Origin of the sequence: Zoogloea sp. (assembly GCF_017302315.1) — a bacterium.
Classification (GTDB): domain Bacteria; phylum Pseudomonadota; class Gammaproteobacteria; order Burkholderiales; family Rhodocyclaceae; genus Zoogloea.
On record NZ_JAFLDT010000002.1, the window covers coordinates 54,441 to 111,839 of the forward strand.

General features: G+C 63.5%; 48 protein-coding genes and 1 tRNA gene (2 of these 49 running past the window's edge). 34 read left to right on the top strand and 15 right to left on the bottom strand.

Going from position 1 to position 57,399, the window contains the following annotated elements:
- The 11 genes from mraY to J0L98_RS01205 all read left to right on the top strand — a co-directional run.
- Positions 1-94, top strand: the 3' portion of a protein-coding gene (mraY, locus tag J0L98_RS01155) for a phospho-N-acetylmuramoyl-pentapeptide-transferase (RefSeq protein ID WP_296408855.1). 995 nt of this gene lie to the left of the window's left edge; the window shows 94 of its 1,089 coding nt (coding positions 996-1,089); the start codon falls outside the window, past its left edge; the stop codon is at positions 92-94.
- Positions 95-100: 6 nt separating this feature from the next.
- On the top strand, positions 101-1,495 hold the full coding sequence (murD, locus tag J0L98_RS01160) for a UDP-N-acetylmuramoyl-L-alanine--D-glutamate ligase (RefSeq protein ID WP_296409499.1): 1,395 nt from the start codon (positions 101-103) through the stop codon (positions 1,493-1,495).
- Positions 1,492-2,727 (top strand): putative lipid II flippase FtsW, encoded by a 1,236-nt coding sequence (gene ftsW, locus J0L98_RS01165; protein ID WP_296409500.1) that lies wholly within the window; start codon positions 1,492-1,494, stop codon positions 2,725-2,727. Before murD ends, ftsW begins: the two co-directional genes overlap by 4 nt.
- An 82-nt stretch (positions 2,728-2,809) precedes the next feature.
- On the top strand, positions 2,810-3,868 hold the full coding sequence (gene murG / locus J0L98_RS01170) for an undecaprenyldiphospho-muramoylpentapeptide beta-N-acetylglucosaminyltransferase (RefSeq protein WP_296409502.1): 1,059 nt from the start codon (positions 2,810-2,812) through the stop codon (positions 3,866-3,868).
- Positions 3,869-3,890: 22 nt separating this feature from the next.
- Positions 3,891-5,285, top strand: coding sequence for a UDP-N-acetylmuramate--L-alanine ligase (gene murC, locus J0L98_RS01175; RefSeq protein ID WP_296408851.1), 1,395 nt, complete (start codon positions 3,891-3,893; stop codon positions 5,283-5,285).
- Positions 5,286-5,289: 4 nt separating this feature from the next.
- Positions 5,290-6,204: a D-alanine--D-alanine ligase gene (locus J0L98_RS01180; protein WP_296409504.1), complete on the top strand. Its 915-nt coding sequence runs from the start codon at positions 5,290-5,292 to the stop codon at positions 6,202-6,204.
- A gap of 1 nt (position 6,205) precedes the next feature.
- Complete coding sequence (locus J0L98_RS01185; RefSeq protein WP_296409601.1) at positions 6,206-7,069, top strand: cell division protein FtsQ/DivIB; 864 nt, start codon at positions 6,206-6,208, stop codon at positions 7,067-7,069.
- Entirely contained in the window at positions 7,069-8,298 is a 1,230-nt protein-coding gene (gene ftsA / locus J0L98_RS01190) for a cell division protein FtsA (protein WP_296409506.1), read from the top strand. Before J0L98_RS01185 ends, ftsA begins: the two co-directional genes overlap by 1 nt.
- Positions 8,299-8,448: 150 nt before the next feature.
- Entirely contained in the window at positions 8,449-9,585 is a 1,137-nt protein-coding gene (gene ftsZ, locus J0L98_RS01195; protein ID WP_296409508.1) for a cell division protein FtsZ, read from the top strand.
- Between the two features lie 158 nt (positions 9,586-9,743).
- Complete coding sequence (lpxC, locus tag J0L98_RS01200) at positions 9,744-10,661, top strand: UDP-3-O-acyl-N-acetylglucosamine deacetylase (RefSeq protein ID WP_296409509.1); 918 nt, start codon at positions 9,744-9,746, stop codon at positions 10,659-10,661.
- 10 nt (positions 10,662-10,671) lie between these two features.
- A complete protein-coding gene (locus J0L98_RS01205) occupies positions 10,672-10,860 on the top strand; it encodes a hypothetical protein (RefSeq protein WP_296408844.1) in 189 nt (62 codons plus the stop codon).
- Here J0L98_RS01205 and J0L98_RS01210 read toward each other — a convergent pair.
- Positions 10,857-11,288: a DUF721 domain-containing protein gene (locus J0L98_RS01210; RefSeq protein WP_296408843.1), complete on the bottom strand. Its 432-nt coding sequence runs from the start codon at positions 11,286-11,288 to the stop codon at positions 10,857-10,859. The genes J0L98_RS01205 and J0L98_RS01210 overlap by 4 nt on opposite strands.
- Positions 11,289-11,434: 146 nt before the next feature.
- Here J0L98_RS01210 and secA point away from each other — a divergent pair, with 146 nt between their 5' ends.
- A complete protein-coding gene (gene secA / locus J0L98_RS01215) occupies positions 11,435-14,161 on the top strand; it encodes a preprotein translocase subunit SecA (protein WP_296409510.1) in 2,727 nt (908 codons plus the stop codon).
- 411 nt (positions 14,162-14,572) lie between these two features.
- Here secA and J0L98_RS01220 read toward each other — a convergent pair whose 3' ends face one another.
- Together J0L98_RS01220 and J0L98_RS01225 are read right to left on the bottom strand one after the other, a co-directional pair.
- Positions 14,573-15,466, bottom strand: a complete 894-nt coding sequence (locus J0L98_RS01220; protein ID WP_296409512.1) for a class I SAM-dependent methyltransferase — start codon at positions 15,464-15,466, stop codon at positions 14,573-14,575.
- A 233-nt stretch (positions 15,467-15,699) separates the two neighbouring features.
- The gene (locus J0L98_RS01225) at positions 15,700-16,497 is read right to left on the bottom strand and encodes a PEP-CTERM sorting domain-containing protein (RefSeq protein WP_296409514.1); all 798 of its coding nucleotides are present in this window, start codon (positions 16,495-16,497) and stop codon (positions 15,700-15,702) included.
- 392 nt (positions 16,498-16,889) lie between these two features.
- Between J0L98_RS01225 and J0L98_RS01230 the strand changes: the two genes are divergently transcribed.
- Positions 16,890-18,059: an FtsX-like permease family protein gene (locus J0L98_RS01230; RefSeq protein WP_296409516.1), complete on the top strand. Its 1,170-nt coding sequence runs from the start codon at positions 16,890-16,892 to the stop codon at positions 18,057-18,059.
- Positions 18,060-18,068: 9 nt separating this feature from the next.
- On the top strand, positions 18,069-19,283 hold the full coding sequence (locus J0L98_RS01235; RefSeq protein ID WP_296409517.1) for an FtsX-like permease family protein: 1,215 nt from the start codon (positions 18,069-18,071) through the stop codon (positions 19,281-19,283).
- Positions 19,284-19,410: 127 nt separating this feature from the next.
- Here the strand turns inward: J0L98_RS01235 and J0L98_RS01240 are convergent, their stop codons facing one another.
- A complete protein-coding gene (locus tag J0L98_RS01240; RefSeq protein ID WP_365953988.1) occupies positions 19,411-20,397 on the bottom strand; it encodes a molybdopterin biosynthesis protein MoeY in 987 nt (328 codons plus the stop codon).
- Between the two features lie 447 nt (positions 20,398-20,844).
- On the opposite strand from J0L98_RS01240, the gene argJ reads away from it, so the two are divergent.
- Positions 20,845-22,083 carry a bifunctional glutamate N-acetyltransferase/amino-acid acetyltransferase ArgJ gene (gene argJ / locus J0L98_RS01245; RefSeq protein ID WP_296409519.1) on the top strand — a complete coding sequence of 413 codons (1,239 nt, stop codon included), beginning with the start codon at positions 20,845-20,847 and terminating at the stop codon, positions 22,081-22,083.
- A gap of 41 nt (positions 22,084-22,124) precedes the next feature.
- On the opposite strand, the gene J0L98_RS01250 is transcribed toward argJ, so the two are convergent.
- Genes J0L98_RS01250 through mshL form a run of 6 tightly spaced genes read right to left on the bottom strand, consistent with a single transcriptional unit; the run spans position 22,125 to position 30,030 of the window.
- Positions 22,125-22,754 carry a hypothetical protein gene (locus J0L98_RS01250; RefSeq protein ID WP_296409521.1) on the bottom strand — a complete coding sequence of 210 codons (630 nt, stop codon included), beginning with the start codon at positions 22,752-22,754 and terminating at the stop codon, positions 22,125-22,127.
- The gene (locus J0L98_RS01255; RefSeq protein WP_296409522.1) at positions 22,751-24,268 is read right to left on the bottom strand and encodes a hypothetical protein; all 1,518 of its coding nucleotides are present in this window, start codon (positions 24,266-24,268) and stop codon (positions 22,751-22,753) included. The genes J0L98_RS01250 and J0L98_RS01255 overlap by 4 nt, the downstream gene beginning before the upstream one ends.
- A gap of 2 nt (positions 24,269-24,270) precedes the next feature.
- On the bottom strand, positions 24,271-25,473 hold the full coding sequence (locus J0L98_RS01260) for a type II secretion system F family protein (protein ID WP_296409523.1): 1,203 nt from the start codon (positions 25,471-25,473) through the stop codon (positions 24,271-24,273).
- The gene (locus J0L98_RS01265; protein WP_296409524.1) at positions 25,470-27,182 is read right to left on the bottom strand and encodes a type II/IV secretion system protein; all 1,713 of its coding nucleotides are present in this window, start codon (positions 27,180-27,182) and stop codon (positions 25,470-25,472) included. Before J0L98_RS01265 ends, J0L98_RS01260 begins: the two co-directional genes overlap by 4 nt.
- Complete coding sequence (locus tag J0L98_RS01270) at positions 27,179-28,303, bottom strand: tetratricopeptide repeat protein (protein WP_296409526.1); 1,125 nt, start codon at positions 28,301-28,303, stop codon at positions 27,179-27,181. Before J0L98_RS01270 ends, J0L98_RS01265 begins: the two co-directional genes overlap by 4 nt.
- On the bottom strand, positions 28,300-30,030 hold the full coding sequence (mshL, locus tag J0L98_RS01275; protein ID WP_296409528.1) for a pilus (MSHA type) biogenesis protein MshL: 1,731 nt from the start codon (positions 30,028-30,030) through the stop codon (positions 28,300-28,302). Before mshL ends, J0L98_RS01270 begins: the two co-directional genes overlap by 4 nt.
- Positions 30,031-30,484: 454 nt before the next feature.
- Here mshL and acs point away from each other — a divergent pair, with 454 nt between their 5' ends.
- The 6 genes from acs to J0L98_RS01305 all read left to right on the top strand — a co-directional run bounded on the left by acs (position 30,485) and on the right by J0L98_RS01305 (position 37,618).
- A complete protein-coding gene (gene acs / locus J0L98_RS01280; protein WP_296409529.1) occupies positions 30,485-32,443 on the top strand; it encodes an acetate--CoA ligase in 1,959 nt (652 codons plus the stop codon).
- Between the two features lie 362 nt (positions 32,444-32,805).
- Positions 32,806-33,114: a DUF485 domain-containing protein gene (locus tag J0L98_RS01285; RefSeq protein ID WP_296409530.1), complete on the top strand. Its 309-nt coding sequence runs from the start codon at positions 32,806-32,808 to the stop codon at positions 33,112-33,114.
- Entirely contained in the window at positions 33,114-34,883 is a 1,770-nt protein-coding gene (locus J0L98_RS01290) for a cation acetate symporter (RefSeq protein ID WP_296409531.1), read from the top strand. The genes J0L98_RS01285 and J0L98_RS01290 overlap by 1 nt, the downstream gene beginning before the upstream one ends.
- 428 nt (positions 34,884-35,311) lie before the next feature.
- Positions 35,312-35,986: a response regulator transcription factor gene (locus J0L98_RS01295; RefSeq protein ID WP_296408828.1), complete on the top strand. Its 675-nt coding sequence runs from the start codon at positions 35,312-35,314 to the stop codon at positions 35,984-35,986.
- Complete coding sequence (locus J0L98_RS01300) at positions 35,973-37,469, top strand: sensor histidine kinase (protein ID WP_296409532.1); 1,497 nt, start codon at positions 35,973-35,975, stop codon at positions 37,467-37,469. Before J0L98_RS01295 ends, J0L98_RS01300 begins: the two co-directional genes overlap by 14 nt.
- 73 nt (positions 37,470-37,542) lie before the next feature.
- A tRNA-Phe gene (locus J0L98_RS01305) sits at positions 37,543-37,618 on the top strand.
- Between the two features lie 105 nt (positions 37,619-37,723).
- On the opposite strand, the gene J0L98_RS01310 is transcribed toward J0L98_RS01305, so the two are convergent.
- Positions 37,724-37,870, bottom strand: a complete 147-nt coding sequence (locus J0L98_RS01310) for a hypothetical protein (RefSeq protein ID WP_296408823.1) — start codon at positions 37,868-37,870, stop codon at positions 37,724-37,726.
- A 172-nt stretch (positions 37,871-38,042) separates the two neighbouring features.
- On the opposite strand from J0L98_RS01310, the gene gcvA reads away from it, so the two are divergent.
- From gcvA to grxD, 5 genes are all read left to right on the top strand, one after another.
- Entirely contained in the window at positions 38,043-39,017 is a 975-nt protein-coding gene (gcvA, locus tag J0L98_RS01315; RefSeq protein WP_296409533.1) for a transcriptional regulator GcvA, read from the top strand.
- 97 nt (positions 39,018-39,114) lie between these two features.
- A complete protein-coding gene (hemA, locus tag J0L98_RS01320; RefSeq protein WP_296409534.1) occupies positions 39,115-40,368 on the top strand; it encodes a glutamyl-tRNA reductase in 1,254 nt (417 codons plus the stop codon).
- Positions 40,369-40,416: 48 nt separating this feature from the next.
- Entirely contained in the window at positions 40,417-41,502 is a 1,086-nt protein-coding gene (prfA, locus tag J0L98_RS01325) for a peptide chain release factor 1 (RefSeq protein WP_296409536.1), read from the top strand.
- Positions 41,503-41,504: 2 nt separating this feature from the next.
- Positions 41,505-42,335: a peptide chain release factor N(5)-glutamine methyltransferase gene (gene prmC / locus J0L98_RS01330; protein ID WP_296409538.1), complete on the top strand. Its 831-nt coding sequence runs from the start codon at positions 41,505-41,507 to the stop codon at positions 42,333-42,335.
- A gap of 61 nt (positions 42,336-42,396) precedes the next feature.
- Positions 42,397-42,711, top strand: coding sequence for a Grx4 family monothiol glutaredoxin (gene grxD, locus J0L98_RS01335; protein ID WP_296409540.1), 315 nt, complete (start codon positions 42,397-42,399; stop codon positions 42,709-42,711).
- Positions 42,712-42,772: 61 nt separating this feature from the next.
- Here grxD and J0L98_RS01340 read toward each other — a convergent pair whose 3' ends face one another.
- Together J0L98_RS01340 and argH are read right to left on the bottom strand one after the other, a co-directional pair.
- A complete protein-coding gene (locus J0L98_RS01340; protein WP_296409541.1) occupies positions 42,773-44,053 on the bottom strand; it encodes a serine/threonine-protein kinase in 1,281 nt (426 codons plus the stop codon).
- Positions 44,054-44,064: 11 nt separating this feature from the next.
- Positions 44,065-45,525: an argininosuccinate lyase gene (gene argH / locus J0L98_RS01345; RefSeq protein WP_296409542.1), complete on the bottom strand. Its 1,461-nt coding sequence runs from the start codon at positions 45,523-45,525 to the stop codon at positions 44,065-44,067.
- 85 nt (positions 45,526-45,610) lie between these two features.
- Between argH and J0L98_RS01350 the strand changes: the two genes are divergently transcribed.
- The 8 genes from J0L98_RS01350 (at position 45,611) to J0L98_RS01385 (ending at position 55,006) form a co-directional block, all read left to right on the top strand.
- A complete protein-coding gene (locus tag J0L98_RS01350; protein WP_296409544.1) occupies positions 45,611-46,630 on the top strand; it encodes a histidine kinase in 1,020 nt (339 codons plus the stop codon).
- Positions 46,627-47,403 carry a LytTR family DNA-binding domain-containing protein gene (locus J0L98_RS01355; protein WP_296409546.1) on the top strand — a complete coding sequence of 259 codons (777 nt, stop codon included), beginning with the start codon at positions 46,627-46,629 and terminating at the stop codon, positions 47,401-47,403. The genes J0L98_RS01350 and J0L98_RS01355 overlap by 4 nt, the downstream gene beginning before the upstream one ends.
- A 144-nt stretch (positions 47,404-47,547) precedes the next feature.
- A complete protein-coding gene (locus J0L98_RS01360) occupies positions 47,548-49,665 on the top strand; it encodes a YgiQ family radical SAM protein (protein ID WP_296409603.1) in 2,118 nt (705 codons plus the stop codon).
- A gap of 221 nt (positions 49,666-49,886) precedes the next feature.
- Positions 49,887-50,498: a hypothetical protein gene (locus tag J0L98_RS01365; protein ID WP_296409547.1), complete on the top strand. Its 612-nt coding sequence runs from the start codon at positions 49,887-49,889 to the stop codon at positions 50,496-50,498.
- The gene (locus tag J0L98_RS01370; protein WP_296409549.1) at positions 50,483-51,457 is read left to right on the top strand and encodes a hypothetical protein; all 975 of its coding nucleotides are present in this window, start codon (positions 50,483-50,485) and stop codon (positions 51,455-51,457) included. Before J0L98_RS01365 ends, J0L98_RS01370 begins: the two co-directional genes overlap by 16 nt.
- A gap of 90 nt (positions 51,458-51,547) precedes the next feature.
- Entirely contained in the window at positions 51,548-52,654 is a 1,107-nt protein-coding gene (locus J0L98_RS01375; protein WP_296409550.1) for an acyltransferase, read from the top strand.
- Positions 52,647-53,858, top strand: a complete 1,212-nt coding sequence (locus J0L98_RS01380) for a hypothetical protein (RefSeq protein WP_296409553.1) — start codon at positions 52,647-52,649, stop codon at positions 53,856-53,858. The genes J0L98_RS01375 and J0L98_RS01380 overlap by 8 nt, the downstream gene beginning before the upstream one ends.
- A gap of 89 nt (positions 53,859-53,947) precedes the next feature.
- A complete protein-coding gene (locus J0L98_RS01385; protein WP_296409555.1) occupies positions 53,948-55,006 on the top strand; it encodes a carboxysome shell carbonic anhydrase domain-containg protein in 1,059 nt (352 codons plus the stop codon).
- 2 nt (positions 55,007-55,008) lie between these two features.
- Here J0L98_RS01385 and ppk2 read toward each other — a convergent pair whose 3' ends face one another.
- Entirely contained in the window at positions 55,009-55,932 is a 924-nt protein-coding gene (ppk2, locus tag J0L98_RS01390; RefSeq protein ID WP_296409557.1) for a polyphosphate kinase 2, read from the bottom strand.
- Positions 55,933-56,017: 85 nt separating this feature from the next.
- On the bottom strand, positions 56,018-57,399 hold the 3' portion of the coding sequence (gene ppc / locus J0L98_RS01395) for a phosphoenolpyruvate carboxylase (RefSeq protein WP_296409559.1). 1,381 nt of this gene lie beyond the right edge of the window; only the last 1,382 of its 2,763 coding nucleotides appear in the window; its start codon lies off the right edge, out of view; it ends in the stop codon at positions 56,018-56,020.

Below are 57,399 nucleotides of genomic sequence, written 5' to 3' on the forward strand. Positions count from 1 at the left end.
GGGTGGCTGGAAGGAGACCCAGGTGGTCGTCCGTTTCTGGATCATCACCATCATGCTGGTGCTGTTCGGCCTGTCCACCCTCAAGCTGCGGTAAGCGGACATGGCATCGTCTTCGCGCCTCACTCTCGTTCTTGGCCTCGGCGAGTCCGGTCTGGCCATGGCGCGCTGGCTGGCCCGGCAGGGCGAGGCCCTGCGCGTCGCCGACTCCCGCGACACGCCACCGGGTATCGACACGCTGCGGGCCGAGGTGCCGGCGGCTGAAGTGTGTGCAGGCCCCTTCTCCGAAGGCCTTCTCGATGGTGTCGGGCGCATTGCCATCAGCCCTGGTCTCGATCCCAGGCAGCCCTTGGTTCGTGAGGCCCGGGCGCGCGGCATTCCCGTGATCGGTGAGATGGATCTGCTGGCTGATGCGTTGGCACCGTCCGGCGGCGCTCCGCGCCCCATCGTGATTGCCATCACCGGCACGAATGGCAAGACCACCACCACCACCCTTCTTGGCGAGATGGTCAAGGCCACCGGTCTGGATGGGGTGGTGGCCGGCAACATCAGCCCCGCCGCGCTGGATGTGCTGATGGCGCGCCAGGATGCCGCTCAGCCTTTGCCGGCAGCCTGGGTGCTGGAGCTGTCCAGCTTCCAGCTGGAGACTTCACCGGCCCTGCAGGCCGTGTCGGCGACGGTGCTCAACGTCACCGATGACCACCTGGACCGCTATTCCGGTCTGGATGAGTACGCTTCGACCAAGGCTGCCGTGTTCCAGGGCGAGGGGGTGCAGGTGCTCAATCGTCAGGACGTCCGCGTTGCCGCCATGGCCCGGCCCGGGCGCCGCATCTTCACCTTCGGTGTTGATGCACCTGCGGGGGCGGATGATTTTGGGGTGATCGATGGCACTGACGGGGACTGGCTGGCGCGGGGGCGCGACAAGCTCCTGCGTCGTTCGGAGCTGCCCCTTGCCGGAAGCCACAATGTGGCCAACGCCTTGGCCGCCCTCGCCCTCGGCGAGGCTGCCGGCCTGCCCCGCGCACCCATGATCGCCGCCCTGAAGGCCTTCCGCGGCTTGCCCCATCGGGTCGAGAAGGTGGCAGAACGGAGCGACGGGGTCACTTACTACGACGACTCCAAAGGTACCAACGTGGGTGCCACCGTCGCGGCCCTGGAAGGGTTGCGGAGAAAAGTGATCCTGATCGCCGGTGGCGACGGCAAGGGGCAGGATTTCTCACCCCTGAAAGAGGCCTTTTCCCGCTACGCCCGCGCCGTCGTTCTGATCGGGCGTGACGCCAACGCGATTTCCGAGGCGGTGGAGGGCTGTGGCGTGCCCCTGGTCTACGCCGGGGATATGGATGCCGCCGTTCTTGCCGCCAATGGTCATGCCCAGCCCGGAGACGTCGTGCTGCTCTCGCCCGCCTGTGCCAGCCTCGACATGTTCCGCAACTACGCCCATCGCGCCCAGGTCTTCATCGACGCGGTGCATCGCCTGCCGGGAGTGAGCCCCGCATGAAACTAGCTGCCAGCCTCTCCGGCTTCTTCACCCGCCATGGGATGGGTGACACCACCCCGGTGACAGGCCGGGCGGTCGATCGACTGCTGCGCCCCAATGGACAGCCTCGGGAGCTTGATCCCGCGTTGATCTGGTCGGCCGCCGCCTTGCTGCTGCTGGGTCTGGTGATGGTCTTCTCCGCCTCCATTGCCACGGCCGAAGGCAGTCGCATGTTCGGCCATCAACCGGCCTATTTCCTGATCCGCCACGCTGTTTTCCTGGCCATCGGGGTGATCGCCGGCGTGGTGGTGTTCCAGATTCCCATGCGTGCCTGGCAGGAGATGGCGCCGTGGCTGTTCATTGCCGGGGTTGTGCTGCTGCTGATCGTGCTGATTCCCGGCATCGGGCGGGATGTGAATGGGGCCCGTCGCTGGTTGCCCCTGGGGGTGGTGAACCTGCAGCCCTCGGAATTGATGAAACTGTTTGCCGCGCTCTATGCGGCGGACTATACGGCGCGCAAGCTGCCTCTGATGGGCAGCTTCAAGCAGGGGTTCATGCCCATGGCCGGGGTGATCCTGTTCGTTGGCTTCCTGCTGCTGAAAGAGCCGGACTTCGGCGCCTTCGTGGTGATCACCGCCATTGCCTTCGGCGTGCTGTTCCTGGGCGGCATCAATGTGCGCCTGTTTGTCTTGCTGGCCATCGTCGCCACCATCGGCTTCGTGCTCCTGATCACGTTCTCCGAGTATCGGCGGCAGCGCATCCTCGGCTTCATGGACCCGTGGCAGGATGCCTATGGCAAGGGCTACCAGCTCTCCCATGCGCTGATCGCCTTCGGGCGGGGAGAGTGGTTCGGGGTGGGCCTTGGCGGCAGTATCGAGAAGCTCTTCTACCTTCCGGAGGCCCACACTGATTTCCTGCTGGCCGTGATTGCCGAAGAACTCGGCTTTGTCGGTGTTTTCCTGGTCGTGATGCTCTTCGCGGTCGTCATTCAGCGGGCCTTTGCCATCGGCAAGCAGTCGGTGACGCTCGAACGTACTTACGCCGCGCTGGTGGCCCAGGGCATCGGCATCTGGATCGGCGTGCAGTCCTTCATCAACATGGGCGTCAATATGGGCTTGCTGCCCACCAAGGGCCTGACCCTGCCCCTGATGAGCTTCGGCGGCTCCGGCATTCTCGCCAACTGCGTGGCCCTGGCAATCCTGCTGCGGATCGACTGGGAAAACAGGCAAATCATGCGCGGAGGCAGCGCATGATTTGCCTGTTTCGACGGAGCGTCGCAAGCTTACTTGCGGCGACGCGGAGTCAAAAACCGGATCTGCGCGGAGGCAGCGCCTGATGCCGACCCTGATGGTCATGGCCGGCGGTACGGGCGGCCATATCTACCCTGGCCTTGCGGTGGCGGATGCCCTGCGCGACCGGGGCTGGCGGGTCGTGTGGATGGGGAACCCGGATGGCATGGAAGCGCGCATCGTTCCGGCCAGCGGCTACGAGGTGGCGTGGGTGCGCTTCGCGGCCCTGCGCGGCAAGGGCCTGCTGCGCAAGCTGCTGCTGCCCCTCAACCTGCTGCGGGGTTTTGCCCAGGCGCTTGGTCAGATCCGCCGGATCAAACCGGACGTGGTGCTTGGCATGGGGGGGTACGTCACTTTCCCGGGCGGCATGATGGCCGTGCTGCTGGGCAAGCCGGTGGTGGTGCATGAACAGAATTCGGTAGCGGGCCTCGCCAATCGGGTGCTTGCAGGTGTGGCCGACAAGGTGGTCACGGGTTTCCCCGATGTGTTGAAGAAGGGCGAATGGCTGGGTAATCCCGTGCGTGCCGAGATCACGGCGGTGCCCCCGCCAGCCGCACGTTTTGCGGGGCGCATTGGCTGTCTCCGGGTGCTTGTCGTGGGCGGTAGTCTGGGGGCTGCGGCCCTCAACGAGGCGATGCCACGCGCCCTTGCGCTGCTGGCGCCGGAAGATCGCCCGCAGGTCACCCATCAGGCCGGCAGCAAGCAGATCGAAGCCCTGAAGGCGGCCTACGAGGCGGCCGGCGTGAGTGGTGAATTGCTGCCTTTCATCAACGACATGGCCGAGCGCTATGCCAGTGCCGATCTGGTGATCTGCCGTTCCGGCGCCCTGACGGTGGCCGAGCTGGCGGCGGTCGGGGTTGCCAGTGTGCTGGTGCCTTTCCCCCATGCGGTGGACGATCACCAGACGGGCAACGCCCGCTTTCTGGCGGATGCGGGCGCCGCCGTGCTGCTGCCGCAAGCCGAACTGACGCCCCAGCGCCTGGCGGATCTGCTGCAGGAAATGAACCGCGAGCGTCTTCTGGGCATGGCCGAGAAGGCGAGAGGGCGGGCCAGGCCGGACGCGACGGCGCGGGTGGCCGACGTGTGCGCTGGCCTAGCCGCATGAAAAGTATCCAACAGGACAGAACGTGAAACACAAAGTCAGAAGCATCCATTTCGTGGGCATCGGCGGCGCCGGGATGAGCGGCATTGCCGAAGTGCTGCTCAACCTCGGCTATGGCGTCAGCGGCTCCGATCTGGGCGACAACGCGGCCACCCGCCGCCTGAAGGCGCTGGGGGCCCGCGTGATCCAGGGGCACGACGCCAGCAATGTGTCGGATGCCGATGCGGTGGTCACCTCCACCGCCGTCAAGGGTGACAACCCGGAAGTGATCGCTGCCCGCGCCCGGGGCATACCGGTGGTACCGCGGGCCCAGATGCTGGCCGAGCTGATGCGCCTCAAGCAGGGCATTGCCATTGCCGGCACCCATGGCAAGACCACCACCACCTCCCTGGTGGCCAGCATTCTGGCCGAAGGGGGGCTTGACCCCACTTTCGTGATCGGTGGCAAGTTGAATGCTGCCGGTGCCAATGCACGCCTGGGCAAGGGCGATTTTCTGGTGGCCGAGGCCGATGAGTCCGATGCCTCCTTCCTGTTGCTGACCCCGGTCATCTCGGTGGTCACCAACATCGATGCCGACCATATGGAAACCTACGGGCACGACTTCGCACGCCTGAAGCAGTCCTTCGTGGATTTCCTCCAGCACCTGCCCTTTTACGGCGTGGCGGTGCTGTGCGATGACGATAAGCATGTGCGTTCCATCATGCCCCTGGTGTCCAAGCAGATTGTCCGCTACGGCTTCTCCGAGTCGGCCAATGTGCGGGCCGAGAACATCCATGCCGACGACGGCCGCATGAGTTTCGACGTGGTCCGGGTCAATGGCACCACCAGCCGCATTCCGGTGGTTCTCAATCTGCCGGGCCGTCACAACGTGCTCAACGCCCTGGCGGCGATCGCCGTGGCTACGGAGGTGGGTGTCTCCGACGACGCCATCATCAAGGCCCTGGCCGAGTTCAAGGGTGTTGGCCGGCGCTTCCAGCGCTATGGCGAACTGACCCTGCCGAACGGCGGTACGGCCACCATCGTCGATGACTACGGCCATCACCCGGTTGAAATGGCTGCAACCATTGCGGCGGCGCGCGGAGCCTTTCCCGACAAGCGCCTGGTGCTGGCCTTCCAGCCCCATCGGTTCACGCGGACACGGGACTGTTTTGAGGACTTCGTGAAGGTGCTGTCCACCGTCGATGCCTTGCTGTTGGGCGAGGTGTACGCGGCCGGGGAGGCGCCCATTGTCGCTGCCGACGGCCGTTCCCTGGCGCGCGCCCTGCGGGTGGCGGGCAAGATCGAGCCGATTTTCGTGGAGAACATCGAGGACATGCCGGAGGCGATCCTGTCTTCGGCTCAGGATGGCGACGTGGTGATCACCATGGGTGCCGGCAGTATCGGCGGCGTGCCGGGCAAACTGGTGAGTGGCGAGGTCTGAGGACGTGAGCAGTCAATTCGGAAAAGTGGCGGTATTGCTGGGCGGCACCTCCGCCGAGCGCGAGATCTCCCTGATGTCGGGGCGTGCCGTGCTGGCGGCCCTGCAGGGCGCTGGTGTGGATGCCCACGCCTTCGACCCGGCGGAAACCGACCTGCACATCCTCAAGGAGCAGGGCTACGAGCGGGCCTTCATTGCCCTGCATGGCCGGGGTGGCGAGGATGGCACGGTGCAGGGGGCGCTCGAACTGATGGGGATTCCCTACACAGGCAGTGGTGTGATGGCGTCGGCCATCGGCATGGACAAGTGGCGCACCAAGCTGGTGTGGCTCTCGTCCGGCCTGCCCACGCCGCGCTTTGCAATCCTTGATGCAAATACGGACTGGGAGGCCGTGGTGGCCGATCTCGGCCTGCCGATCTTCGTCAAGCCCGTGCATGAGGGCTCCAGCATGGGGGCCACCAAGGTCACCGAGGCTGGCCAGTTGAAGGGCGCCTGGGAGTTGGCGTCCCGATACGATTCCATGGTGCTGGCCGAGGAGTTCGTCAGCGGTCGGGAGCTCACCGCCCCCTTCCTAGGGGATCGGGCATTGCCGCTGGTGCGCATCGTTGCGCCGGGCGGAAACTACGACTACCAGAACAAGTATTTCACCGACGACACCCAGTACTTCTGCCCAAGTGGCTTGCCGGAGGCCCAGGAGAAGGAAATCCAGGCCGCTGTCGTGCGCTGCGCCAGGGTACTGGGCTGCCGGGGCTGGGGCCGCGCCGACCTGATCCTGCGGGATGATGGCAGTTTCACCCTGCTCGAAATCAACACCGCGCCGGGCATGACCAACCACTCGCTGGTGCCCATGTCTGCCCGGGTGGCGGGCCTGTCCTTCGAGGCCCTGTGCCTGGAAATCCTCGCCGGAGCCCGCCTTGGCTGACATGCGGCCCACCTCCAACGTGCCTCCCGAGGCCAGCGGCAAGGCCGCGGGCGGGAAGCGTGCGCGCCCGGCACGGCCGGCGCGGGACGTTGGCGGCAACGGGCTGTGGGACCGCCCCCAGCTTCTCAATCTGATATCCGATGTGCTGGTGGTGTTCGGTGCTGCCGGTTTGGGCTACGCCGCCGTGGCAGCGATCTCCCATCTGCCCGTCTATCCCCTGCGGGAGGTTGTGGTGACCACGCCGCTGGCCCAGGTGACCCATGCCCAGCTTGAGTACGCGGCGCGCTCGTCCCTGCGTGGCAATTTCTTTACCGTTGATCTGGACGACGTGCGCGGCGCCTTCGAGAAACTGCCCTGGGTGCGTCGCGCCGATGTGCGTCGGCGCTGGCCAGGGGGGGTTGAGGTGCGCCTTGAGGAGCACGTGGCCTCTGCCTACTGGCGTGTCGGCGAGACCGGGGACATGCGCCTGGTCAATCGCTATGGCGAAGTCTTCTCGGCCGCCAGCAATGCACGGATGCCTGTTTTCAGCGGTCCGGAGGGATCTTCCGGGGTCTTGCTCGCCAAGTTTGAGGATTTCACACGCAAGCTTGGCCCCCTCGGCAAGCAACTGGTCGGTGTGTCCCTGTCGGCCCGCGAGGCCTGGCAACTGAAGATGGAGGATGGTCTGACCATCGAACTCGGCCACGATCAGGCCAAGGCACCCATCGATGAGCGCTTGTCCCGTTTCGTGCGCCATTTTCCCCGGGCCAAGGCCCAGCTGAACATGAATGTGGCGGTGGTGGACCTCCGCTACCCCAGTGGTTTTGCCCTCCGGCCGATCGCATCGGCTGCGCCGACGGGCAAGCAAGAAAGCAAAGGTAAGTGATGAGCAAAGAGTACAAGGAACTGATCGTCGGGCTCGACATCGGCACCTCGAAGATCACCTGCGTGGTGGCCGAGCTCAAGCCTGACGGCCGCATGGATGTGATCGGTCTGGGCACCCAGCCTTCCTCGGGCCTCAAGAAGGGTGTGGTGGTGAACATCGAGGCCACTGTCGATGCCATTTCCCGGGTCATCCAGGAAGTGGAGCTGATGGCCGATTGCAAGATCCGCGACGTCTATACCGGCATCGCCGGCAGCCATATCCGCAGTTTCAACTCCAACGGCATGGTGGCGATCAAGGACAAGGAGGTCTCGCCCGTTGATGTGGAGCGGGTCATCGAGACTGCCCGGGCGATGCCTCTGCCGGCTGACCAGCAGATCCTGCACATCCTGACCCAGGAGTTCATCATCGACGGTCAGGATGGGGTGCGCGAGCCCATCGGAATGAGCGGTGTTCGCCTGGAGGTGAAGGTGCACATCGTCACCGGTGCCGTCTCTGCCGCCCAGAACATCGTCAAGTGCGTGCGTCGCTGCGGGCTCGAAGTGCTGGATCTGGTGCTGCAGCCGCTGGCTTCCAGCTACGCGACGCTCTCCGAGGATGAGAAGGAACTGGGTGTCTGTCTGGTGGACATCGGAGGTGGTACCACCGATCTGGCGGTGTTCACCCAGGGCGCCATCCGCCACACCGCGGTGATCCCGATCGCCGGCGATCAGGTTACCAACGACATTGCCATGGCCTTGCGGACCCCGACGGCCGAGGCGGAGGAAATCAAGATCCGCCATGGGGTGGCCATGCACACCCTGGCTGACGCGTCGGAGATGATCGAGGTTCCGGGCGTCGGTGATCGCCCCCCCCGCAAACTGTCCCGGCAGGCCCTGGCCGACGTGATCGAACCCCGGGTGTGCGAGTTGTATGAACTGGTCCAGGCCGAGCTGCGTCGTTCCGGTTATGAGGAGCTGTTGTCCTCGGGCATCGTGCTGGCCGGCGGCGCTGCCGTGATGCAGGGCATGGTCGAACTGGGTGAAGAGGTGTTCCACATGCCGGTGCGCATCGGCTACCCGAAGTACGACGGAGCCCTCGCGGACGTGGTCTGTGAGCCGCGCTACGCCAACGCGATGGGGTTGGTCATGGAAGGGGCAGCACAGAAAAGGCGAGGTATTCAGGCTCGCCAGACACGGAATGTCGGGCAGGTTTTTTCGAGAATGCGCTCCTGGTTCGAGCGCAATTTCTAATGGCGGATACAGCCCTTTGAAAGGGGCGTATTGAATTGAATATTTGTGTGCATTGACCCTCTATTTAGTTATAGAATTGACAGTTAATACTATATATAGGTCCATTTGCGCACGGGGCAAATAGCGCAGTTTCTCTTGGAGGCGAGGTAAATGTTTGAAATTGTTGAAAAGGCGAGCGGTGGCACCAACATCAAGGTGATTGGTGTGGGTGGCGCGGGTGGCAACGCCGTCGATCACATGATCCGCGAAGGTGTGCAGGGGGTGGATTTCGTCATCGCCAACACCGATGCCCAGGCGCTGTCCCGCTGTCTGGCCCAGACCAAGGTCCAGCTCGGCAAGACCGGTCTGGGTGCCGGCTCCAAGCCGGAAGCAGGCCGCGCTGCGGCCCAGGAGTCCCGCGATGCAATCGCCGCGGCCCTCGAAGGTGCCCACATGTGCTTCATCACGGCTGGCATGGGTGGTGGTACGGGTACCGGTGCGGCGCCGGTGGTGGCCGAGATCGCCAAGGAAATGGGCATCCTGACCGTTGCGGTGGTGACCAAGCCCTTCGATTTCGAGAACCGCATCCGTGTGGCCGAAGGCGGTGTGGAAGAGCTCTCCAAGCAGGTGGATTCCCTGATCGTCGTGCTCAACGACAAGCTGCTCGAAGTCTATGGCGACGATGCCGGCTTCGAGGATTGCTTCCGTTCTGCCGACAATGTGCTGACCAGTGCAGTGGGCGGCATTGCCGAAATCATCAACGTCCCCGGCCTGGTCAATGTGGACTTCCAGGACGTGCGTACCGCGATGGCCGAGATGGGCCGCGCGATGATGGGGTCTGCCCAGGCGTCCGGCCTCGACCGTGCACGTATCGCCGCCGAGCAGGCTGCTGTTTCGCCGCTCCTTGAAGGTACCGAGCTGTCCGGCGCCCGTTGCGTGTTGATCAACATCACCGCCAGCCGCAATCTGAAAATGTCCGAAGTGCGTGATGCCGTGAAGACGGTTCAGGCTTTCGCCGCGTCCGAGGCCTTCGTCAAGTACGGTACGGTGTTCGACGAGAGCATGGAAGACCGCATCCGCGTCACCGTGGTGGCAACCGGCCTTGGTGCCGTGCGCGCTGCCGCCATGCCGCGCAAGATCGAAATGGTGCGTACCGGTACCGACAACATCGGCATGGAAATCGACTACGGCAACCTGGAGCTGCCGGCCGTGATCCGCCGCACTTCCCGCACCACGGTCGAGGCCATGAGCGCCAACGGCATGTCCACCCTGGACATTCCGGCCTTCCTGCGCAAGCAGGCGGACTGACCGCTCCGGGCCGCTGCGGTGGCTCAGTCAGACGCGCAGCGGGAGGTCGCCTCCAACCGCTGCGCGTTTTTCTTTGGCCCTGCCTGGGTGTCATGCCGTGTTGCAGCGCAGCAGCCTGTCTGTGTTAAGATTCAAGGACTTGAACGCGGATCCGGATCATGCTGAAGCAGCGCACCCTCAAAACCGTCGTCACCGCCACGGGGGTCGGGCTCCATAGTGGCGCCAAGGTGACGCTCACCCTCAGACCGGCCGCACCCGATACCGGCATCGTCTTTCATCGGGTCGATCTCGATCCGGTTGTCGACCTGCCCGCCGACCCCTATGCCGTCTGTGATACCCGCATGTGTTCCGGGCTGCAGCGCGACGGGGCCAAGGTCAATACCGTCGAGCACCTGATGTCGGCCCTCGCCGGCCTTGGGGTCGACAACGCCCACATTGATGTGGACGCCGCCGAGATTCCCATCCTCGATGGCAGCGCAGGTCCCTTTGTATTCCTGATCCAGTCGGCGGGTATCGAGGAGCAGAAGGCCCCCAAGCGTTTCCTGCGCGTGCTAAAGCCCGTCGAGTACGTGGAGGGCGACAAATGGGTGCGCCTGGAGCCTTACGATGGCTTCAAGCTCAGCTTCTCCATCCTCTTCAACCACCCGGCCATCGACAGCACCGGTACTTCGGTGGTGGTGGACTTTGCCGAGCATTCCTATGTGCGCGAAGTGGCGCGGGCGCGCACTTTCGGCTTCATGCAGGACGTGGAGTTCATGCGCGCCAACGGGCTCGGCCTGGGGGGTAGCCTGGACAACGCCATCGTGATGGACGAGTACCGGGTGCTCAATGCCGATGGCCTGCGCTACGCTGACGAATTTGTGAAGCACAAGGTGCTGGACGCCATCGGCGATCTCTATCTGGCGGGGCACTCCCTGCTGGCCTCGTACAGCGCCTACAAGTCGGGTCACGCGCTCAACAACCAGATCCTGAGGGTGCTCCTTGAGGACAAGACAGCGTGGGATATCGTGACCTTCGAGGAAGAGGCCAGCACCCCGCCTGCCGTGGCCCGGCTGTTCGCACTGGCGGCGGCGTGAGTCTGCGCGCGTGCTGATCCTGCGCCTCGTTGCGGTACTTGTGGCAATCGGCATAGGTGGTTTGCTCCTCGCCTTTGTGTTTACCCGGGACCGTCGCTATCTGGCGCTGGGGTGGCGCTTGTTCCGCTATGCCATCATCGTTGCATTGGTGTTTTTTGCGCTGCTTATCGTTGAGCGCGTCTTCGTGCCCTTCGTCTAGCCGGCCCGTTTCACAAAACGCTTGAGGGCCATGGCCAGCGGGGAGTCTGCCGGCAGGCTGGCCGCCAGGTGATCCAGGCCGGAGCGCGTCGAGTCACTCACGTGCCGATGGGGTGGAGGCGGGGGCGCGGGCCGGTATTCGCCAACGGCAACCTTGACCTTGATGTCGCGGAGAATCACCCCTGCCCGGGCAAAATCCGCCAGCAGGCTGGGTACGGCCTGGCGCAGCTTGACTGCCAGTCCCGCGCTTTCCACGTGAATGACCAGATCTTCACCCTTCAGATTCGCGACCCGGCAGGCGTCCGCCAGGTAATCCGGCAGAAGCTCGCCCAACTGCTGCTGCAGGCGCAGCAGGCGGCCGGCGTGGGCCTGCAGGCGGGCGAGGGTGTCGCCGCTTCCCAGGAAGTTGTCGATCGAACTGGCGCTCATCGGGGCTTGGAAAACACGAAAACGCCCCCATCGTAGGAGGATAGTCCGGGGCGGACAAGTATCACTGTCGCCCGGTGGTCCGTCACGGTCGCGTCCGGGTGCCATGATAGAATCCGCGTTTTGCCGCGTTTTCCCTTCGAAATCAAATGATCGCAGGCCTTCTCAAGAAAATTTTCGGTAGCCGCAACGACCGGCTGATTCGCCAGTATTCCCAAACGGTGCGTGCCATCAACGCCTTTGAGCCGAAGATACAGGCCTTGTCCGACGAGGAGTTGCGCGGCAAGACGGATGAGTTCCGTGGGCGCATCGCCAATGGCGAGAGTCTCGATGCCCTGCTGCCCGAGGCCTTTGCCGTCGTCCGCGAAGCGGGCAAGCGGGTGCACGGGATGCGCCATTTCGACATGCAGATGGTCGGCGGCATGGTCCTGCATGCTGGCAAGATCGCTGAAATGCGCACCGGTGAGGGCAAGACCCTGACCGCCACCCTGCCGGTCTACCTGAATGCACTTACCGGCAAGGGCGTGCATGTCATTACCGTCAACGACTACCTGGCCAGCCGTGACTCCGACTGGATGGGGCGCATCTACCGTTTTCTGGGGCTGAGCGTCGGCTGCAACCTGTCGCAGATGCCCCATGATGCCAAGAAGGCTGCCTACGCGGCGGACATCACCTATGGCACCAACAACGAGTTTGGTTTCGACTACCTGCGTGACAACATGGTGTATGAATTGGGCGAGCGGGTGCAGCGCGGCCTCAATTACGCCATCGTCGATGAGGTGGACTCCATCCTGATCGACGAAGCCCGTACGCCGCTGATCATCTCAGGCCAGGCCGAGGATCATACCGAGCTGTACTTGCGCATGAATGCCGTCCCGGCCCTGCTTACCCGCCAGGAAGGCGAGGGTGAGAACATCACCACACCGGGCGACTACACCGTCGATCTCAAGGCCCACTCGGTGCTGCTCACCGAGCAGGGCCACGAGCACGCCGAGGAAATCCTGGCCCGTCTGGGCATGCTGGCGGAGGGGTCGAGCCTTTACGATCCGGGCAATATCCTCCTGATCCACCACCTCTATGCCGCGCTACGGGCCCATGCCCTGTATCACAAGGATCAGCACTACGTGGTGCAGAACGGCGAAGTGGTGATCGTGGATGAGTTCACCGGCCGCCTGATGGCCGGGCGCCGCTGGTCCGAGGGGCTGCATCAGGCCGTCGAGGCCAAGGAAGGCGTGAAGATCCAGGCCGAGAACCAGACCCTCGCCTCCATCACCTTCCAGAACTATTTCCGCATGTACGGCAAGCTGGCCGGCATGACCGGAACGGCTGATACCGAAGCCTACGAATTCCATCAGATCTACGGCCTTGAGACCGTGGTCGTGCCCACCACCCGTCCGATGATCCGCAAGGACCAGAACGACAAGGTGTACCGCACCATGAAGGAGAAGCACGACGCGATCATCGCCGACATCAAGGATTGCGTGGAGCGCGGCCAGCCGGTGCTGGTCGGAACAACCTCCATCGAAAATTCCGAATTGCTGTCGGATCTCCTGACCCGTGCCAAGCTGCCGCACAATGTGCTCAACGCCAAGCAGCATGCCCGTGAGGCCGAGATCGTTGCCGAGGCAGGGCGTCCCGGGGTGATCACGATCGCCACCAACATGGCCGGCCGCGGCACCGACATTGTGCTCGGGGGCAACGTCGAGAAGCCCGTGTCCCTCATCCGTGAGGATGAGGCCCTCTCCGAGGCGGACAAGGACGCGCATATTGCCACTCTGCGTGAAGAATGGAAGCTGCGCCATGAGAAGGTGCTTCAGGCCGGCGGCCTGAAGATCATCGGCACCGAGCGTCACGAGTCGCGCCGCATCGACAACCAGCTACGGGGCCGGTCCGGCCGTCAGGGCGATCCGGGTGAAAGCCGCTTCTACCTGTCACTGGAAGATCCGCTGATGAAGATCTTCGCCGGCGAGCGTCTCAACGCCATCATGGTCCGCTTGAAGATGCCCGAAGGCGAGGCCATCGAGGCCGGCATGGTGACCCGCTCCCTTGAGACTGCCCAGCGAAAGGTCGAACAGCGCAACTTCGACATCCGCAAGCAGCTCCTTGAGTATGACGATGTCTCCAATGACCAGCGCAAGGTCATCTACCAGCAGCGCAACGAGCTGCTGGAGAGCACGGACATCTCCGAGACGGTCACCGCCATGCGGGAAGGCGTGCTCCACGACCTGTTCCGCATCTACGTGCCGGTCGATTCCGTCGAGGAGCAGTGGGACATTCCTGCCCTCGAGCTGGCCCTCGAGTCCGAGTACCAGTTGAAGATCCCTGTTGGCGAATGGGTCAAGGCCGATCCGGGTCTGACGGACGATGACATCCTCCAGCGAGTGATCGAGGCCGGCGCACAGGCCTATGCCGACAAGGTCGCCCTGGTTGATGCCAATGCCTGGCATGGGTTCGAACGCAATGTGATGCTGCAGAGCCTGGATACCCATTGGCGGGAGCACCTGTCTGCCCTGGATCATCTGCGTCAGGGTATCCATTTGCGCGGATACGCCCAGAAGAACCCCAAGCAGGAATACAAGCGCGAAGCTTTCGAACTCTTCGAGACCCTGCTCCAGCTCGTGCGCACCGAAGTGACCCGCCTGCTGATGACCGTCCAGATCCGATCCGAAGCGCAACTGGAAGAGGTCGAGGCACCCGCTGGCCTGGAGAACGTCCAGTATCACCACGCCGATTACGACGAGGCGCTGGCGACGGCGAATCCTGATCGCGAAACCCCTCAGCCGACCGTCAACGTGGCGCCGCGGGCGGGGAGGAACGATCCCTGCCCCTGCGGTTCCGGCAAGAAGTACAAGCATTGCCACGGTAAGTTGAGCTAGGACTTGCCCGATTGCTTTTCCTGGGCCAGTCGTGCTGGTGGGATTGGCTGAAAGCGGGCAGTTCCATCAGCTATCACTGAAGCCATCGGTCGCCATTGCCTGCCGTCATGCCTGCGTGCTGTCGGCTTGGCGATCCAGCGGTTGCCGTGAAGTGAGTTCAGTCGCTACTCGCGTCGGCATCCGTTTGCCAAGAAGGCCCGATCGTCCGTCAAGCGCTTCGACTCTTCTTATGTGCACGGCAAGACCTCATCAACCAGGCAAGACATGCTTTCGTTGCGCCTGCCTGCAGACTGGCGCGCGAAGTTGAAACCCTTTTGGAGCCTTCGGCACTCCTGGAATTGGAGCTGAGGTTTCCCGCGAGGGCGGCGAATGAGATCATCCGCCGCAAGGGTCCGTCGGGACGGTTTGGGCTTAGCCCAATGCTGGGGTCTTCACTCCACCCAAACTGAAGAACGTCTTCAGGTCTGAAAAATCCCGCTTGTGGTAATCCGGCAAGTCGGCTTGGATGGCTCCCAAGGCTTGCGCGAGTCGAGGTGGTAGCGCTCGCCGCGGTGGTGTCCGTGTGGCGAGCATATAAGGCACCATCCAGGTACTGAACACTTTCGCGCGAAGATCAAATGCCTCCGCGCATGCCCGTTCGTACTCCTGGAGAGTGAATGCGGCATGGAGTGAGTTCAAATAGTCGAGTGTGAAAAGGGGGTGCTGTCGATCCTTGTATTGAGAGGCAAAATACTCAATGGAGTCCCCCCGTTTTAGACGGCCGAAGTCGGCGAGATAGAGTCCTCCCCCATCTTTCAGGATTCGTGCCGATTCCTTCATGGTGCAGCGCAGTGAGTCAAAGTCCGGAAGGTGATGCAAGGCCATCGTTGACATGATGCAATCGACGCTTTTGTCGCCAAATCCGGAGAGATCCGTGATGGATCCGGCGGTGAAATCCACGTTGGAGAGGCCCATCTCGGTCGCAAGGGCGCGGGCCTGATCCAGCATGGTTGGGGATAGGTCGATGCCTGTGAATCGGCAGTCCGGATTGAGTCGAGCGATCATGCAGAGTTGATTTGCCGGACCGCAGGCGAGATCAAGTACGTGGTCTCCCGAATCAATAACTTGGCATATCTGTGTTGCGTGAAACAGATAGACAGGGGCCATGACGCCACTCTCCCGTCCTGCCTGGGTGTATGCCTCGACTTGGTCGACGTCATCCATCACAAGCTTTGGCTCCGGTGTTCTCGGCACTTGCTCGTTTGTCATCAGTTCTTTCAGTAAGATCTTCATCACTGAGAGTGAGGGCATGATGGAGCGCTCCATGAATGTCAGTACTCGGGCTTCCACTGTACATTCGATTGCCAAAAAGACAAACCAGCCAATCAGGACGCTTCAGGCTGAAGCGTCGGATGAACGTTGGTGCGCAGACCAATGGCAAAAAAAAGAGCCCCCCAAATGGGGAGCTCTCTTGTTCAAGTGAACCTCCTGGGCCTGGAGCCCTTGGTGGTTCAATGCTTCGGACCGTCTCCTGAACAGCAGGTGCGGTCCGAAGTCGATCAGGCTGCCTTGCGGCGACGGGCCATGCCAGCCAGACCGGCCAGACCAAGCAGCGCCAGGCTGCTGGGTTCGGGAACCGTGAAGGAAGCAGAGCCGTTGTGGTTCAGGGAGCGATTTTGAGTACCGCCGACCACGCTGTAGGTCGGGGAGAAGAAGCTCGGGTTGATGGCGTCAACGTTCATGTCAACACGGACGGAGGCGTCCAGGGTGCCAATGTCGACGCCCATCTGGGTGAAGACACCTGCGGCGCTCACAGCGGCGGCGTCAAAGTCAAAGGTGAGCACGCAATCGCCGCTTTGGCTGATCGAATTGACGCTGCAGGTGCCACGGCCATTGGAGCCACGGCCGATGATGTTGCTGCCCTGCAGGCCGGCGGAGAGGTCGGTGTCATAGTAGAGATCGAAACCGGAGGTTCCGGCGAAACCGACCACGTACGAGAAGATTCCCGGAGCGATCGCGCCGCCAGCGATCACTTGACCACCCAGCGGGTTGAACACGGCGAACAGCTGATAGCCGCCGGAGGAGTTCAGGCCGGTGTCGATGAGCACGTTGCCGAGAGAATCGGTGAAGCCCACGCCCGCCACCAGGCCGGTTTCAACGAAAGTGTCGCCGGCATCAAGCACGCCGTTCATGTTGGCATCGGTCAGGGTCACAGCGGAGTTGCCGCCAGAGATCTGGATCTGTTCGAAGTCGAAGGTCTTAGCGCCGCCCAGGGGAACGTTGCTGAAAGTCGTGGGGGCAGCGAAAGCGAACAGCGGTGCTGCGAGGGCAAGGCCGACAAGAGTCTTTTTTAGCATGAAATACTCCTTGAGATAGTTGAGTTTAGGCAGATACCGACGCCGTGCAGTAATCTAAGCAAAACATGGGCCTGATTTTTTGTCGGTGGGTTAGTGTTCTGTTTTTTAACAGAAAAAAAGTGCCGCTTGCGGTCGGCCCTGGCGAACCAGGTTCCGTTCAAGCGGCATCTGTAAAAAATGCCGACACAAATTTCGGCACGTGCGACGGGGCGGGCGGTCTCGCGGCCGGCTTGCTGGTACCTTCGGGTGTAGCTGGGTATCATGTGAAGCTCTGTAATCAAGTGTTCAGGTAACAAGGCGCGCGACGTCTTCAGACGATGATTGCTCTATCAACCGTGATGTTGGAGCTTGACGTCGCTGCCCGTAACGTGTTGCGGCAGAGGCGTCGGGCCTTGTTCGCTCTTCTCACCATTGTGGGCGGTGTCGTGGCATTGATGCTTGCCAGCGGCTTCATCGAGTGGATCTTCCTGCAGATGCGGGAGTCTACGATCCAGTCCCAGCTAGGTCACGTACAGGTCGTCCGGCCTCGTTACTTTGATGGAGGGGCGGCAGATCCCTATGCCAACCTGCTTCCTGCGGATGCGGCAAATGGGGCGCTCCAGAGCTTGGCTTCGGCGCCCGGGGTGCAAGTTGTAACGCCCCGCCTGGCGTTCACGGGGCTGGTCAGTTTCGGGGATGCAACCCTGTCTTTTTCCGGGGAAGGCGTGGATCCAGGCAAGGAGATCCGCTTGAGCAATGGCATCCAGATCGTCTCCGGTGAGCCCCTGTCGCCTTCTGATCCGGTGGGGTTGGTCATTGGCGAGGGGCTGGCCGCAAACCTTGGTGTGAAGGTGGGGGATCGCGTTGTGCTTCTCGTGACGACCAAGTCTGGTGGAGTGAACGGGGTTGAATGTCATGTACGGGGTATCTTTTCCACATACAGCAAGGCCTTCGATGACAGTTCGTTGCGGGTGCCGCTTGAAACTGTTCGCAAACTCGTTAAGGTTGCGGGGGCTACGAATTGGGTCGTAGTGCTGGACCGGACGGAGGACACGGATCTCTTCATGGCGCAGTACGGGGAGCAGCTCAGGGGCAAGGGGTTTGAAGCGGTTCCTTGGTACCAGCTAGCCGATTTCTACAATAAGACGGTCATCCTTTTTTCCCGGCAGGTGGGGGTTGTCAAGTTCTTGATCGGCATGATCATCATCCTGTCTATCTCCAACACGCTTTCCATGGCGGTCATAGAACGGATGAATGAGATCGGCACCGTCATGGCATTGGGAAAGAGGCGCAAGGCGGTCTTGCGAATGTTCATCATCGAGGGCGCGATTTTAGGGTTCCTGGGCGGGGCACTTGGCGTTGTCGTTGGTTACATCTTGGCCCATATCATTTCCGCAATCGGCATCCCGATGCCTCCTCCGCCGGGTATGGCCAAGGGCTACATTGGCGAGATCATGATCACGTGGTCGCTGGTGCTTGATGCGCTGCTGCTGGCTGTGGGAACGACGCTCATTGCAAGTGTCGTTCCGGCCTGGCGAGCCTCGAATGTGATCATCGTGGATGCGTTGCGGCATCAGCGTTGAAATTACATCATGCCGATTACTCTAGCGCTGCGAAATATCTTCAGGCAAAGGCTGCGTAGCGGCGTCACCTTGATGGCGGTGGCATTTGGGGTCGTAGGGCTGATCCTTGCCGGTGGATTCATTCAGGATATATTTGTCCAGTTGGGTGAAGCCATCATCCACTCGCAGACGGGACATCTTCAGGTTTTCAAGAAGGACTTTCTCGACAAGGGAACACGCTCCCCCGAGCGGTTCATGATTGAGAGCCCTGCTGAGCTTGAGGCCCGAGTCTCACAGATCCAGGGTGTCGATGCCGTCATGGGACGGATGTATTTTTCGGGTTTGCTGAACAACGGGAAACGTGACTTCGCCATCATTGGAGAGGGGCTGGAGGCCGACAAGGAGGCACGTCTCGGCACCTTGGTGATGATTACCGGCGGTCGTCACCTGAAAGGCACCGACACCGATGGCATCATGCTCGGCGATGGGTTGGCGCGCTCCCTGGGTCTGAAGCCCGGAGATCGGGTAACGCTGTTGGCCAACACCGCGGAAGGGGCCATGAATACGCTCGATCTCCAGGTTATCGGGGTATTTCAGACCTTTTCCAAGGAGTACGATGCGCGGGCTGTGCGTATTCCGCTAAGGGCCGCCCAGGAATTGCTTTACAGCAAGGGCGTCAACTTGTTGGTCGTTTCCTTGCATGAGACCCGGGATACGGAGCGTGTTCTGAGCCTCGTCGAGACGGCTCTGGATGGGAGTGAGTTCGAGGTCAGAAGCTGGAGAACCATATCGGACTATTACGACAAGGCGGTTCAGTTGTATGACCGGCAGTTCGGAGTCCTGCAATTCATCATTCTGCTCATGGTTCTGCTTTCCGTGGCCAATAGCGTCAACATGAGTCTTTTCGAGCGTCAGGGCGAGTTCGGAACCATGCAGGCGCTTGGAAACCGGCGTCAGGACGTGGTGCGTCTGGTCATCATGGAAAGTGCCTTGTTAGGTTTGGTAGGGGCTGCTCTTGGCGTCATCGTGGGCGTGCTCCTGGCCATCGTGGTTTCAGCGATTGGCATTCCGATGCCGCCTCCGCCCAATTCCAATGTAGGTTATACGGCCATGATCAGGATCGTGCCTCTGACAGTCGTCGTGGCCTTCTTTATTGGTTTCCTGGCAACGGTGATGGCTGCAGTGCTCCCGGCACGCAAGATCAGCCGAATTCCGATTGTTGACGCTTTGCGTCAGAACATCTGAAGCACGGTCTTTTCGGCGCCCTCCGAAAAACGGAGTGCGCTGGCTGCGCCATGGACGTCAGCATCCCAGCTTCTGCGCAACGCGGAAGCGGCGAAAGCACGGTGTCGAGTCAGATGGGCGCGCCGGCTCAGGAGCGAATGATCAAGTCGTCCAGATTTTTGCGTAAGGATCTGGAGCGTGGAGGGCTGGACTCCCCAAGGCGGCAAAAGAAGGCGATATCGTCTTGTTTGTCGATGTTTGCCAGTTTCTCGAGCTGCCCGGATATTTCCTTGGCGATTTTCATCGATTCCGGTGAGGCTGCAAAGGGCCTTTCACGCCGAGCGTACCATCTGAATATTACTGGCGTCATTTGAGGCTGCAGATAGAGCCCTAGCGATGCGACGGTCAGCCAGAAGCGCTGAATGGACATGCCTGCAGCAACATAGTCGTCGGTGCCGGATAGTGGGCCCTTTGGTTTCAGCAAGGCATGAGTGCCGCAGAAAAGCGCAGGGAGTACGTCGAGCTGGATTCTTGGCGGGATGGTCCCAAAGAGGAACTTGTTGAAGAAGTTGACACGCGTCCAGCTTTGCATCACCCATCTCATGAGCTTGGCTGTCATTGGGTCGACGCCGACGGCCTCCTCGGGAATCTTGTCGTTACTGAAGCGTGCGTTCCATTCAATGACCTCGCGATGAACGTCATAGGCCTCTGGGCAGGTCAGGCGCACATATGCGCTTCGCCATAACAGTTTGGCAATGTTCGACTTGTCCGATCCCGTTTCAAGAAAAACGACTTCAAGGCCGGGGGCCGCTGCGGCGGCAAGAGCCCTCTTCTGCTCATTCGACAGGGGGTGCCTCTTCATCATCCGGCGCTGCACCACGCGTGATTCAATGAATGGCAGCAGAGGGTCGTTGGACAGTCCCGCTTGCGGTTGAAAATGGACGTCGTAGACCGCGCTTGTCTCGGCGGTGTCGTTTCTTCTTTTCCATGAGATCGACAGCTTTTCAGCGCTGGCTGCGATTCTTATCGTTTCGATCAAGGCCCCATGGGCGATGTGGCTTGCATGTCCGTCGAAATCATAGAGGCACCATTCACGGGTATCGCTGCCGTGAACGACAATGTGGCTGTCGTTCACTACCTCGAATTTCCAGGGCTGGCAGTTGTCTCCACTTGGCGCCCAGCGAGCGAGCGTGAGTATCCTGAGGATGGGATCTGGGATTGTCATATGCCGCCTCGTTTGTCCTGTCAAATGGTTGCCTCTTGTACCGTTGCCGTCCATGGCTCGCCCCGTTGCACCTGGGTCCTGGCCTGGGGCAGGATACGGGAAGTCAGCCGGCGGCCGCTGCGGGTTCAGGGGCGCAGGGCGATTGCTGCTGTCTGCCTGCCGTTCAATACCCGACGATCTGCATGAGATGCCCACGGCGTGTCGAGTCTGCCGAGCTTGCCCGATGGGTATCTTGCGTGAAGGGCTGCCTGGCGTCCACTCTGTCGAAGGAGTGTGAATCCGGATGGTGCGCCTGAAACACCTCCGGGCTTATCATCGCTAACTTTTCCGATCGGCCCTGTCCCTGGAGTTCTCGTCATGCCCGTTTTGCTCTCCCCTCCCGTTGCTGATGCCCTGCTGCCGGTGCCCGGCGTAAGACTCGGTGTGACCGAGGCGGCCATTCGCAAGCTGAACCGCAAGGATCTCACGCTCATTGAACTGGCCCCGGGAACCCGCGTGGCTGGTGTGTTCACCCAGAATCGCTTCTGCGCCGCACCGGTCCAGGTGTGCAGGACGCACCTGACGGAAGGGAAGGTGCGTGCCCTGGTCATCAATACCGGGGTTGCCAACGCCGGTACGGGCGAGCCCGGCCTGGCCACCGCGCGGGCCACCTGCGAGGCCGTTGCCGGGTTGCTTGGCATCCAGGCCAATCAGGTATTGCCGTTCTCGACAGGGGTCATTCTTGAGCCGCTGCCCGTGGACAAGCTGATTGCCGGGCTTCCGGCAGCTCGCGATGCCCTCAAGTCTGATGGCTGGTACGAGGCCTGCCACGGCATCATGACCACCGACACGGTGCCCAAGGCGGCATCCCGTCAGGTGACGATTGGCGGCAAGACGGTCACCCTGACCGGTATGTCCAAGGGGGCCGGCATGATCAAGCCCAACATGGCCACCATGCTGGGCTTTCTCGCTACCGATGCCGACGTGGCGCAACCGCTGCTCGATGCCCTCGTCAAGGAGGCGGCGGATGTGTCCTTCAACAGCATCACCGTCGATGGTGACACCTCCACCAACGACAGCTTCATCCTGATGGCCACCGGTCAGGCGGGAAACGAAACCCTCAGCGATGGCCTGTCCGCCGACTACGCGGCCTTCCGGGCTGCCGTGCTTGAGTTGTCCATCTGGCTGGCCCAGGCCATCGTCCGGGACGGTGAGGGTGCGACCAAGTTCATCACCCTGCAGATCGAGGGTGGCCGGAGCCGCGATGAGTGCCGCAAGGTTGGCTACGCTATCGGCCATTCGCCCCTGGTCAAAACCGCCTTTTTTGCTTCCGACCCCAATCTCGGGCGCATTCTTGCAGCCATTGGCTATGCCGGCATCGACGATCTGGACGTATCCGGCATTCGGGTCTGGCTGGGCAGCTCCACTGAAGAGGTGCTGGTGGCCGAGAAGGGTGGGCGTGCCGCCTCGTACCGGGAAGAGGCTGGCGCCCGGGTGATGAAGGAAGCAGAGATCACCGTTCGGGTGGACCTCGCACGGGGCGACCAAGCGTCCACCCTGTGGTCCTGCGACTTCTCGTACGACTACGTGAAGATCAACGCGGACTACCGCTCCTGACACAGCCCCCTCGGGGGCTGCGAGCCGCGTAGCGGCACCTTTCATCCTCCTCCCGTGGCCTGGCCGGCACTCGAAGGGCTGGCCGTCTCGGAGGGGGAGAGGCGGGCGCGGATCCAGTCCACATCGCATCGCACTGAAAGGCTTTCCTGTCCCGAGTCATCTGTCTGGCGGGAGAGTTGGCAGCGGGTTGGCCGGAGGGCAGGGCCGGCCTCGCGGAGTTGGCGGATGAGGGTGAGAAAGGCGTCCTCATGGGCGACGCGTGCCTGCACATGCAGGGTGCTGGCGAACAGGGTGGGTGGCTCATCGGATCGGTCACCGTGCATGGGGTGTTCCGGGCCGATCTCGTAATCGAGTTGAACGACAGGCAGCGCCTTGCGCAGGGCTTCCATCTGCTCGACCCACCTGACCCGGTCGGTGGGACGGTCGAAGCCTGCGGCCTGCATCTGGGCGTGATGGGCCAGGGCTTCACGACTGAGCTGCGCGACATGCTCGGCGTTGGCAAGCCGGCGCTCCACATCCGCCAGCGTCTGTGCCGCTGAACGTGCCCTGTTTTCGGCGGTGGCAAGCGCGTGGCGGCTTCCAGCGACGATGGCGATGCCGCCGGCCAACAGCAGGATGCTGACGACGACAGGTGCGCGTAGCCTTAGATAGGGGTGGCCCGGGGGTGTCATGGTGGGTTCAAGGGCAGTCGGACCCGGACTTCAAGCTGGGGTGATATGTCGCCTGGGAGTGACGCCGCCACGCGCAAGGGTTCTGACCCGGACGTTTCGGCGGGTTGGCGCAGGATCTGGATCTGCGCGCCTGCCAGGGTATCTATGGCTGCCAGGATCGAAAGTGCCTGGTGCGCCCGTTCCCGGGCGCGATCGGTGCCGCTTGGGAGGTCGAAGCGCACGCGCAGTGCTTGGGTGGCCGCCCCCATTGCGGGTGGTTCTGCAACGGGGGCGGCGATGGTCCACTCGATCTCCTGCAGATTGAAACCACTGACCGGCGCGAGCGCGGCGGCAAGCCGGTGCAGGGCGGGTTCGGGCCCCATGCTGCTGGCCGCCAGGGCCTGGAGCATGTCCAGGGTCGGGCGCAGCTTTTCCAGGGGTTGGGGTAAGGCGGGTGTTTTGCCGATGACGTCGACCAGGCGGGCTTCCAGAATGGTGGCCTGGCGCAGGCTGTTTTCGGTCAGGCTGCGCTTGCCACGGGCTTCGAGCAGTGTGAGGCCGGCCGATCCGAGGCAGATGAGGAAGATGACGGCGGCGAGCGCGCCAGCGATACGCCCTTGCCGCTGCAGGCGCTGTCCGGCGAGGGCGTCGGTGGGAGCGAACTGGGGGAGCCGCGGCCGGCGGGTGGCGAAAGTCTGGATCAGCAGTGGCAGGCTGTTGGCGCCCGCGCCGGGGGGCACGAGTCGGAGGGCCGCGCTGGCCTCAGTCATGAGCACGGGCTGAAGTGTCAGGCCCGGGCTGGCAAACTGGGCGGCCTGCAGGGCATCCCGGGCCGCGTCGTCCGCCACCAGGATGTATGCCACTGTTGGCCGGTTGTGCGGCAGGGCGCGCTGGCTTAGCAGGTAATCGTAGCTGCGCCGGATTTCATCGACCACGAAAGTAGTGTCCGAGTCAGGGCCGGCTGCGCCGCTGGCGGTGAGGCGGCTGAAACGTAAGTGCTTGTTCTCGAAGCAGGATACGCGCAATCCGGCAGGTGTCTGGTGGGCGAACAGGAAGAGCTGGGACGCCGGTTGAAGGGGAATGGCCAGGGCTTGCGAGAGAAAGGAGGTGCTGGTCATTTCGGCCAGGACGCAGGGGGACGCCACGATCCGCTGGAGCCATGGCCGGATGGTGGCCGGGCGCGTCAAGGCAGCGAACAGGATCCTTTCGTCGCGGCGGCCATCGCTTTCCCGGCCGAGGGAGAGATGGCTGCGGAAAGGTGTGTCGCCGAAGAGGTGGTCCTGGCGACGGCTCAGCATGGCCCGTCGGTCACGCCCTCTGACGAAGGGCAGGGACTCGATATGGTGGGCTTCGTCCGGCACATCCACGAGCAGGCTGATCCGCGCAGCCCCGTCCAGTCCGGAAAGGAAGGTTTCAAAGTCCCGATGCCCTTCCGCCGAGTGGGAAAAGGCATGCTCTGCGGCGACCCCATGGCGCCCAACGGAGAATGCGGTGAGGCAGGTGGGGGCGAGGTGGACGATGTAGGTTCCGCGCATGCTCAGAATTTCATCCGGGTGACGATGTCGTAGACCGGCATCATGACGGCGCCCATGACCGCCAGCAGCAGCCCGCCCAGCAACAGGGTGAGGGTGGGTTCGATGCTGGCCTGCAGTCTTTCGATGGCTTCTCGCACATCCCGGTCGTAGAAGTAGCTGACGTTGGCGAGGGCCGTGTCCAGGGCTCCGGTGCTCTCGCCGACCCGCAACATGCGGGTGACCAGCGGTGGGAACAGTTCGACGGAGCGGAAGGCGTCGGATACCTTGCTGCCCTGGGCAATGTGTTGCCCGACCTGTTGCAGCCCCTGGCACAGAGCCCGATTGCCCACGACATCCTCTGCAGACTTGAGGGCGTCGATGACGGTGATGCCCGAGGCGTACATCATTGCGAACAGGCCGGTGAAGCGGGCCAGGATGATCTTGCGCCGGACGGCGCCGAGGATGGGCAGGCGTAGCAGGGCGGCATCGAAGCGCAGTCTTGCGGCCGGGCGCGTGGTGATCGCATGGCGCGCCAGCGCCACGCTGGCGATGGCGCCCACCAGCAACAGCCAGCCGTGCTCGATGACGAAGCCGGACAGGGCGATGAGGGCCCGGGTTTGCCAGGGTAGGGCCTGCCCTGCACTCTGGAACAGGCGGGCAAGCTCCGGGACAACATGGATCAATGCAACCGCCATCGCTGCGGCGATGACGAGGCTGACAATGGCCGGGTAGAGGGCGATGCGCAGGGCGTAGGCGGCCAGCTCATCGTCACGCTTGAGGGCGTCGGTGAGGGCGCGGAGGACTTCCGGCAGCCGCCCGGTGTGTTCGCCGGCCCGTACCAGGCTGCAAAAGACGCCATTGAAGACCTCGGGATGGCGTTGCAGCGCCTGGGACAGGCTGAGTCCGCCCTCGATGGCCTCCACGACGTCGCCGATGATCTGGCGGAAGGGCGCGCGATGCAGGGCGTCGCGCAGGTCGGCGAGGCTGTCGATGATCGGCACGCCAGCCCGCAGGAACTGCTCCAGGTGAAAGCAGAAGTTGATCAGCTCGCGCCGGCTGATCTTGCGCTTGGGGCGCCAGTTCATCGGCCGCACCGGTGTACCGTGGACCAGGTCCAGTCCGAGTCGGTGCAGGCGCAGTTCGAGATCGCCCGGGTTGGCGGCATCCATCCGTCCGCGCACGATGCGGCCTTGGCGGTTCATCGCCCGATAGCCGAAATCACTCATGGGAGCAGGCGTCCGGTCAGGTCGATGACCCGGGAGAGTTCCTCGAAGGACGTGCTGCCCTCCAGGACCCGGCGGGAGCCATCGTCGGCCAGCGGCCTGAAGCCCCGGGAGGCCGCCGCATGATGGAGTTCGCGGGCCGTGGCGCGACGGGCAATCAGTTCGTCCAAGTCCGCGTCCATGCGTAGCAGTTCCATGATGGCCATGCGCCCCCGGTAGCCCTGGAAGTCGCACTGGGGGCAGCCCCGGGCGCGGAACAGGGTGGGGCGCACTGCATTGTCGGTACATCCCAGCAGCCGCATTTCGTAGTCGGCAGCGGGGTAGGCTTCGCGGCAGTGGGGGCACAGGCGGCGTACCAGTCGCTGGGCCACGATGCCGATAAGGTTGCCGGCCAGGATGTCGGGCACGATGCCCAGGTCGAACAGGCGCGGGATGGCGCCGATGGCCGAGCTGGTGTGCAGGGTGGAATACACCTGATGTCCGGTCATGGCCGCTTGGAAGGCCATGCGGGCGGTGTCGCTATCGCGGATTTCGCCTACCAGGATCACGTCCGGATCCTGGCGCAGCATGGCCCGCACCCCATTGGCGAAATCCAGCCTGGCCGAATCGGATACCGCGGTCTGGCGGATCTGCGCCATGGGATATTCCACCGGGTCTTCGAGGGTCATGATGTTGATGCCCTCCGCATTGATGTGACCAAGGATGGAATACAGGGTGGTGGTCTTGCCGCTGCCGGTGGGGCCGGTGACGAGGATCAGCCCTTCCGGCCGGGCGATCATCAGTTTGAGCAGATCGAGGCGGGGAGCGCTGAGCCCGAGTTCATTCAGGCCGACGATGCCTTTCTGACGATCCAGTACCCGAAGGACAATGTTCTCGCCATGGATGGTGGGCTGCGTGGAGACGCGGAAGTCCACAGGGCGGCCGCTAACGCTGAGGGAAATCCGGCCATCCTGGGGGGCGCGGGTCTCCGCAATGTTGAGTCCGGCCATGACCTTGATGCGCACCGCCATGGCGGGCCAGTAGGATCTGTGCAGGGCGCGGATCTGGCGCAGGAGGCCGTCGATGCGATAGCGGATGCGCAGGAAGCCTGCTTCCGGTTCGAAGTGGAGGTCGGAGGCGCCGCGCTTGACGGCATCGGCAAGCAGGGCGTCGATCAGCCGTACCACCGGCTGGGCGTAGGTGTCGCCCCGGCCGGCCAGACCGCTGGCGTCCGTCTCGCCCGTTTCGATCTCATGAAGGATTCCGTCGATGGACAGCTCGTGCCCATAGAGCATGTCGATGGCGCAGGCGATCTCGGAGTCGCCCGCGAGCCGCAGCTCGACGGTGGCGCCGCTGGGGAGCAGGCTGCGGAGCTGGTCTTGGGCGAGGATGTCCCGGGTGTTGCTGGATGCGACGACCAGGTGACATCGCTCGGCGTCGTAGCTGAGGGGGATCAGGCCGAGACGGCGGGCGGCCTGACGCGGTACCAGGGTGAGGGCTTCTGCGTCTGGCAACAGGCCGGTGAGGTCGGCACAGGTTTGGTCAAGGCTGCGGGCCAGGGCATCGCGCAGTGTGGCCTCGGAAAGAAAGCCCAGACGGACGAGCTGCCGGCCGATGATCTCCCGGGTGCGCGTCTGTTCGCGCAGGGCGATGTGAAGCTGGTCGCTGCTGATCAGGCCCAGGGCAATGAGCGTCTGGCCAATGGGTTGAGGGGTCTGTGGCGCCTTGTTCATGGGGATGCCTCGACAGAAGTGAGCGCGTGCAGGCGCGCCGCGCACTGGGATGGGTTGAAGCGCGCGGACTGTTGCGCCGCCAGGTCCAGGGCCAGGCGGTAGTGATCGGCGGCCAGGTGGCGCTGGCCTGAATGATCGAGGCTCACCGCCAGGTTATAAGTGATGTCCGGGTCCGTCGGCGCGAGGGCGTGGGCCAGGGCGTAGCTGCGCCGGGCTTCGGCCCAGTGCTGTTCGCGGGCGAGGCGTTCGGCAATGGCAAGCCGGGGTGCAAGGGCGTCCGGCTGCCCGGCGATGAGCTGGCGAAGACGGGATTCGGTGGCGGTGTCCGGTCGGACGAGGCTCAGTCCGGCGATGGCGACCGGGTCGGTCGGGTCGAGATCCAGGGTTGCAGTGAAGTAAGCCTCTGCGTCGACTGGGCGGCGGGCCTGCAATGCCAGGGCGCCAAGGCCGCGGAGCGCGTCGGTGTCTGTGGGTGCGATCTGGTGTGCAGCGCGATAGAGCGCCTCGGCACGGACCGTGTCACCTGCCATGAGGGCTGCATGGGCCGCGGAAGTGGGCTGGGTTTCACCCCCGGAGTTGCTCTGCCGGAATTGGGGTTCGAGTCCGTCACGATGAGTGGTTGGCGGGTCGGGCGCGTCAGAATGTCGCGCAGGCCGGGGGCCGACTGCTGGCCTTGTAAGCACTGGCAGGGGAAGGCCCGGGCTCTCAGCCGTTGTTAACAATGGGCCAATGGTGGCAGGTAGCGTGGCTGCCGGATCCGCTGGCGCCGCGGGCAAGACCACCGGCGGCATCTGCCGGCCCGGGTGGGGTGCATCGGCGTGGGCCAGGGGTTGCAGCTCCAGCCAGATGCCGCCGGCCATCCCCGCCAGTGCCGCTGCACCGGCAAGTCCGATCAGCAGGGGGCGAACAAGGGATGAGGAGGGATGTCGTATCGGCGGGGTAGGCTCGGCGGTGGGGCCGGGGGGCGAGGCCGGCCTATCCCTGGCAGGTTCAACGGACGGTTGCGAATCTCCGGTGAGGGGTTCGAGTGCTAGTCCGGAGTGCGTCGCCCCGCGGGCTGGCGGCGCGGATACATGGCTGTCGCCTTCGGCTTGGCGCAGGGCTTCGAGGAGGCGGCTCATGGTTGATGCTTTGCCGGTGCATCAAGGCGCCCGGTGTCGGGGGGGAAGTTGGGGGTGCCGGGTGTGGGGGTGTTGCGGAAGAAGCTCGCGTCGGGAAGGCGGTCGTGCAGATGACCTCCAGCACCGGCAGACCGGGCTGCACTGGCGACCACCGGGCGCAGGAATATGACCAGCTCGGTCTTCTGGATGCCATTGTCGCGGTTGGTGAAGATCTCCCCGAGCAGGGGAATCTGGCCGATAAGCGGAACCCGTCCGGTCTTGAAGTCGATGCGGTCTTCCATCAGGCCGCCGAGAATCGCCGTCTCTCCATTTCCGATGCGCAGGATGGACTCGATCTCGCGGGTTCGTATCTGTGGCACAAGGTTGGCGATGCCGCCCGGAATGCTCGGGTTGGGGTCACGGCGGAAGTCCGAGATGCTGGAGATGGTCGGGCGGACGTTGAGGATGACCTCATCGGTGTCGCTGATCTGGGGCGTGACGGTCATCACCAGCCCGACGGAAACCGACTGGGGGGTTGTGGTGACCGTGGTGAGTGCGCCAGCGTTGGTTGTCTGGGTGGTATCGGCCTTGACGCTGAAATAGACATACTCTTCCACCACCTTGATGGCAGCAGTCTGGTTGTTGAGCACCGAGAGCTTGGGGCTGGAGAGCACCTTCACCGTGCCGAAGCTCTCCAGCAGCTTGACTGTGGAGTCGATACCGTCGGCGCTGTTGTAGGTGACACTGAATGGGGTGATGGCGTTGCCCGCGGTGCTGCCCAGGCCCGGGCCGCTGATTCCGAAGCGCGTCCCGCTGGTGAGGATCCGGCTCCATTCGATTCCTTGCCGATAGGTGTCACCGAGGCTGACTTCGACGATGGTCGCTTCGATAAGCACCTGGCGCCGTGCCGCCGACGTCACCCGGTCGATGAACTCACTGACCTTCTCATGCTGACGCGCCGTGGCGCGGACAGTGAGAACGCCGGTTTCCCGGTTGGCGATCACCGATGCGGCTTCGCGAAACGTGGACTTGTGGACCGTGGTGGTGGTGTTGCTCTGCATGGCGCCCGAGCCGATGGGCATGCTTGGCCGGCCGGCGGTGCTCCGATTGCGCAGCGGCTTGCCCCCGCCCTGGGTGCCGAGGTCAGGCTTCACCCCTTGTCCGCTGCTGCTCGCCGTCTCCGTGTTCTCGACGACGGTCTCGCTGGACCCCTCGGGCAGTATCTTGTCGGTCTCACGCAGGAGGTCGCGCAGGTTCTTTTCCAGGGACTCCCAAAGCTGGTTTCGCGAGAGGTTTTCTATCCGTGTGGCTGAGGTGTTGCCACCGACGGCCTGCCCTACCGCCGTGCCCGCGCCGGCCAGCATGCTGCCGGTGCCGCCGGTCGCGATCTGGGTGTTGGTGGAAACGGTGCCTGTCACCGTTCTGTTGAGGTTCACGTAGTCGAGGCGGTAGCTACGCAGGAAAGGGGTGTCCGGCATGACGGAGAGGTTCCTGCCATGGATCTCGTAGCGCATGTCCACCTGCCGTGTGAGACGGTCGAGGATCTGAGGCAGGGTCTGATCGACCGCGTTGAGGGTGACGTTTCCGGTCAGGCCAGGGTGGACGTCGAGGTTGATCCGGGCGTCGCGGGCCAGTGCAAAGAGCAGATCCTGGATATTTACTCCGGTGACGACCACCGAGTAGGTTTCCAGCCTGGAGGCTGCGACCGGTGCGGGTAAGGGCAGGACGTCCCGTAACAAGGGTGGCACGGGTGCGGTGGGCAGCGCAGTGGTTTCGGTTCGAAGATGCCCTGACGACGTAAGCTCAGGAGGGCGTGAGGCGCACGCAGCCAGCAGGAACGGCAGGAGCAGAAGAGAGCGGACCGGCATCGCGACGTCGACAAATTTATCTCAATGGCATGCATTCTATTTCATTTAATGCATTATGAGTTTTCGTGCCGGCGTCTTGGGTACGTTCACCCCCGCTATGCACGAGAACGGTGCAGACCAAACGCCCCATGCCCGGAACGGGTGCCGAAGCCATCTTGTGTAAGTCCTGTGTAAGATTGATCAACTTTAATGCTTGTCGGACCCAGGGCAGGTGCACCAATAAGCGCCACCACAAGGCGCAAGCATCCAAGAGGCATCAGCGGCCGGACTCCCCGCCAGCAAGGTTTCAGAGCTAACAACGTTGCACACTCATAACACGAGGAGAGGTGAAAAAATGACGAGCGAAACCACCCAGAAGTTCTACTATCCGTCTGAAGAGGTGGTAAAGAACGCGGCGGTGTCGGGCATGGATGCGTACAAAGCCCTGTGTGCCGAAGCCGAAAAGGATTACGAAGCTTTCTGGGGCACCCGTGCCAAGGAGCTGCTGGACTGGCAAACCCCCTTTACCCAGGTCCTGGATGAGAGCAATGCGCCGTTCTTCAAGTGGTTTGCCGATGGCAAGCTGAACGTTTCCTACAACTGTCTTGACCGTCAGGTCAAGAATGGTCTGGGCGACAAAGTTGCGCTGATTTTTGAAGGCGACAAGGGTGATGTAACCAAGGTCACCTACTCCGATCTCCTCAGCCGCGTCAGCAAGTTCGCCAACGCGCTGAAGGGTCAGGGCGTCAAGAAGGGTGATCGCGTCGTCATCTATCTGCCGATGTCCATTGAAGGTGTGGTTGCCATGCAGGCTTGCGCCCGTATCGGCGCAACCCACTCCATCGTGTTCGGCGGCTTCTCCGCCCAGTCCCTGGCCGACCGCATCAACGATGCCGGCGCCGTTCTGCTGATCACCTCCGACGGTCAGAATCGTGGCGGCAAGGCGCTGCCCCTGAAGTCCATCGCCGACGAAGCGCTGGCCAGCGGCTGCCCGACCATCAAGAGCGTCATCGTGGTCAAGCGCACCGGCGCCGAAACCGCCATGGTCGCCGGTCGTGACCTCTGGGCCGACGATCTGGTTGCCCAGCAGTCCGACGTCTGCGAGCCGGAATGGGTTGAGGCCGAGCATCCCCTGTTCCTTCTTTACACCTCCGGCTCCACGGGCAAGCCGAAGGGCGTTCAGCACTCCACTGGCGGCTATCTGCTGCACGCCGTGCTGACCATGAAGTACACCTTCGACATCAAGCCGAATGATGTCTTCTGGTGTACCGCCGATATCGGCTGGGTCACGGGCCACACCTATATCACCTACGGCCCTCTGGCCTGCGGTGCAACCGAAGTGGTGTTCGAAGGCGTGCCCACCTACCCGGACGCCGGCCGTTTCTGGAAGATGATCCAGGATCACAAGGTCTCCGTGTTCTACACCGCCCCGACCGCGATCCGTTCGCTGATCAAGTCGGCGGACAACACCCCGGCCGTGCATCCCAAGAACTACGACATGTCCAGCCTGCGCATCCTGGGTTCGGTCGGCGAGCCGATCAACCCCGCAGCCTGGGAGTGGTACTACGAGAACGTTGGCGGCAGCCGCTGCCCGATCGTGGATACCTTCTGGCAGACCGAGACCGGCGGCCACATGATCACCCCGCTGCCTGGCGCCACCCCGCTGATCCCCGGTTCCTGCACGCTGCCCTTCCCGGGCATCCAGGCCGCCGTGGTTGACGAAACCGGTACCGAAGTTCCCTGGGGTCAGGGCGGCATCCTGGTTGTCAAGCGTCCGTGGCCGTCCATGATCCGCACCATCTGGGGCGATCCGGACCGTTTCGTGAAGTCCTACTACCCGGCTGACTTCCAGGGCAAGCTGTACCTGGCGGGCGACGGTGCCATCCGCGACAAGGACACCGGCTACTTCACCATCACCGGCCGTATCGATGATGTGCTGAACGTTTCCGGTCACCGTATGGGTACGATGGAAATCGAATCCGCCCTGGTCGCCCACGAGAAGGTTGCCGAGGCTGCTGTGGTTGGCCGTCCGGATGATCTGACCGGTGAAGCAATCGTGGCCTTCGTGGTGCTCAAGGGTGCGCGTCCGACCGGCGATGCTGCCGTTGCGATGATCAAGGAGCTGCAGAACTGGGTTGGTCAGGAAATCGGGCCGATCGCCAAGCCGAAAGACATCCGTTTCGGTGAGAACCTGCCGAAGACCCGCTCCGGCAAGATCATGCGCCGTCTGCTCCGCCAGCTGGCCAAGGGCGAGGAAATCACCCAGGACACCTCGACGCTGGAGAACCCGGCGATCCTGGAACAGCTCAAGTAAGAAATCATTCCCCGGCCCAATGGCTGGGGCGATTTGCAGAAAACAATAAACACGGCAAATCGGAAAAAGAAAAAACAGGGGAGGAACCCGGTGCAGTCAGGCCGGGGGTAGAGGGGGGGAAAAAGGCGCGAATCTCGCGCCTTTTTTTCGTCCACTTTCCGGGCCGAGTTTCCGGTAATTGAGGTCGGCGACGCCTTCTTTTTTCTATGTGCTTGATCCTGATGGAGTTTCCTGTCTGCGATCAAGGCGGCCCGTTTCTTCCGTTAGCGTAAGTTGGATGTAAGTGTCAGCCTGTAACTTGCACATACCCCTAAAGGAGTCCCTTTGGCTCCTGGCAGGTTTATTCGAAGAGGAGGAGAAATATGAAAGACGACCTCGGCGACCGCATCCGGGCAAATCCAAAATACCAGGAGCTGGTCTCGAAACGCAATTCCTATGGCTGGATCATGACAGCGCTGATGATGATCGTTTACTACGGTTACATCCTGCTGGTGGCCTTCAACAAGGAGTTCCTGGCGCAGAAGACAGGCGCGGGTGTGATGTCGATTGGTATTCCCATTGGCGTTGGTGTGATTCTGTTCACCATCATCATCACCGGTATCTACATTCGTCGTGCCAATACCGAGTTTGACGATCTGAAGGCTCAGGTCATCAAGGAGGCCACCAAGTGATGCGCAATTCCAAACTCTTGCTCGGCCTTCTGGCCATGCTGGCCTCCGGCGCCGTCCTTGCTGCTGGCGCCGACCTTGGCCAGGCTGAGAAGCAGGCCACCAACTGGACGGCCATCATCATGTTCGGCATCTTCGTTGCCGGCACGATGTTCATCACCAAGTGGGCGGCCTCGAAGACCAAATCGGCTGCCGACTTCTACACCGCCGGCGGTGGCATCACCGGCTTCCAGAACGGCCTGGCGATCGCCGGTGACTACATGTCCGCCGCGTCCTTCCTGGGTATTTCCGCTGCGGTGATGGCCAACGGTTACGACGGCCTGATCTTCGCGATCGGCTTCCTCGTGGGCTGGCCGGTCATCACCTTCCTGATGGCAGAGCGTCTGCGCAACCTCGGCAAGTTCACCTTTGCTGACGTGGCCGGTTACCGCTTCCAGCAGACCCCGATCCGTGCCTTCGCCGCTTCCGGCACGCTGGTCGTGGTGGCCTTCTACCTCATCGCCCAGATGGTCGGTGCCGGTCAGCTGATCAAGCTGCTCTTCGGCCTCGAGTACTGGATGGCGGTGGTGATCGTTGGCGCGCTGATGATGGTTTATGTGCTCTTCGGTGGCATGACCGCCACCACCTGGGTGCAGATCATCAAGGCCGTGCTGCTGCTGGCCGGTGCTTCCTTCATGGCCTTCATGGTGCTCATCAAGTTCGGTTTCAGTCCGGAAGCGATGTTCGCCAAGGCTGTCGAGATCAAGACCGCCCTCGCTGCCAAGGATGCCAAGCTGATCGCTGATGCGGCGACCGCCGCTGCCGCGTCCGGCAAGGATGTGGCCGAAGTGACCGCTGCGATGGCTGCCAAGAAGGGCGACTCCATCATGGGCCCGGGCTCCTTCGTGAAGGATCCGATCTCCGCCATCTCCTTCGGTATGGCGCTGATGTTCGGTACCGCTGGTCTGCCCCACATCCTGATGCGCTTCTTCACCGTGCCGGATGCCAAGGAAGCACGCAAGTCCGTGGGCTGGGCGACCGTCTGGATCGGCTACTTCTACATCCTGACCTTCGTGATCGGCTTTGGTGCCATCTGCTTCGTGCTGACCGACCCCACCTTCCTGGATGCCAAGGGCGCCCTGAAGGGCGGCGGCAACATGGCAGCTATCCACCTCGCCAATGCAGTCGGCGGCAATATCTTCCTCGGCTTCATCTCCGCGGTCGCATTTGCCACCATCCTGGCCGTGGTTGCCGGTCTGACCCTGTCCGGTGCTTCCGCCGTGTCCCATGACTTGTACGCCACGGTGTTCAAGAATGGCAATGCGGATTCCGCTTCCGAGCTGCGTGTTTCGCGCATCACCACCATCGTTCTCGGCGTGATCGCCGTGGTCCTGGGTATCGCCTTCGAAAAGCAGAACATCGCCTTCATGGTGTCCCTGGCCTTCGCCATCGCCGCATCCGCCAACTTCCCGGTGCTCTTCATGAGCGTGCTGTGGAAGGACTGCACCACCAAGGGTGCCGTTATCGGTGGCTTCCTCGGCCTGCTGAGCGCCGTGGTGATGACCGTGCTGTCGGACTCCGTGTGGGTCGCCACCCTGGGCAACCCGAAGGGTTCCGCTCCGTTCCCCTATACCTCGCCGGCCCTGTTCTCCATGACCATCGGCTTCGTGGGTATCTGGATCTTCTCGCTGCTTGACCGCAGCCCGAATGCCCAGCAGGAACGTGCCGACTTCGCCGCCCAGCTGATCCGGTCCGAAACCGGTATCGGTGCCTCCGGTGCTTCGGGTCACTAAGTAGTTGTATTGCCGGCGGGCTTCGGCCCTGCCGGAAGTATTGGAAAACCCCGGCTTGCCGCAAGGCAGCCGGGGTTTTTTCATGCATGTGCGGCTTTGCACCAGGCTCGTTACCGCCCGCGAAGACGCGCGATGGGCATGCGTGTGCGATGCTCGCACGGCCCTGTGCTAGACTCGGACGGATTGTTTTGGGAGCGTGCTGCCAGGGCCGAAAACCCCCGGATAGGGGTTGATCCGTGCAGCGGTCGATCGGGAATGGGCGAAAAAAGACGGCGGGGGAAGGTTCGTCGGGCGAACCAACCCCCGAGGCGTTGCCACTGCTCGCGCGGCGACTTTGCCCCCAAGACCGAGTAAAAGGAGAACAGCGGGTCGACTGTGCAATATTCCGCTTACTTCAAACTTACACTTCTGGTTTCCAAGAAAACGCCATGCGGATCCTGTTGGCCGAAGACGACCTGATTATTGCCGACGGCTTGTGCCGTGCGCTCAAAAAAGCCGGCTATGCCGTCGATCATGTCCCCAACGGGGCGGATGCCGACCTTGCTCTCATGAGTCAGACCTTTGATCTGCTGATTCTCGATCTTGGTCTCCCGCGCTTGTCCGGCATTGAAGTGTTGCGCCGCCTGCGCTCCCGAAAATGTGCGTTGCCGGTGCTGATCCTTACCGCCCAGGATGGCATCGAAGACCGTGTTCGGGGGTTGGACGCCGGCGCCGATGACTACCTGACCAAGCCCTTTGCCCTTCCCGAGCTTGAGGCGCGAGTCCGTGCCCTGACCCGGCGCGGTACCGGTCAGGCCCGTTGCATCGAGTACGCCCGCCTCGCCTACGACCAGGCCGATCGGGTGGTCAAGATCGACGGTCAGGTGGTGGAGCTCTCTGCCCGGGAGGTCGGCTTGCTCGAAGTGCTATTGCTGCGTGCCGGGAGGTTGGTGAGCAAGGAGCAACTTGTCGACCACCTGTGCGGCTGGGGCGAGGAGGTGTCCAACAATGCCATCGAGGTGTATGTCCACCGCCTGCGCAAGAAGCTTGAGCAGAGTGGCGTGCAGATCGTGACCGTGAGAGGGCTGGGGTACTGCCTGGAAAAGCCCGATGTGGTCGCCTAGATGGCGCAAGGTGGCGGACGATGAGGCCACCGACGGGAAGGCCTTCAATTCGCTCTTCGGGGAAATCCTCGACTGGATGTTGGCCCCCCTGCTGTTCCTGTGGCCCATCTCCATCATCGTCACGCACAACGTTGCCAACAGCATCGCCAACCAGCCCTATGACCAGGCGTTGGCCGTCAACGTCCGGGCCATCGCCCGGCTGGTGAAGCTTGAGAACGGTCAGGCCCGCGTGAACTTCCCCGCGCCGGCCCGCCTGATCCTGAGGGCCGACGAGGACGATACCGTCTACTACCAGGTACTCGGATTCAAGGGCGAGCTGCTTGCCGGCGACAAGGACATCCCGCCCATCGCAGCGCCGGAGAACGTCGTACCCGATCTGGTCATGTTCCGCGATGAATCCATCGCCGGCGAAGAGGTCCGCGTGGCCTACCAGTTTGTGCAGCCCATCGACAGCACACCCTCGCGCCTGGTGCTTCTCCAGGTGGCGGAGACACGCAACAAGCGCAGTACCCTCGCCTCGCGGGTGGTGACGGGCGTGCTGCTGCCCCAGTTTGCCATCATTCCCATTGCCGTGATCCTGGTGTGGTTGGGCCTCTCCCGCGGCATTGCCCCCCTCAATCAGCTCCAGCGCCTGATCCGCCGGCGGCGCCCTTCGGATCTGTCGCCGATCTCTGTGTCGGGCGTGCCGGAAGAAGTGCGGCCCCTGATCATCGCCTTCAATGAAATGATGGCCCGTCTTGAGGAGAACCTTCAGGCCCAGCAGCGGTTCATCGCCGATGCGGCCCACCAGATGCGCACCCCGCTGACGGGGCTGCGCATGCAGACCGATCTTGCCATGATGGAGACCGACCCGGTCCAGGTCCATCGCTCGTTGATCCATATCTCCCAGAGTGCCGAACGCGCCGGGCACCTGATCAACCAGCTCCTTTCCCTGGCTCGGGCCGAGGCCAGCTACGAAAAGATCTACGCGGTGGAGCGGGTGGACCTCGAAACGCTCCTGCGCGCCATGCTCAGCGACTTCGTCCCCCGGGCCCGTCAGAAGAACATCGACTTCGGCCTGGAAACCACCGGGGAGCCGCTGCTCATCGATGGCAATCCGGTGCTCCTGGGCGAGCTGGTCAAGAACCTGATCGACAACGCCATCAAGTACACCCCCGAAGGCGGCTGCGTCACCGTGCGCACCATCGCCACCGAGCGCGCCATCCTGGAGGTGGAGGATACGGGGATCGGGGTGCCCGACGTGGACCGGGAGCGCGTCTTCGAGCGTTTCTACCGGGTGCTCGGCAGCACTGAAAGCGGCTCCGGCCTGGGTCTTCCCATCGTTCGCGAGATTGCCGAACTCCATCGCGCCAAGGTCAGCCTCATCCCCAATCCCAGCGGCAAGGGCACCATCGCCCAGGTCGTCTTCCCCCGTAGCCGAGCGGGTGAAGAGGCGCCCACCCCCGAAACCCGAATCCCTGCGGATCAGTTTCCTCCCGCCTGAACACACCCGGCCAGAAAAACATGATTTCCTGTTTGACGAAGTCGTAGGCCTTGCCTATAATGCGGTCCTCGTTGGCCAGTTAGCTCAGTTGGTAGAGCAGCGGATTGAAAATCCGCGTGTCCGTGGTTCGATTCCGCGACTGGCCACCAAGAACTTTTCAAGCAAAAACGCCGACCCTTGTGGTCGGCGTTTTTGCGTTCATGGGGACAAAGCCCCGTGTCTCTGGGCGGACGCGGGGAAGGGGCGATCCTCAATCAGAGGATCTGGCCAGCGAAGACTTCCTTGAAGTAGGCGTCCACTTCCAGCGGTTCGGTGCTGTTGCCGGCAAGTGCGCGACCTTCGTGGGCAGCGCGCTCTTCGAGCGGGGGGGTGAGAAGTCGGCTGAGGTAGTCGAGGTTCATTTTGCTCTCCTTGTAGGTGATGCCAGGATGGCGCGGTCCGGTGCCGGGCAGAGGGGAGGGTGCCAAGTGCCGGACCTTGCAGGGCGCCTGTTGCCACTATAGATTTCATGTTGCGGCGCAGCAAACTACGCTTTCTGATGCTACGATCAAGTTTTACTTAACCGATTGGGCAATGCGCTATCGTTTGCCGCCTCTTCCTGCACTGCGGGCCTTTGAGGCTTCGGCGCGTCATTTGAGCTTCAAGCGGGCAGCCGCGGAGTTGTTCGTGACGCCTGGGGCGGTCAGCCAGCAGATCAAGGTGCTGGAAGCGTATCTGGGGGTGTCCTTGTTTCGCCGTGTGCCGGGTGCGCTCGGGCTGACCGAAGCGGGGCGGGCAATGCTGCCCCGGGTTCGGGAAGGGCTGGATGCGCTGGCGGCGGCAGTGACGCTTGTGCAGGCTCCGCCGGAGAACGGGCTGACCGTGCATGCGCCACCGTCCTTTGCCCAGCGCTGGCTGGTGCCACGCCTGTCGCGTTTTGCGGCCAAGCATCCCGACGTGGCGCTGAGGCTGGCCAGCGACGTGTGCAACATCGATGGGCCGGGGCATGGGCCGGAAGGTGTGCTGGCCAATCCGCGGGATGCAGGCAGCGCCGTTGCGATTCGCTTTGGCAAAGGGGCTTACCCGGGTTTCTGCAGCGATCTCCTGCTCCAGCCCGAGTATGTGCTGGTATGCAGCCCCGATCTCTTGGGGCGTTGCGGGCCGTTGAGCGCGCCGGTGGACCTGGGCCGGCAGATCCTCATCCACGACGAGTCCATCCCGGATGAGACGATGCGACCGAGCTGGGCGGAGTGGTTTCGCCTGGCAGGCGTGGCGGACGTGGACTGCAGTCGGGGGCCGCGGTTTTCCAGTGCGGTGCTCGTTCTCGAGGCGGCCTTGGGTGGGCAGGGGGTGGCGCTGGCCTTGTGGCCCCTGGTGGAGGCCGATGTCAGGTCGGGGCGGTTGGTGGTGCCCTTCCCGTTGGCGCTACCGTCACGCTACGTTTACAGCCTGGTGGCGCATGATGCCGTGCAGGAGCGTCCGGTGGTCAGGGACTTTCGGGCCTGGTTGATGGCCGAGGCGGGGTTGGCCGCCGCCGGGCCCCTGGCGCCGATGGCGGGCCGAATCTGATCAGGCCGGAGCGTGCCTTGATCCAGGCCGTGCTGTGGGCAAAAGGTCGGGTGATATAATCGCCGGCTAAAATTTCCGCCCCTGCCTGGCGCCACCCATGCAGCTGTTTGCCCTCGGACTGAACCACCACACTGCACCGCTCGCCATCCGCGAGCAGGTGGCGTTTCGTCCTGAGCGGCTGGTTCAGGCGCTGGCGGACTTTGTCCGCGCCAAGCCGGTGAAGGAAGCGGCCATCCTGTCCACCTGCAATCGCACCGAGCTCTACTTTGCCACCCAGCAGCCCCGCCATGCGGCCGACTGGTTCGCGGAGTATCACCGGGTGGCCTTGCAGGATCTGTCGCCCTATCTGTACACCCTGCCCCAGCGGGATGCCGTGCGGCACGTGTTCCGGGTGGCCAGCGGGCTGGACTCCATGGTGATCGGTGAGCCCCAGATCCTTGGGCAGATGAAGGATGCGGTACGCCAGGCGGAGGAGGCCGGTACCCTTGGTGCAACCATGCACAAGCTCTTCCAGCGCACCTTTTCGGTGGCCAAGGAAGTGCGATCCACCACCGCTATCGGTGCCAACATCGTGTCGATGGCCGCCGCCGCCGTGCATCTTTCCGAGCGCATCTTCGAGCGGGTCAGCGATCAGCGTGTGCTCTTCGTGGGGGCCGGCGAGATGATCGAGCTGTGCGCCGCCCACTTCGGCGGCGAGAAGCCGCGTCGCATCACCATTGCCAACCGTACTTTGTCTCGGGCCGAGGCGGTGGCGGGGCGCTTTGGCGCAGACGTCCTGCGCCTCGACCAGGTGGGTGATGCGCTGCCGGGCTACGACATCGTCGTCTCCTGCACGGGCAGTCCGTTGCCAGTGATTGGTCTCGGCGTGGTCGAGCGGGCATTGAAGGCGCGTCGACGCCGCCCCATGGTGATGGTGGATCTGGCGGTGCCGCGGGATATCGAACCCGAGGTGGCAGAGCTGGACGACGTATTCCTCTATACCGTCGACGATCTGGCCCAGGTGGTGGATTCGGGGCTTGAGTCCCGGCAGGCTGCGGTGGTGGAGGCGGAGGGCATCATCGACGAGCGGGTCGATGGCTTCCTTCACTGGCTGGACAGCCGTGATACTGTTCCCACCATTCGGGCCCTGCGCGAACATGCTGATCAGCTTCGTCAGGCCGAACTCGAACGGGCGCTGCGCATGCTGGCCCGGGGTGATGACCCGCAGAAAGTCCTGGAGTCCCTCAGTCAGGGGCTCACCAACAAACTGATGCACGCGCCCACCCGCTTCCTCAACGATGCGCAGGGTGACCACCGGGGCGACTGCACCCAGCTGGTCCAGCGTCTCTTCAATCTTTCCCGGGACGACTAGCCTGTCGGGCCGGTGTCTTCATGCCTGCGCGCGCAGGCCGGTATCCCCATGAAACAGCGTATCCGCGACAAGCTGGACAATCTTTCCGACCGCCTCCAGGAGCTCGACCGCCTGCTGGCCACCAGCGAAGCGGCCAGCGACATGGACAACTACCGTCGGTTGACCCGCGAGCACGCGGAGATCACGCCGGTGGTGGCCCTGTACCAGGTCTATTGTCAGGCCGTTGCCGATGAAGTCACGGCAAAGGAACTCATTTCCGATCCGGAAATGAAGGAGCTGGCCGAGCTTGAACTGGCGTCGGCCCGGGAGACTCAGGCACGGATCGAGGTTGATCTGCAGACGGCACTCCTGCCCCGGGATCCGAACGACGAGCGCAACCTCTTTCTCGAGATCCGGGCCGGAACGGGCGGCGACGAGGCGGCGCTGTTTGCCGGTGACCTGCTGCGCATGTACACGCGCTATGCGGAGCGCCAGGGCTGGCGGGTGGAGACCATGTCCGCCAGTGATTCGGAGCTCGGGGGGTTCAAGGAAGTGATCATCCGGGTCGCCGGCGCCGGGGCCTATTCGCGTCTCAAGTTCGAGTCGGGTGGCCATCGGGTGCAGCGGGTTCCGGCTACCGAAACCCAGGGGCGCATCCACACTTCAGCCTGTACCGTGGCGGTCATGCCCGAAGCCGATGAAGTCGGGGATGTGGAGCTCAACCCGGCCGATCTGCGCATCGACACCTTCCGGGCTTCCGGGGCCGGTGGCCAGCACATCAACAAGACCGACTCTGCGGTGCGCATCACCCACCTGCCTACCGGCATCGTCGCAGAGTGCCAGGATGGGCGCTCCCAGCATCAGAACAAGGCCTCAGCCCTGCGTGTGCTGGCAGCCCGCATCAAGGACATCCAGGTGCGCGAACAGCAGGCCCGGGAGGCCGCCACCCGCAAGAGCCTGGTGGGCAGCGGTGATCGCTCCGAGCGGATCCGCACCTACAACTACCCCCAGGGTCGGATCACCGATCACCGCATCAACCTGACCCTGTACAAGCTTGATGCGGTGATGCAGGGCGAGCTGGATGAAGTGCTGGATGCCCTTACGGCGGAGCATCAGGCCGAGCTGCTGGCCGCGCTGGCTGACGAAGGTCATTGAGGGTGATCGCCAGCATTGGTGAAGCCCTGGCGGCGGCACGTGGGCGCATTCCGGCGAGTGAGGCGCGTCTCCTTCTGGGGGCGCTGCTGGGCTGCTCCACGGCCCAGATCGCGGCCTATCCGGAGCGCGCGCTTACCCCCGGGCTTGCCGCCCGTTTCGCCGACTTGCTGGAGCGTCGTGCGGCCGGGGAGCCGGTGGCCTATCTGCTGGGGACGAGAGAGTTTTTCGGGCGCGACTTCCGTGTGACGCCGGCGGTGCTGATTCCACGCCCCGAAACCGAACTGATCGTTGAGCTTGTGCTCGCCCGGGTCGCGACGAACGACGGCGCCCCCCGAATTCTCGACCTGGGAACCGGCAGTGGTGTCCTCGCGGTGACCCTTGCCCTGGAGCTGCCCGGTGCGCGGCTGACGGCGCTTGATCGGTCGGCGGAGGCCCTGGACATTGCCCGGGTCAATGCGGCAGCACTGGGCGCCCAGGTGGATTTCATCGAGAGTGACTGGTTCGCTGCCGTGGACGGCGGGGGGTTTGATTTCATCGTCAGCAACCCGCCCTATATCGCGGCGGATGACCCGCATCTGGCGGAAGGGGATGTGCGTTTCGAGCCCACGGGGGCACTGGCGTCCGGGCAGGCGGGTCTGGATGATCTCGCCCGGATTGTCGCAGGGGCGCCGGCATTTCTGATGCCGGGGGGCTGGCTGATGATGGAGCATGGCTATGATCAAGCCGCTTCGGTGCGCGCGCTGCTGGCCGGGGCAGGTTTCGACGCGGTGGCGTCGGCCCGGGATCTGGCAGGGATCGAGCGGGTCAGCTATGGATGCTGGCGCGCTTCTTGACGTGTCGCCCGTGCAGGCCTAGACTTTCCCGACTGAATTGCTCAACTATTGCGAGGCTACCATGGACGTCCAAAAGATCATTCACGACCAAGTCACTTCCAACCCGGTGGTTCTGTACATGAAGGGTTCCCCGGCCATGCCGCGCTGCGGCTTCTCCTCCAATGCCGCGCAGATCCTGCGCGCCTGCGGTGTAAAGGAGTTCTTTGCAGTGGATGTGCTGGCTGACGAAGCCATCCGTCAGGGCATCAAGGAATACGCCAGTTGGCCCACCATCCCCCAGCTTTACGTCAAGGGTGAGTTCGTGGGGGGCTCCGACATCATGCGCGAAATGTACGAGTCCGGCGAACTGAAGAAGCTCCTCGACGGGGTGGCCTGAACGGCGCTGCGCAACAAAAAGGCGGCTCAGGCCGCCTTTTTGTCGTCCATCGCCGGTCGGGTCAGAGGCTGGCGATCCGGTTGTTGGCGAGGGACAGTCTTGAAGACAGGACTTCGAGGAAGCCCTTGTAGAAATGCATCTGGCACAGGGCCGATGCCCGTAGCAGTGCCGGTGCCCGAATGGTGAGGATGCGTGTTTCCGAGGTGGCTTCGACCGAGGCCGTACGGGCACCGCGTCCTGCTGCGAAGAGGGCCATTTCACCGAAACAGTCGCCAACGCTGAGTACATTCAGCAGGTGTCCGTTCTTGACGATGCGCAGATCTCCTTCGATCACGAAGCAGAAATAATTGCCCGGCTCCCCTTCCTTCATCACCAGCGTGCCAGGCGGGATGAGCTTCCATTCGGCGAAGCGGACGATCTCCCAGATCTCGATGTCGCTGAACTCGCGAAAGAAGCGGAAGGCACGCAGGCGTTCGAACTTCTCGCTGTCTGGCGGCTCGCCGCGGTCTGCCGTGAGGCTGCGGTTACGATAGGCTTGGGCGAGATCGTGGGAGAACTCCATCCAGGTGCCATAGCGTTCGGAAATCTCCCGCCGCATGGCCCGGTCGACAACGGCACTGAGTTCAGCCGGTATCTCGGGCCGGATGCTGAATGGCGGCGGCGCCACATGGTGGGCGATCTGGTACACCATGTTCACGTTGGTGGTGGCGTCGAAGGGCAGGCGGCCCGTAAGTAGCTGGTACATCACCACGCCAAGGGAGTAGATGTCGGTGCGGTGATCCACCGGCATCTCGCGGACCTGTTCCGGCGACATGTAGGCCGGTGAGCCGAATCCGCTGACCTGGGTGGTTTCACTGGCGGTGAGCAGGGCTGCACCAAAATCGGAGATCTTGATGTCCTGGCCGCCCGGGGTGGTCAGCAGGATGTTGGCCGGTTTGATGTCCCGGTGAGTCACACCGTGGAGGTAGGCGTAGTCGAGTGCACGGGTGCACTTGAAGATGATTTCGATCAAACGCTCGAAAGGCAGCAGGTTGTCTGCCCGGGTGAAGGCCTCCAGGGTGCCCCCCGGCACATACTCCATGACCACATAGGCATCCTTGTCATCAATAACCGCGTCGTGGATCTGGATGATGTGGGGGTGCTGGAGCTTTCCGGCAAGCGAGGCTTCGTTGAGAAGCAGGTGGCGGTAGAGCATGCTGCGCTCGCTGCCGCGCAGGGTTTCCGGGTGGAGGCGCTTGATGGCGACTTCCCGCTGGGTGAACGGATCGAAGCCAAGATAGACACTGCTGGTGGCGCCTTCACCCAGCAGACGGCTGACCTCGTACTTGCCTATCCTGTCCATGTGCAGAGTCCTCAAGCAATTCGACTGCGGGCGCGGGCAATGGCGGCGCGGACCTGGGCCGGGGCAGTGCCGCCGATGTGGTTGCGGGATGCCAGGGAGCCTTCCACGGTCAAGACTTGGAACACATCCTGATCCAGACGTTCGACGGCGCCGGGCACGTGGCTCATGGCGGCGCGCAGTTCGTCCAGGGGGATGAGCGGCAGGTCGACACCCTTGAGGTCGGCGGCGCGCACGGCCAGGGCCACGGCCTCGTGGGCATCGCGGAAGGGCAGGCCCTTCTTGACCAGATAGTCGGCCAAGTCGGTGGCAGTGGCGTAGCCCTGGGTCAGGGCGGCCTGCATGGCTTCGTGCTTCACGCGGACGTTGAAGACCTTCTCGCCGGTGGCGGCAACGATACGGCTGCCCATCATGTCGGCGTAGATGCGCAGGGTGTCGATGGCGGTGTCGGCGGAGTCGAAGAGGGGTTCCTTGTCTTCCTGGTTGTCCTTGTTGTAGGCCAGGGGCTGGCCCTTCATCAGGGTCAGCAGGGAGACCAGGTTGCCGTTGGCGCGGCCGGTCTTGCCGCGCACCAGCTCGGGTACGTCGGGGTTTTTCTTTTGCGGCATGATCGAGCTGCCGGTGCAGAAGCGGTCGGCCAGGTCGATGAAGCCGACCCGTGGGCTCATCCATAGGATCAGCTCTTCGGACAGGCGCGACAGGTGGGTCATCAGCAGGGACACGGCGGCGCAGAACTCGATGGCGAAGTCGCGATCGGAGACGGCGTCCAGCGAGTTGAAGCACACTTCCTCGAAGCCCAGCAGCTCGGCCACGTATTCCCGGTCGATGGGGAAGGTGGTGCCGGCCAGGGCGGCGGAGCCCAGGGGCAGGCGATTGACGCGCTTGCGGCAGTCGGCAAAGCGCTCCGCGTCGCGGCGGGTCATCTCGAAATAGGCCATCAGGTGGTGGCCGAAGGTGACCGGCTGGGCCACTTGCAGGTGGGTGAAGCCGGGCAGCGGGGTGTCAGCGTGGTGTTCGGCCAGGTCGAGCACGGCCAGCTGGAATTCGCGGATCAGGCCGAGAATGGTGTCGATGGCATCGCGCAGCCACAGGCGGATGTCGGTGGCCACCTGATCGTTGCGGCTGCGGCCGGTGTGCAGGCGCTTGCCAGCGTCGCCCACCAGGGCGGTCAGGCGCTTCTCGATGTTGAGGTGAACGTCTTCGTCGTCCAGGTTCCAGTTGAACTCGCCGCGTTCGATCTCACCGGCGATCTGCGTCATGCCGCGTTCGATGTCGGCCAGATCGGTGGCCCCGATGATGCCCTGGCGGGCCAGCATGGTGGCATGGGCGAGCGAACCACGGATGTCCTGGGCGGCCATGCGGTTGTCGAAGAACACGCTGGCGGTGTAGCGCTTGACCAGATCGGAGACGGGTTCGGTGAAACGACCGGACCAGGCCTTGGCGGTGCCGTCCTGGGTTGCGGAGTGATCTGCCATAATTATTGATGCTCTCAGCGATAAGAGGGCCTGTGCCACGGAGAGAAGCCCGTGGATTCAAGGTTTTGGCCCGTTTTTTTGACCCATGAGTATAAAGCAAAACCCGCGCCGCGCCGGCCGTGGCTGCTATGAAGGAACCCTGCCGGATTTTCGGAACTTGGGCGTCGTGCTGCGCATTTTGCTTCTGGTGAACGGGCTTGCCCTGGTGGGGGGGCTGATCCGCAACCGCGAGTCGGCCCTGCTCGGCGAGGAAATCCTTGAAATGGCCGTGCGTGTCGAGTTTCCGCTGATCCTGTCGGTGGCGGCCCTGTTCCTGCTGCGCACGCCCTTGCAACGCCTGCCTTACCCTGTGGGGCTGGCCGGGACGGGCGCCGTGGTGTTGGGTGTGGTGGTGGTGGTTCAGAGCCTGCTGGCACCGCTCGGCTACGGTGGTGTGCTGCGTCCGCTGTTGTGGTCACTGGTGACGGCGGCTTGCGTCCTGACATACTTCCACCTGCGGGGGGCCGCCCAGGCACCGGTGTTGGCGGAAGCGCGGCTGCTGGCCCTGACGGCCCGCATCCGCCCGCATTTCCTGTTCAACAGCCTCAACGGCGTGCTCGGGGTGTTGCGTTCCAACCCACGTCGCGCCGAGGAGGGACTGGAGGAGCTGGCGGACCTTTTTCGTGCGCTGATGCAGGACAACCGCGAGCTGGTGCCCTTGGTCGATGAGATCGTGCTGTGCGAGCGCTATCTCAATCTGGAGCGCCTGCGGCTTGGCGATCGGCTGGAGGTGGTGTGGCAACGGGATGCGGCAGCGGATGAATCCCTGGTGCCGCCGCTGTTCCTTCAGCCCCTGGTCGAGAACGCGGTCTATCACGGCATCGAGCCCGGCGCCGAGCCAGGCCGGGTGTCGATCCTGATTGCCCGGCGGGGGCCGGAGGTGATCATCGAGATCGCCAACCCGGTGCTCGATGCCGAACGTCATCATGCCGGCAACCGCATGGCTGTCGACAACATCCGCGAACGCCTGATGCTGTTTTATGACCTTGAGGCGGCCCTCGACACCGAGCAGACGGATGACGCCTACCGGGTGCGCATTCGCCTGCCTTTTCGGAGAGAGCGATGAGTGACGATGTGTCCCTGCCCGCCCTGGCGGTGCTCCTGGTCGATGATGAGGCGCCGGCCCGGGAGCGGCTTCGTGATCTGCTGGGGGATCTGGCTGATCGTCAGCCCACCCGCATCGTCGGGATGGCGGCCAACGGGGTTGAGGCTCTTGCCCTGCTGGAGGCCGAGCCGGCCGATCTGGTGATCACCGACATCCGCATGCCGGTGATGGACGGTGTCGAGCTGGCCCGCCACCTGGGGCGGCTCGACCCGGCGCCGGCGGTGATCTTTTCGACAGCTTACGACGAGTATGCGGTGCGCGCCTTTGAGCTGGCCGCCGTTGACTACCTGCTCAAGCCCGTGCGAGCCACCCGCCTGGCTGATGCGCTGGCCAAGGCCCGCCGCCTGCGGCCCCAGGCCGACGAGGTGCTGCGGCGGATGGCACCGGCCACCCGTAGTCATTTCAGCATCAGTGAGCGTGGGCGCATTCTGCTGGTGCCGGTGTCAGGGGTGCTGTTCCTGAAAGCCGAACAGAAATACGTGGTGGCGAGAACCCGGGAGCGGGAGTATTTGCTCGATGAGTCCCTCGTGCAATTGGAAGAAGAGTTTCCCGAGCGTTTTTTGCGCATCCACCGCAACTGCCTGATCACCCGTTCCGCGGTCCGTGGCGTGGCTCGGGCGACCACCGGCGAGGATGGCGAGGCCCATTGGGTGATTCTGCTCGATGGCTTGGTCGAGCAGTTGCCGGTCAGTCGTCGCCAGTGGCCGGCGGTCAAGGAGGCGCTGGGTCTGTGAGGCAAGGGCGGAACATCCGTTTTGACGGGTGTTCCAAGGAGGGCTCCCGTACAATTCGCCCCCATGGAAAACCCCGGCCTCGCCCCCTCCCTGCTTGCCTATCCCCGTCACCGGCCCCGCCTCAGGCCGGCGCCCTTTCTGCCCATGTCCCGGGCCGAAATGGATGCCCTGGGCTGGGACGAATGCGACATCATCATCGTCACGGGCGATGCCTACATCGACCATCCCAGTTTTGGCATGGCCCTGATCGGCCGTGCCCTGGAGGCCCAGGGCTTCCGGGTCGGCATCATCAGCCAGCCTGACTGGCACTCCGCCGATGCCTTCCGGGGGCTGGGCAAGCCGCGCCTGTTCTACGGCATCACGGCCGGCAACATGGATTCGATGATCAACCGTTATACCGCCGACCGCAAGCCGCGCTCCGACGACGCCTACACGCCCGATGCGGCCCCGGACAAACGTCCGGATCGTGCCGTCGTCGTGTACGCCCAGCGCGCCCGCGAGGCCTACCCGGACGCCAACATCGTCATCGGCAGCATTGAGGCCAGCCTGCGCCGCATCGCCCATTACGACCACTGGTCCGAGAAGGTGCGCCGTTCGGTGCTGCCCGACTCCAAGGCCGATCTACTGGTGTTCGGATCGGGTGAGCGGGCGGTCATTGCCCTGGCCCACCGGTTGGCGGCAGGTGAGCCCATTGAAGCCATCCGCGACCTGCGCGGCACCGCCTTCATGGTCAAGCCCGGATGGCGCCCGGAGGGATTTGTGGAGGTCGCGTCCACCGACATCGACCGGCCGGGCCCCGTCGAGCCGCACAGCGATCCCTACGCCATGGAGCCTGTAGGGGCGACTTCAGTCGCCCAATCCACCACCCAGCCGATCCGGATCATTCCGGCCGCCGAGCGCGTGGCGGCGCGTCGGGCGGCGCGGGCCCAGCAGGTCATCCGCCTGCCCGCCTACGAGGTGGTCAAGGACGACAAGGTGATGTACGCCCACGCCTCGCGCACCTTTCATCTTGAATCCAACCCCGGCAACGCCCGCGCCATGGTGCAGGCCCACGGGGTCGGCCCCGGCTGCCGCGACGTATGGCTCAATCCGCCACCGCTGCCGCTCAGCACCGAAGAGATGGACTGGGTCTTCGGCCAGCCCTATGCCCGTCAGCCCCACCCGAGCTACGGTGAGGCGCGCATCCCGGCCTGGGACATGATCCGTTTCTCCATCAACATCATGCGGGGCTGCTTTGGCGGCTGCACCTTCTGCTCCATCACCGAGCACGAGGGGCGCATCATCCAGAGCCGCTCGGAAGCTTCCATCCTCAAGGAGATCGAGGAGATCCGCGACCGCACGCCCGGCTTCACCGGCACCATCTCCGACCTGGGCGGCCCCACCGCCAACATGTACCGCATGGCCTGCAAGGACCCGAAGATCGAGTCCTCGTGCCGGCGCCTGTCGTGCGTCTTCCCGGGCATCTGCGAGAACCTCGGCACCGACCACGGCCCCCTGATCCAGCTCTACCGCAAGGCGCGGGCGATCCCGGGGGTCAAGAAGGTGCTCATCGGCTCGGGGCTGCGCTACGACCTGGCCGTGCGTTCGCCCGAGTATGTGAAGGAGCTGGTCACCCACCACGTGGGTGGCCTGCTCAAGATCGCGCCGGAGCACACCGAGGACGGCCCCCTCGACAAGATGATGAAGCCGGGCATCGGCACCTACGACCGCTTCAAGGAGATGTTCGAGAAGTTCTCGAAAGAGGCGGGCAAGAAGCAGCACCTGATTCCTTACTTCATCGCCGCTCACCCTGGGACGACCGATGAAGACATGGTCAACCTGGCCCTGTGGCTGAAGGGCAACAACTTCAGGCTCGACCAGGTGCAGACCTTCATGCCGACGCCCATGGCCATGGCCACCACCATGTATCACACCGGCAAGAATCCGCTCCGCAAGGTGTCGGCGGACTCGGAAGTGGTGGACACCCCGAAGTCCGGGCGCCAGCGCCGCCTGCACAAGGCGCTGCTGCGCTACCACGACCCGGAGGGCTGGCCGCTGATCCGCGAGGCCCTGCGGGCCATGGGCCGGGCCGACCTGATCGGCGCCCAGCCGAGGCATCTGGTGCCAAGGGATCAGCCCGTGATCCTCGAGCGGGGAGACGCAGGCAAGGCCGGCGGCCCGCGCAAGCGTGGCGGCAAGGCCGACAGCCCGGTCGGTGCCCGGCGTGCCCCACCGCCCGCCCGGCGTGCTGCGGGGGCTGTGCGCCGCGGAACCGGCAAGTGACGCCCGGGGTGGATCGACGTTCGAAGCGGACTTGCTCCACAGATGGCGGGGGACTTTCCGGTTATCATCGGCGCCCGATGCCGGGCGGGTTTTCCCCCGTCTAGCCCTGGGCGACACCTTTCGCAACCAGGCCGGTTCCCGAAATCTGAAATACTGCGGCACTAGTATCTGCGTGTGGCGTCAGCGACACCCAGGATCCCTGGCCAGGTTGTGGTGGAAGAGTGGAAAATTTTGTCTATCGTGCGAGCCTTACCGGACGAATCGCGTCACTGATTGACGTTGGTTTCGGCACCTTCCGTGGTTTTGTGCGGTTTGTCCTGGGTGAGATGGCCTTTGTCGGCGGCAATCTGGCGCCTTTTGTCCAGCTCCAGCCCGAGCGGGTCCGGCGGCTGGTCTTTGTGTGCCTCGGCAATATCAACCGGAGTGCCTTTGGGCATGCCGTGGCGGCGGGGTTGGGCGTGCGGGTGATCTCCATCGGCTTGTCCACCACGACCGGGGCTCCCGCCTTTGAGAAGGCCCTCAGTACGGCCCCGGTTTATGGGGCCAGCCTCGCCGAACACCGCGCAACCGACTTCACGGATTACGCCTACCAGCCCGGCGATCTGCTGCTGGCCATGGAGGTTCGTCACGCCCATGAGCTGGTGCGCCGCGGGATTCCGGCCGATGCGGTTCTGCTCCTCGGCCACTGGTCACGCCCTCACCGGATTCACATCCACGATCCGCACCTGCACACCGACCAGTATTTCCGGACGTGTTTTGCGATCATCCATTCGGCGGTGGTGAACCTCGTCGAGGAACTGCGTCAGGCGGAAAGCCCATGTCTCATGTCATGAACGTTTACCTGAGCTTCGATATCGAGGTCTGGTGCGGTAGCTGGGACGACCTTGATGGCCGGTTTCCGGCAAGCTTCGAACGCTATGTTTATGGTCGTTCGCCAAAGGGCGACTACGCCTTGCCCAAGACCCTGGAAATCCTTGCGAAGAACGGTCTCAAGGGGGTGTTCTTCGTCGAGCCACTGTTTGCTGCGCGCTTTGGAGTCGACAAGCTGGCGACCATCGTGGAGCTGATCCGCAGTGGCGGCCACGACATTCAGCTACATCTGCACCCCGAATGGTCGGATGAACTGCGGCCCCTCCCTTTTCCGGGGGCCAGCAGGAAGCGTCAGCACCTGGCCTATTACACGCTCGAAGAGCAGATCACGCTGGTCCGGCTGGGCCTTGATCTGCTGGCTCAAGTCGGCTGCACCGGGGTCAGCGCTTTTCGTGCCGGCAGCTTCGCCTGCAATGCGGATACCTACCGGGCGCTTTACGCCTGCGGCATCGGTATCGACAGCAGTCTCAACGAGGTCGCCGCCAACAGCGGGCCCGACCTCCGCGGCACGCTCGATTTCACCCGCCCGCAGGCGTTCGAAGGCGTGGCCATCTTGCCCATGACGGTCTTTCGCGATGGTACCGGGCGTCTGCGGCCGGCCCAGCTGGGCGCCTGCAGCTTTGCGGAACTGAGCGAGGCTCTGGAGTCCGCGTATGAGTCCGGTACCGAGCACTTCGTCCTGCTGTCCCACAACTTCGAAATGCTCCGGCAGGACAGCCGCGTGCCCGATGGCATCGTCGTAGGGCGTTTCGAGGCCTTGTGCCGCTACCTCGGCATGCATGCGGAGCGTTTTCGGGTTGGGGCCATGGATACCCCTCTGGTGATTCGTCGGGCCGATGGGGCGCGCGAGCTGGCAAAGGTCTCCATGGGCGCCACGCTCAGACGACATGGCGAGCAACTGGCCCGCCGCATCCTCGGGTAAGCAGGGGCTGGGTATGCCGCCTGTGTGCCTTTCCTCCTGCCGCGAGGGCCGCTGGCAGCCTGATCCGGTCAATGCTCCCGTGATGCCATCATGAACCGTTCTTTCTCGGTCTATCTCGACGTCGTCCGTTTCACTGCGGCTTTCCTCGTCTATCTTTACCACTCGAATCAGCGTTTTCTTTCCGAAGCCATCCTGCCGGCCAGCCACTACGGTCACAGTTCGGTGATCGTCTTCTTCGTGCTGTCGGGCTTCGTGATCGCCTTTGTCACCGATACCAAGGAGTCCCGGCTGCCGGCCTATGCGGCTAGCCGGATCTCCCGGGTGTTTTCCGTGACGGTGCCGGCCATCGTTCTGACCGTACTCCTCGATGCCATTGGTCGCCAACTGGTGCCGGAGATCTACTCCGGCTATCCCTTCGACCAGTTCGTCGCGCGCATCGGCGGCAGCCTCTTGCTGCTCAACGAGGTGTGGTTCATCTCCATTACCAGTTTCTCCAACGTTCCCTACTGGTCGATCTGCTTCGAGTTCTGGTACTACGTGACCTTTGCCCTGGTGGTCTTCATGCCGAAGCGTCGCGGCCTCATCGCGGCGCTGCTCGTCGCGGTCGCACTCGGGCCTAAGTTCATGCTCCTTGCCCCCCTGTGGTGGCTGGGGGTGCTGCTCTACCGCTGGCGCGCCACCCAGGACTGGTCGGGTTCCGTGTCGCTGACGCTGGCGGTGCTGTCTTCCGTCGGCATCGTGGCCTTCCATGCCTTTGGTATCAGTGAGTGGTGTTCCGACTGGCTGATGGGGGTGATCGGCAAGGAGAACCACCGCCAGCTCACCTTTGCCAAGTTCTTCATTGGCGACTACATCCTGGGTGTACTGGTGTTTCTGAATTTCGCCAGCATGCGCAATGTGCTGGCGCACCATGGCCAGTCCTTGTTGCTGGTCGAGCGGCCGGTGCGCTTGGTGGCCAACTACACATTCACGCTCTACCTGCTGCACCAGCCCCTGTTTCTGTTCTGGGGGGCAGTCGTCCAGGGGGATCCGGCAGGGCCCGGCTTCTGGTTGACCGTCACGGCGCTGATGTTCATGACCGTCGGGGTGGTGGGGCACCTCACCGAGAACCGGCGCTACATCCTGCGCGATTTCCTGTTCCGCCTCATCTCCCGCATTCCTCTGGTGCGATCTGCGGAAGTTGCCCGCCATGACTGACATGCAAAATGCGGCCCCCTGCTACGTGCTGGGCATCGAGACGCAGATCGGACTGAGCCTGATCCGCGAGCTGGGCGAGGCGGGCATTCCGGTGATCGGCATTGCCACCGACGCGAACGCCATCGGTTTGCAGTCCCGCTATCTCGCCCATGGGGAGATCCTGCGCAAACCCCGCACGGACGAGGGCCTGGCGGAGCTGCGGTCCTTCGGGGAACGCCATGGGCGCGGCTACCTGCTGACCGTTTCCGAGGCCAATACCAGCTGGCTGATTGACAACCGCGAGCACCTGGGGCTGATCACCCCCTTGCTGCCATCAAAGGATGCCTTTGCCCTCGTCCTCGACAAGGCCCGCACCCTGGAGGCAGCCGAGGCTGTCGGCATTGATGTGCCCCGAAGCGCCAGCCCGGCCGATTGGGCAGCGGTTGAGGCGCTGGCCCGGGACTTCCGCTTTCCTGCGGTGCTCAAGTGGTCGGACCCCAACGCCGTCGCGGCTGCCCTGGGTGCGCAGGGCATCGATCTGGTGAAGGCCGAGTATGTCTATACCGCGGGCGAGTTCCTGAAGGTTGCCGAGCGCTATCGGAAAGTGGGCCAGTGGCCCCTGGTCCAGGAGTATTGTGCGGGGGTCGGCCTCGGGCAGTTCTTCTTCATGCACCGTGGTCAGGCGGTACGGCGCTTCCAGCACCTGCGCATCGCCGAGTGGCCGCCGGAGGGCGGGTTTTCGAGCGTCTGCGATGCGGTGCCGCTGGAGCAGTTCGTCCCATTGCAGGAGAAATCCATCCGCCTGCTGCAGCACATCGGCTGGGACGGCGTGGCGATGGTTGAATACCGCTACGACCCGGCCAGCGGGCGTGCCGTGCTGATGGAAGTGAATGGCCGTTTCTGGGGCAGTTTTCCCCTGGCAATGTACTGCGGGGCCGGGTTCGGCTTGCTTGCCTACAGTCTGCAGGGGCAGGGGCGGATGCCCGACCTGCCGCCGCAGGACGACACCTTGCGCTGCCGGATGGTGGCCACCGAATTGAAGCGCCTGAGGCGCATCCTGTTGCAGCCCGGCCAGATCCGCGACCGGACTTTCCAGGTGCGTCCGCTGCATGAGGTGCTGCGCTTTGTCGGAGACTTCCTGCGCCCGTCGGTGCGCTACTACGTGTGGAGTCTGAAGGACATCAAGCCCTTCATCCGCGATGTCAGGAACATGCTGGGCATTTGAGATCGGTTCCCGCGGGTCGTCTCACGGCCCCATTGACCTTACCCCGCGGCTGATGCACCTTTCCCCTACAAGAACACGGGGGAGACACCATGAGCATCCACAGGAAGCCCATCGGCGAACGTATCGACTGGCTTTACGATGTGGCGCGCCGGTATTCGGCGGCCTACTGTGACCCGGAGGCCAGTATGGCCCGGGAGCGTCACCGGGCGCGGCACCCCACCGCCATTGCCGTGCTCAAGTGCATGGACGGGCGCATCAACATTCCCATCGCCACCAACACGCCGCCGGGCATCATCCAGCCCTTCCGCAACCTGGGGGGCTTCTTCGATCTGGGCTGGCCCCACCTGGGCGAGGTACTCGAACACTACGTCCATGACCGGGTGCGCAGCGGTCAGCGGGTGCTGATGTTCATTACCTACCACTATTCCCGTGGTGAGCCTCACCGCTGCTGTGCCGGCTTCAACTATCACACGGACCAGGCCATCGCCCATGTGTTCGGGGTCAAGGGGCAGGTGGAGCACGTGTTCGGGCGCGGGCACGCCACGGTTTATCCCCTGGTCTGCGGTTTCGAAACCGACGAGGACGCGCTGGTGCTGCACGGGGCCGGCGGCGCCACCCTGGATGTGTCCACCCTGGCGGCAGATGAAACCGAGGCCAGCCTGCGGGCGCGCCTGCAACCCCTGTTTCCCGACATGCCGGGGGTGATGCTGGCCGATCTGGCGCGACTGGTGGCGGGCAACATCGCTCATGTGGCGGAGGTGCGCAAGCTGGACAGGCAGCTCGACATCGAGCACCGGGAATGGATGATCTGCGTGGGGCGGGGCTTCGACTTCCTGCACGCCCCCAACCTGGCGCTGATCATCGGCCCCTACAGCCCCGATCTCGCCGATCCCATCCGCAAGGCTGGCGCCATCATCGCCTCCAACATGAAGGGGGGGCGCATTCCGGATGACGGCTTCCTGCTGCTGGCCTCCTCGCCCTACCAGGACATCGGCTCGGACCGGGCCCGGGCTGAGCTGAAGGCGCGCTTCATGGCGCACTTTGCTGCCGAGGTGATCCGCCGCGACCTGCCCGATCTGGCCCCCCGGATGACGGTGCATGCGGCCGTACTGAACTGGGCCACCCGGGGGCTGGAAGCGCTGGATTGAAGCTAGCGGAAGTAGTCGGGTACGAACATCTCGGGCGGAACTTCGTGGCGCACGTAGTCGGGGTTTCGAACGCGGGCCGGCAGATCAACCAGGGGGCGCTCCACCTCCGCGTAGGGGATCTCGCCCAGCAGATGGTGGATGCAATTGAGGCGGGCGGCCTTCTTGTCGTCGGCCTGGACGATCCACCAGGGGGCTTCGGGGATGTGAGTGCGTTCCAGCATGATCTCCTTGGCCTCGGTGTATTTTTCCCAGCGGGCGCGGGACTCCAGGTCCATGGGGCTCAGCTTCCATTGCTTCAGGGGGTCGTGGATGCGTGACAGGAAGCGGAAGTGCTGCTCTTCGTCGGTGATCGAGAACCAGTACTTGATCAACTGGATGCCCGAACGCACGAGCATGCGCTCGAACTCGGGTACCGAGCGGAAGAATTCTTCGTAATCCTCATCCGAGCAGAAGCCCATGACCCGTTCGACGCCCGCCCGGTTGTACCAGCTCCGGTCGAACAGCACGATCTCGCCGGCGGCCGGCAGGTGCGGGACGTAGCGCTGGAAGTACCACTGGGTGCGCTCCCGGTCGTTGGGGGCGGGCAGGGCCACCACCCGGCACACCCGGGGGTTGAGGCGCTGGGTGATGCGCTTGATGACGCCACCCTTGCCGGCCGCATCGCGGCCTTCGAACAGGATCACCACCCGGTGCTTGGTGGTGGCCACCCAATCCTGCAGTTTCACCAGTTCACCCTGCAGGCGCAGCAGCTCCTTGAAGTAGCGCTGGCGCTGGGCCTTCTCTTCGTCGGTCGGCGGATGGGCTGCGCCGCTGCCGATTTCCTCGAAACGACGGTCGTCGAGTTCCAGCTCGAGTTCTTCGTCGTAGCTGTCAAGGAGTTCGCGTTCCAGGCGACGGTGCAGGTCGCCGATTTCCTGATTGTCCATGGGGTCTCCGGTCGGGGGGGAAGAAAAAGCCGGTTGCAGGGGGCTAGCCTGCACCGGCTGTGTTGCACCTTGTCGACCGGGGCGCTCAGCCGCTGTTGCGCAGCCCCGCGGCAATGCCGTTGATGGAAAGGTGGATGCCGCGCCGGACGCGCTCGTCCTGGTGGCCTTCCCGGTAGCGGTGCAGCAGTTCGACCTGCACGTGGTTGAGCGGGTCCAGGTAGGGAAAGCGGTTGCGGATGGAGCGCTTGAGCAGGGGGTTGGCGTCAAGCAGCTCGGCCTGTCCGGTGATGGAGAGGAGCATCTCGATGGTGCTGGCGTGCTCCTTGGCTATGCGCGGGAAGATGGCTTCGCGCAGGGCGCTGTCCTTGACCAGTTCGGCATAGCGGCTGGCGATGGCGATGTCGCTCTTGGCCAGTACCATGTCCATGTTGGAGAGCAGGGTGGCGAAGAAGGACCACTCCTTGTGCATGGCTTGCAGGCGCGCCAGGCCGGCGTCGCCGTGCTTCTTCAGGTAGGCGTGGACGGCAGAGCCGAAGCCATACCAGCCCGGCAGCATGATGCGGCACTGGGCCCAGCTGAATACCCACGGGATGGCGCGCAGATCCTCGATGGCAGTGGATTTCTTGCGGGAGGCGGGGCGGCTGCCGATGTTCAGCGCGGCGATCTCCGAGATCACGGTGGATTCCCAGAAATACTGCTCGAAGCCGTCGGTCTCGTAGACCAGGTTGCGGTAAGCCTGGAAAGCCGCTTCGGACAGCTCGTCCATGGCCTCCAAGTACTCGGGGCGGGGGGCCGGGTCGCGGGGGGCAAAGAGGGTGGCCTCCATGGTGGCGGCCGCCAGCACCTCTAGGTTGCGCCGGCCGACTTCCGGGTTGGCGTACTTGGAGGCGATCACCTCGCCCTGTTCGGTCAGGCGGATCTGGCCCTGCACGGCGCCGCCCGGCTGGGCCAGGATGGCCTGATAGCTGGGGCCGCCACCGCGGCCGACGGAGCCGCCGCGGCCGTGGAACAGGCGCAGGCGCACACCATGGCGGGCAAAGGTGTCCACCAGGCCGATCTCGGCCTTGTAGAGTTCCCAGCCCGAGGTGAGGAAGCCGCCGTCCTTGTTGCTGTCGGAGTAGCCGAGCATCACCTCCTGCTCCTTGCGGCGGGACGCCAGCAGGGCCATGTAGGCGGGCAGGGCGAACAGGCGGTCCATGACCCCGGCGGCGTTCTGCAGGTCGCCGATGGTCTCGAACAGCGGAATGATGTTCACGTCGAGGGCGCCTTCCAGGGGGCGCAGCAGGCCGGTCTCCTTGGCCAGCACGGCCACTTCGAGGATGTCGGAGACGTCGTCGGTCTTGGAGATGATGCAGTTGGGCACGGCGGCCTTGCCGTAGCGCAGGTGGGCGGCGCGGGCGGCGCGGAAGATCGCCAGTTCGCCCTGGCTCTCTTCGGAGTAGTCGATCCACGGGGACGCCAGGGGAC

Excerpts from the sequence above, each read along its gene's own strand:
- murD (WP_296409499.1), top strand. The coding sequence starts at position 101 with ATGGCATCGTCTTCGCGCCTCACTCTCGTTCTTGGCCTCGGCGAGTCC.
- ftsW (WP_296409500.1), top strand. The coding sequence starts at position 1,492 with ATGAAACTAGCTGCCAGCCTCTCCGGCTTCTTCACCCGCCATGGGATG.
- murG (WP_296409502.1), top strand. The coding sequence starts at position 2,810 with ATGCCGACCCTGATGGTCATGGCCGGCGGTACGGGCGGCCATATCTAC.
- J0L98_RS01185 (WP_296409601.1), top strand. The coding sequence starts at position 6,206 with ATGCGGCCCACCTCCAACGTGCCTCCCGAGGCCAGCGGCAAGGCCGCG.
- ftsA (WP_296409506.1), top strand. The coding sequence starts at position 7,069 with ATGAGCAAAGAGTACAAGGAACTGATCGTCGGGCTCGACATCGGCACC.
- ftsZ (WP_296409508.1), top strand. The coding sequence starts at position 8,449 with ATGTTTGAAATTGTTGAAAAGGCGAGCGGTGGCACCAACATCAAGGTG.
- lpxC (WP_296409509.1), top strand. The coding sequence starts at position 9,744 with ATGCTGAAGCAGCGCACCCTCAAAACCGTCGTCACCGCCACGGGGGTC.
- J0L98_RS01210 (WP_296408843.1), bottom strand. The coding sequence starts at position 11,288 with ATGAGCGCCAGTTCGATCGACAACTTCCTGGGAAGCGGCGACACCCTC.
- secA (WP_296409510.1), top strand. The coding sequence starts at position 11,435 with ATGATCGCAGGCCTTCTCAAGAAAATTTTCGGTAGCCGCAACGACCGG.
- J0L98_RS01220 (WP_296409512.1), bottom strand. The coding sequence starts at position 15,466 with ATGGAGCGCTCCATCATGCCCTCACTCTCAGTGATGAAGATCTTACTG.
- J0L98_RS01225 (WP_296409514.1), bottom strand. The coding sequence starts at position 16,497 with ATGCTAAAAAAGACTCTTGTCGGCCTTGCCCTCGCAGCACCGCTGTTC.
- J0L98_RS01235 (WP_296409517.1), top strand. The coding sequence starts at position 18,069 with ATGCCGATTACTCTAGCGCTGCGAAATATCTTCAGGCAAAGGCTGCGT.
- argJ (WP_296409519.1), top strand. The coding sequence starts at position 20,845 with ATGCCCGTTTTGCTCTCCCCTCCCGTTGCTGATGCCCTGCTGCCGGTG.
- J0L98_RS01250 (WP_296409521.1), bottom strand. The coding sequence starts at position 22,754 with ATGACACCCCCGGGCCACCCCTATCTAAGGCTACGCGCACCTGTCGTC.
- J0L98_RS01255 (WP_296409522.1), bottom strand. The coding sequence starts at position 24,268 with ATGCGCGGAACCTACATCGTCCACCTCGCCCCCACCTGCCTCACCGCA.
- J0L98_RS01260 (WP_296409523.1), bottom strand. The coding sequence starts at position 25,473 with ATGAGTGATTTCGGCTATCGGGCGATGAACCGCCAAGGCCGCATCGTG.
- J0L98_RS01265 (WP_296409524.1), bottom strand. The coding sequence starts at position 27,182 with ATGAACAAGGCGCCACAGACCCCTCAACCCATTGGCCAGACGCTCATT.
- J0L98_RS01270 (WP_296409526.1), bottom strand. The coding sequence starts at position 28,303 with ATGAGCCGCCTCCTCGAAGCCCTGCGCCAAGCCGAAGGCGACAGCCAT.
- acs (WP_296409529.1), top strand. The coding sequence starts at position 30,485 with ATGACGAGCGAAACCACCCAGAAGTTCTACTATCCGTCTGAAGAGGTG.
- J0L98_RS01285 (WP_296409530.1), top strand. The coding sequence starts at position 32,806 with ATGAAAGACGACCTCGGCGACCGCATCCGGGCAAATCCAAAATACCAG.
- J0L98_RS01290 (WP_296409531.1), top strand. The coding sequence starts at position 33,114 with ATGCGCAATTCCAAACTCTTGCTCGGCCTTCTGGCCATGCTGGCCTCC.
- J0L98_RS01295 (WP_296408828.1), top strand. The coding sequence starts at position 35,312 with ATGCGGATCCTGTTGGCCGAAGACGACCTGATTATTGCCGACGGCTTG.
- J0L98_RS01300 (WP_296409532.1), top strand. The coding sequence starts at position 35,973 with ATGTGGTCGCCTAGATGGCGCAAGGTGGCGGACGATGAGGCCACCGAC.
- J0L98_RS01310 (WP_296408823.1), bottom strand. The coding sequence starts at position 37,870 with ATGAACCTCGACTACCTCAGCCGACTTCTCACCCCCCCGCTCGAAGAG.
- gcvA (WP_296409533.1), top strand. The coding sequence starts at position 38,043 with ATGCGCTATCGTTTGCCGCCTCTTCCTGCACTGCGGGCCTTTGAGGCT.
- hemA (WP_296409534.1), top strand. The coding sequence starts at position 39,115 with ATGCAGCTGTTTGCCCTCGGACTGAACCACCACACTGCACCGCTCGCC.
- prfA (WP_296409536.1), top strand. The coding sequence starts at position 40,417 with ATGAAACAGCGTATCCGCGACAAGCTGGACAATCTTTCCGACCGCCTC.
- grxD (WP_296409540.1), top strand. The coding sequence starts at position 42,397 with ATGGACGTCCAAAAGATCATTCACGACCAAGTCACTTCCAACCCGGTG.
- J0L98_RS01340 (WP_296409541.1), bottom strand. The coding sequence starts at position 44,053 with ATGGACAGGATAGGCAAGTACGAGGTCAGCCGTCTGCTGGGTGAAGGC.
- argH (WP_296409542.1), bottom strand. The coding sequence starts at position 45,525 with ATGGCAGATCACTCCGCAACCCAGGACGGCACCGCCAAGGCCTGGTCC.
- J0L98_RS01350 (WP_296409544.1), top strand. The coding sequence starts at position 45,611 with ATGAGTATAAAGCAAAACCCGCGCCGCGCCGGCCGTGGCTGCTATGAA.
- J0L98_RS01355 (WP_296409546.1), top strand. The coding sequence starts at position 46,627 with ATGAGTGACGATGTGTCCCTGCCCGCCCTGGCGGTGCTCCTGGTCGAT.
- J0L98_RS01360 (WP_296409603.1), top strand. The coding sequence starts at position 47,548 with ATGTCCCGGGCCGAAATGGATGCCCTGGGCTGGGACGAATGCGACATC.
- J0L98_RS01370 (WP_296409549.1), top strand. The coding sequence starts at position 50,483 with ATGTCTCATGTCATGAACGTTTACCTGAGCTTCGATATCGAGGTCTGG.
- J0L98_RS01375 (WP_296409550.1), top strand. The coding sequence starts at position 51,548 with ATGAACCGTTCTTTCTCGGTCTATCTCGACGTCGTCCGTTTCACTGCG.
- J0L98_RS01380 (WP_296409553.1), top strand. The coding sequence starts at position 52,647 with ATGACTGACATGCAAAATGCGGCCCCCTGCTACGTGCTGGGCATCGAG.
- J0L98_RS01385 (WP_296409555.1), top strand. The coding sequence starts at position 53,948 with ATGAGCATCCACAGGAAGCCCATCGGCGAACGTATCGACTGGCTTTAC.
- ppk2 (WP_296409557.1), bottom strand. The coding sequence starts at position 55,932 with ATGGACAATCAGGAAATCGGCGACCTGCACCGTCGCCTGGAACGCGAA.